Source organism: Klebsiella sp. Q11 (assembly GCF_964241505.1).
GTDB lineage: Bacteria > Pseudomonadota > Gammaproteobacteria > Enterobacterales > Enterobacteriaceae > Klebsiella > Klebsiella michiganensis.
Map to the genome: position 1 here is coordinate 100,115 of NZ_CAXSXW010000016.1, position 56,089 is coordinate 156,203.

Annotated in this window: 55 protein-coding genes and 1 pseudogene (1 of these 56 only partly in view); 21 read left to right on the top strand and 35 right to left on the bottom strand. The window is 56.4% G+C overall.

Going from position 1 to position 56,089, the window contains the following annotated elements; genetic code table 11:
- The 3 genes from ACESQ2_RS22840 to mpl all read right to left on the bottom strand — a co-directional run.
- Positions 1 to 279, bottom strand: a 279-nt coding sequence (locus ACESQ2_RS22840) for a hypothetical protein (protein ID WP_373171340.1), incomplete at its 3' end; no start/stop codon positions are given.
- A 45-nt stretch (positions 280 to 324) separates the two neighbouring features.
- Positions 325 to 870: a GNAT family N-acetyltransferase gene (locus ACESQ2_RS22845; protein WP_196545611.1), complete on the bottom strand. Its 546-nt coding sequence runs from the start codon at positions 868 to 870 to the stop codon at positions 325 to 327.
- 64 nt (positions 871 to 934) lie between these two features.
- Positions 935 to 2,308 (bottom strand): UDP-N-acetylmuramate:L-alanyl-gamma-D-glutamyl-meso-diaminopimelate ligase, encoded by a 1,374-nt coding sequence (gene mpl, locus ACESQ2_RS22850; protein WP_373171342.1) that lies wholly within the window; start codon positions 2,306 to 2,308, stop codon positions 935 to 937.
- Positions 2,309 to 2,483: 175 nt separating this feature from the next.
- Between mpl and fbp the strand changes: the two genes are divergently transcribed.
- Positions 2,484 to 3,482 carry a class 1 fructose-bisphosphatase gene (gene fbp, locus ACESQ2_RS22855; RefSeq protein WP_004098053.1) on the top strand — a complete coding sequence of 333 codons (999 nt, stop codon included), beginning with the start codon at positions 2,484 to 2,486 and terminating at the stop codon, positions 3,480 to 3,482.
- Positions 3,483 to 3,526: 44 nt separating this feature from the next.
- Here fbp and yjfF read toward each other — a convergent pair whose 3' ends face one another.
- From yjfF to ytfQ, 4 genes are all read right to left on the bottom strand, one after another.
- Positions 3,527 to 4,513 (bottom strand): galactofuranose ABC transporter, permease protein YjfF, encoded by a 987-nt coding sequence (gene yjfF, locus ACESQ2_RS22860; protein ID WP_004098052.1) that lies wholly within the window; start codon positions 4,511 to 4,513, stop codon positions 3,527 to 3,529.
- Positions 4,500 to 5,525, bottom strand: a complete 1,026-nt coding sequence (gene ytfT / locus ACESQ2_RS22865; RefSeq protein WP_014227645.1) for a galactofuranose ABC transporter, ATP-binding protein YtfT — start codon at positions 5,523 to 5,525, stop codon at positions 4,500 to 4,502. The genes yjfF and ytfT overlap by 14 nt, the downstream gene beginning before the upstream one ends.
- A 10-nt stretch (positions 5,526 to 5,535) precedes the next feature.
- Positions 5,536 to 7,038, bottom strand: a complete 1,503-nt coding sequence (ytfR, locus tag ACESQ2_RS22870) for a galactofuranose ABC transporter, ATP-binding protein YtfR (protein ID WP_014837206.1) — start codon at positions 7,036 to 7,038, stop codon at positions 5,536 to 5,538.
- Positions 7,039 to 7,147: 109 nt separating this feature from the next.
- The gene (gene ytfQ, locus ACESQ2_RS22875; protein WP_004098043.1) at positions 7,148 to 8,104 is read right to left on the bottom strand and encodes a galactofuranose ABC transporter, galactofuranose-binding protein YtfQ; all 957 of its coding nucleotides are present in this window, start codon (positions 8,102 to 8,104) and stop codon (positions 7,148 to 7,150) included.
- Between the two features lie 403 nt (positions 8,105 to 8,507).
- On the opposite strand from ytfQ, the gene ppa reads away from it, so the two are divergent.
- Entirely contained in the window at positions 8,508 to 9,035 is a 528-nt protein-coding gene (gene ppa, locus ACESQ2_RS22880; protein ID WP_038636623.1) for an inorganic diphosphatase, read from the top strand.
- A 151-nt stretch (positions 9,036 to 9,186) separates the two neighbouring features.
- On the opposite strand, the gene ACESQ2_RS22885 is transcribed toward ppa, so the two are convergent.
- The 3 genes from ACESQ2_RS22885 to tamA are packed head-to-tail and all read right to left on the bottom strand — an operon-like array spanning position 9,187 to position 15,040.
- Entirely contained in the window at positions 9,187 to 9,531 is a 345-nt protein-coding gene (locus ACESQ2_RS22885) for a gamma-glutamylcyclotransferase (RefSeq protein WP_004098039.1), read from the bottom strand.
- 2 nt (positions 9,532 to 9,533) lie between these two features.
- Positions 9,534 to 13,310, bottom strand: a complete 3,777-nt coding sequence (tamB, locus tag ACESQ2_RS22890; protein WP_373171344.1) for an autotransporter assembly complex protein TamB — start codon at positions 13,308 to 13,310, stop codon at positions 9,534 to 9,536.
- Positions 13,307 to 15,040, bottom strand: coding sequence for an autotransporter assembly complex protein TamA (tamA, locus tag ACESQ2_RS22895; protein ID WP_014227642.1), 1,734 nt, complete (start codon positions 15,038 to 15,040; stop codon positions 13,307 to 13,309). The genes tamB and tamA overlap by 4 nt, the downstream gene beginning before the upstream one ends.
- Positions 15,041 to 15,249: 209 nt before the next feature.
- Between tamA and msrA the strand changes: the two genes are divergently transcribed.
- From msrA to araC, 5 genes and pseudogenes are all read left to right on the top strand, one after another.
- Positions 15,250 to 15,888: a peptide-methionine (S)-S-oxide reductase MsrA gene (gene msrA, locus ACESQ2_RS22900; RefSeq protein ID WP_014227641.1), complete on the top strand. Its 639-nt coding sequence runs from the start codon at positions 15,250 to 15,252 to the stop codon at positions 15,886 to 15,888.
- 184 nt (positions 15,889 to 16,072) lie between these two features.
- Positions 16,073 to 17,416, top strand: a complete 1,344-nt coding sequence (locus tag ACESQ2_RS22905; RefSeq protein WP_025107621.1) for a hemolysin family protein — start codon at positions 16,073 to 16,075, stop codon at positions 17,414 to 17,416.
- 196 nt (positions 17,417 to 17,612) lie between these two features.
- A complete protein-coding gene (locus ACESQ2_RS22910) occupies positions 17,613 to 18,845 on the top strand; it encodes an oligosaccharide MFS transporter (RefSeq protein ID WP_219677740.1) in 1,233 nt (410 codons plus the stop codon).
- Positions 18,846 to 18,863: 18 nt separating this feature from the next.
- A pseudogene (locus tag ACESQ2_RS22915) lies at positions 18,864 to 20,873 on the top strand (beta-galactosidase).
- 30 nt (positions 20,874 to 20,903) lie between these two features.
- A complete protein-coding gene (gene araC, locus ACESQ2_RS22920) occupies positions 20,904 to 21,776 on the top strand; it encodes an arabinose operon transcriptional regulator AraC (RefSeq protein ID WP_009652293.1) in 873 nt (290 codons plus the stop codon).
- 67 nt (positions 21,777 to 21,843) lie between these two features.
- On the opposite strand, the gene ACESQ2_RS22925 is transcribed toward araC, so the two are convergent.
- Complete coding sequence (locus tag ACESQ2_RS22925; RefSeq protein WP_004098023.1) at positions 21,844 to 22,050, bottom strand: DUF1107 domain-containing protein; 207 nt, start codon at positions 22,048 to 22,050, stop codon at positions 21,844 to 21,846.
- 322 nt (positions 22,051 to 22,372) lie between these two features.
- Here ACESQ2_RS22925 and ACESQ2_RS22930 point away from each other — a divergent pair, with 322 nt between their 5' ends.
- A complete protein-coding gene (locus ACESQ2_RS22930; protein ID WP_025107624.1) occupies positions 22,373 to 22,930 on the top strand; it encodes a YtfJ family protein in 558 nt (185 codons plus the stop codon).
- Here ACESQ2_RS22930 and cysQ read toward each other — a convergent pair.
- The gene (gene cysQ / locus ACESQ2_RS22935; protein ID WP_004098019.1) at positions 22,920 to 23,663 is read right to left on the bottom strand and encodes a 3'(2'),5'-bisphosphate nucleotidase CysQ; all 744 of its coding nucleotides are present in this window, start codon (positions 23,661 to 23,663) and stop codon (positions 22,920 to 22,922) included. The genes ACESQ2_RS22930 and cysQ overlap by 11 nt on opposite strands.
- A 191-nt stretch (positions 23,664 to 23,854) precedes the next feature.
- Here cysQ and ACESQ2_RS22940 point away from each other — a divergent pair, with 191 nt between their 5' ends.
- Positions 23,855 to 25,798, top strand: coding sequence for a bifunctional 2',3'-cyclic-nucleotide 2'-phosphodiesterase/3'-nucleotidase (locus ACESQ2_RS22940; RefSeq protein WP_049069025.1), 1,944 nt, complete (start codon positions 23,855 to 23,857; stop codon positions 25,796 to 25,798).
- Positions 25,799 to 25,850: 52 nt separating this feature from the next.
- On the opposite strand, the gene ACESQ2_RS22945 is transcribed toward ACESQ2_RS22940, so the two are convergent.
- A complete protein-coding gene (locus ACESQ2_RS22945) occupies positions 25,851 to 26,228 on the bottom strand; it encodes a helix-turn-helix domain-containing protein (RefSeq protein ID WP_004098015.1) in 378 nt (125 codons plus the stop codon).
- A gap of 90 nt (positions 26,229 to 26,318) precedes the next feature.
- On the opposite strand from ACESQ2_RS22945, the gene ACESQ2_RS22950 reads away from it, so the two are divergent.
- The 4 genes from ACESQ2_RS22950 (at position 26,319) to ytfE (ending at position 29,864) form a co-directional block, all read left to right on the top strand.
- Positions 26,319 to 27,167: an SDR family oxidoreductase gene (locus ACESQ2_RS22950; RefSeq protein ID WP_014227633.1), complete on the top strand. Its 849-nt coding sequence runs from the start codon at positions 26,319 to 26,321 to the stop codon at positions 27,165 to 27,167.
- Positions 27,168 to 27,247: 80 nt separating this feature from the next.
- Positions 27,248 to 28,072 (top strand): AraC family transcriptional regulator, encoded by an 825-nt coding sequence (locus tag ACESQ2_RS22955; protein ID WP_046876860.1) that lies wholly within the window; start codon positions 27,248 to 27,250, stop codon positions 28,070 to 28,072.
- Positions 28,073 to 28,147: 75 nt separating this feature from the next.
- Positions 28,148 to 29,119 (top strand): DMT family transporter, encoded by a 972-nt coding sequence (locus ACESQ2_RS22960; protein WP_004098010.1) that lies wholly within the window; start codon positions 28,148 to 28,150, stop codon positions 29,117 to 29,119.
- Positions 29,120 to 29,201: 82 nt separating this feature from the next.
- A complete protein-coding gene (gene ytfE / locus ACESQ2_RS22965) occupies positions 29,202 to 29,864 on the top strand; it encodes an iron-sulfur cluster repair protein YtfE (RefSeq protein WP_014227630.1) in 663 nt (220 codons plus the stop codon).
- A gap of 114 nt (positions 29,865 to 29,978) precedes the next feature.
- Here the strand turns inward: ytfE and cycA are convergent, their stop codons facing one another.
- The gene (gene cycA / locus ACESQ2_RS22970; RefSeq protein ID WP_004128150.1) at positions 29,979 to 31,382 is read right to left on the bottom strand and encodes a D-serine/D-alanine/glycine transporter; all 1,404 of its coding nucleotides are present in this window, start codon (positions 31,380 to 31,382) and stop codon (positions 29,979 to 29,981) included.
- A 306-nt stretch (positions 31,383 to 31,688) separates the two neighbouring features.
- Positions 31,689 to 32,309, bottom strand: coding sequence for an FKBP-type peptidyl-prolyl cis-trans isomerase (fklB, locus tag ACESQ2_RS22975; RefSeq protein ID WP_004871077.1), 621 nt, complete (start codon positions 32,307 to 32,309; stop codon positions 31,689 to 31,691).
- A 268-nt stretch (positions 32,310 to 32,577) separates the two neighbouring features.
- On the opposite strand from fklB, the gene ACESQ2_RS22980 reads away from it, so the two are divergent.
- Positions 32,578 to 33,237: a LysM-like peptidoglycan-binding domain-containing protein gene (locus tag ACESQ2_RS22980; RefSeq protein WP_004098005.1), complete on the top strand. Its 660-nt coding sequence runs from the start codon at positions 32,578 to 32,580 to the stop codon at positions 33,235 to 33,237.
- Positions 33,238 to 33,256: 19 nt separating this feature from the next.
- Here ACESQ2_RS22980 and ACESQ2_RS22985 read toward each other — a convergent pair whose 3' ends face one another.
- From ACESQ2_RS22985 to rpsF, 5 genes are all read right to left on the bottom strand, one after another.
- Positions 33,257 to 34,207 (bottom strand): DMT family transporter, encoded by a 951-nt coding sequence (locus ACESQ2_RS22985; protein WP_046876859.1) that lies wholly within the window; start codon positions 34,205 to 34,207, stop codon positions 33,257 to 33,259.
- A 146-nt stretch (positions 34,208 to 34,353) separates the two neighbouring features.
- A complete protein-coding gene (gene rplI / locus ACESQ2_RS22990; RefSeq protein WP_004098003.1) occupies positions 34,354 to 34,803 on the bottom strand; it encodes a 50S ribosomal protein L9 in 450 nt (149 codons plus the stop codon).
- 41 nt (positions 34,804 to 34,844) lie between these two features.
- Positions 34,845 to 35,072, bottom strand: coding sequence for a 30S ribosomal protein S18 (gene rpsR, locus ACESQ2_RS22995; protein ID WP_000135199.1), 228 nt, complete (start codon positions 35,070 to 35,072; stop codon positions 34,845 to 34,847).
- A gap of 4 nt (positions 35,073 to 35,076) precedes the next feature.
- Positions 35,077 to 35,391, bottom strand: coding sequence for a primosomal replication protein N (gene priB / locus ACESQ2_RS23000; RefSeq protein ID WP_004098002.1), 315 nt, complete (start codon positions 35,389 to 35,391; stop codon positions 35,077 to 35,079).
- A gap of 5 nt (positions 35,392 to 35,396) precedes the next feature.
- Positions 35,397 to 35,792 (bottom strand): 30S ribosomal protein S6, encoded by a 396-nt coding sequence (rpsF, locus tag ACESQ2_RS23005; RefSeq protein WP_004098001.1) that lies wholly within the window; start codon positions 35,790 to 35,792, stop codon positions 35,397 to 35,399.
- Positions 35,793 to 36,128: 336 nt separating this feature from the next.
- On the opposite strand from rpsF, the gene ACESQ2_RS23010 reads away from it, so the two are divergent.
- Complete coding sequence (locus tag ACESQ2_RS23010; protein WP_004098000.1) at positions 36,129 to 36,404, top strand: DUF1471 domain-containing protein; 276 nt, start codon at positions 36,129 to 36,131, stop codon at positions 36,402 to 36,404.
- A gap of 180 nt (positions 36,405 to 36,584) precedes the next feature.
- Positions 36,585 to 37,778, top strand: coding sequence for an MFS transporter (locus tag ACESQ2_RS23015; protein ID WP_046876858.1), 1,194 nt, complete (start codon positions 36,585 to 36,587; stop codon positions 37,776 to 37,778).
- Between the two features lie 62 nt (positions 37,779 to 37,840).
- Here ACESQ2_RS23015 and ACESQ2_RS23020 read toward each other — a convergent pair whose 3' ends face one another.
- From ACESQ2_RS23020 to ulaA, 6 genes are read right to left on the bottom strand one after another with little or no spacing between them, the layout of a single operon-like run.
- On the bottom strand, positions 37,841 to 38,527 hold the full coding sequence (locus ACESQ2_RS23020) for an L-ribulose-5-phosphate 4-epimerase (RefSeq protein ID WP_004097998.1): 687 nt from the start codon (positions 38,525 to 38,527) through the stop codon (positions 37,841 to 37,843).
- Positions 38,527 to 39,381: an L-ribulose-5-phosphate 3-epimerase gene (locus ACESQ2_RS23025; RefSeq protein WP_046876857.1), complete on the bottom strand. Its 855-nt coding sequence runs from the start codon at positions 39,379 to 39,381 to the stop codon at positions 38,527 to 38,529. Before ACESQ2_RS23025 ends, ACESQ2_RS23020 begins: the two co-directional genes overlap by 1 nt.
- Positions 39,382 to 39,390: 9 nt before the next feature.
- Complete coding sequence (locus ACESQ2_RS23030; protein ID WP_009652369.1) at positions 39,391 to 40,041, bottom strand: 3-keto-L-gulonate-6-phosphate decarboxylase UlaD; 651 nt, start codon at positions 40,039 to 40,041, stop codon at positions 39,391 to 39,393.
- 13 nt (positions 40,042 to 40,054) lie between these two features.
- Positions 40,055 to 40,522, bottom strand: a complete 468-nt coding sequence (ulaC, locus tag ACESQ2_RS23035) for a PTS ascorbate transporter subunit IIA (protein WP_004097995.1) — start codon at positions 40,520 to 40,522, stop codon at positions 40,055 to 40,057.
- Positions 40,523 to 40,531: 9 nt separating this feature from the next.
- Positions 40,532 to 40,837, bottom strand: a complete 306-nt coding sequence (gene ulaB, locus ACESQ2_RS23040; protein ID WP_004109091.1) for a PTS ascorbate transporter subunit IIB — start codon at positions 40,835 to 40,837, stop codon at positions 40,532 to 40,534.
- Between the two features lie 12 nt (positions 40,838 to 40,849).
- The gene (gene ulaA, locus ACESQ2_RS23045; RefSeq protein WP_004097992.1) at positions 40,850 to 42,250 is read right to left on the bottom strand and encodes a PTS ascorbate transporter subunit IIC; all 1,401 of its coding nucleotides are present in this window, start codon (positions 42,248 to 42,250) and stop codon (positions 40,850 to 40,852) included.
- Between the two features lie 364 nt (positions 42,251 to 42,614).
- Here ulaA and ulaG point away from each other — a divergent pair, with 364 nt between their 5' ends.
- The gene (ulaG, locus tag ACESQ2_RS23050) at positions 42,615 to 43,679 is read left to right on the top strand and encodes an L-ascorbate 6-phosphate lactonase (RefSeq protein WP_373171347.1); all 1,065 of its coding nucleotides are present in this window, start codon (positions 42,615 to 42,617) and stop codon (positions 43,677 to 43,679) included.
- Between the two features lie 106 nt (positions 43,680 to 43,785).
- Positions 43,786 to 44,541, top strand: a complete 756-nt coding sequence (ulaR, locus tag ACESQ2_RS23055; protein WP_004097990.1) for an HTH-type transcriptional regulator UlaR — start codon at positions 43,786 to 43,788, stop codon at positions 44,539 to 44,541.
- On the opposite strand, the gene yjfP is transcribed toward ulaR, so the two are convergent.
- A complete protein-coding gene (gene yjfP, locus ACESQ2_RS23060; protein ID WP_004097989.1) occupies positions 44,538 to 45,254 on the bottom strand; it encodes an esterase in 717 nt (238 codons plus the stop codon). The two genes, ulaR and yjfP, sit on opposite strands and share 4 nt — an antisense overlap.
- A 197-nt stretch (positions 45,255 to 45,451) precedes the next feature.
- Here yjfP and bsmA point away from each other — a divergent pair, with 197 nt between their 5' ends.
- Together bsmA and yjfN are read left to right on the top strand one after the other, a co-directional pair.
- Positions 45,452 to 45,760, top strand: coding sequence for a biofilm peroxide resistance protein BsmA (gene bsmA / locus ACESQ2_RS23065; protein WP_004097988.1), 309 nt, complete (start codon positions 45,452 to 45,454; stop codon positions 45,758 to 45,760).
- Between the two features lie 137 nt (positions 45,761 to 45,897).
- Positions 45,898 to 46,173: a DUF1471 family protease activator YjfN gene (gene yjfN / locus ACESQ2_RS23070; RefSeq protein WP_014227626.1), complete on the top strand. Its 276-nt coding sequence runs from the start codon at positions 45,898 to 45,900 to the stop codon at positions 46,171 to 46,173.
- On the opposite strand, the gene ACESQ2_RS23075 is transcribed toward yjfN, so the two are convergent.
- Complete coding sequence (locus ACESQ2_RS23075; RefSeq protein ID WP_049069023.1) at positions 46,164 to 47,801, bottom strand: isovaleryl-CoA dehydrogenase; 1,638 nt, start codon at positions 47,799 to 47,801, stop codon at positions 46,164 to 46,166. The genes yjfN and ACESQ2_RS23075 overlap by 10 nt on opposite strands.
- Before the next feature lie 105 nt (positions 47,802 to 47,906).
- Between ACESQ2_RS23075 and ACESQ2_RS23080 the strand changes: the two genes are divergently transcribed.
- On the top strand, positions 47,907 to 48,260 hold the full coding sequence (locus ACESQ2_RS23080; protein WP_047724780.1) for a hypothetical protein: 354 nt from the start codon (positions 47,907 to 47,909) through the stop codon (positions 48,258 to 48,260).
- A 45-nt stretch (positions 48,261 to 48,305) separates the two neighbouring features.
- Here the strand turns inward: ACESQ2_RS23080 and rlmB are convergent, their stop codons facing one another.
- The 7 genes from rlmB to hflK form a co-directional block, all read right to left on the bottom strand.
- Positions 48,306 to 49,037: a 23S rRNA (guanosine(2251)-2'-O)-methyltransferase RlmB gene (gene rlmB / locus ACESQ2_RS23085; RefSeq protein WP_004109129.1), complete on the bottom strand. Its 732-nt coding sequence runs from the start codon at positions 49,035 to 49,037 to the stop codon at positions 48,306 to 48,308.
- An 86-nt stretch (positions 49,038 to 49,123) separates the two neighbouring features.
- Entirely contained in the window at positions 49,124 to 51,574 is a 2,451-nt protein-coding gene (rnr, locus tag ACESQ2_RS23090; RefSeq protein ID WP_004097981.1) for a ribonuclease R, read from the bottom strand.
- Between the two features lie 37 nt (positions 51,575 to 51,611).
- Entirely contained in the window at positions 51,612 to 52,037 is a 426-nt protein-coding gene (gene nsrR, locus ACESQ2_RS23095; RefSeq protein WP_004097980.1) for a nitric oxide-sensing transcriptional repressor NsrR, read from the bottom strand.
- A 149-nt stretch (positions 52,038 to 52,186) separates the two neighbouring features.
- Entirely contained in the window at positions 52,187 to 53,485 is a 1,299-nt protein-coding gene (locus ACESQ2_RS23100; RefSeq protein ID WP_004097979.1) for an adenylosuccinate synthase, read from the bottom strand.
- Between the two features lie 102 nt (positions 53,486 to 53,587).
- Complete coding sequence (locus ACESQ2_RS23105) at positions 53,588 to 53,785, bottom strand: DUF2065 domain-containing protein (RefSeq protein ID WP_004097978.1); 198 nt, start codon at positions 53,783 to 53,785, stop codon at positions 53,588 to 53,590.
- Positions 53,786 to 53,982: 197 nt separating this feature from the next.
- On the bottom strand, positions 53,983 to 54,987 hold the full coding sequence (gene hflC, locus ACESQ2_RS23110; RefSeq protein ID WP_004097977.1) for a protease modulator HflC: 1,005 nt from the start codon (positions 54,985 to 54,987) through the stop codon (positions 53,983 to 53,985).
- 2 nt (positions 54,988 to 54,989) lie between these two features.
- On the bottom strand, positions 54,990 to 56,089 hold the 3' portion of the coding sequence (hflK, locus tag ACESQ2_RS23115; protein ID WP_004097974.1) for an FtsH protease activity modulator HflK. Its footprint extends 157 nt past the window's final position; the window shows 1,100 of its 1,257 coding nt (coding positions 158-1,257); its start codon lies beyond the right edge, outside the window — the gene reads right to left on this strand; its stop codon occupies positions 54,990 to 54,992.

A 56,089-nucleotide genomic window follows, 5' to 3' on the forward strand; every position in this document is an offset into this window, starting at 1 on the left:
GCAGCGCGAGCCGGGAAAAAAGCGGAGATGACATTGCGCGCTGCTTCCCGGAGGCGGCGCTTGACGCGCCTTGTCCGGACTACCGGCCCGCAGACAGCGCTGAACCCGTAGCCCGGCTAAGCGCAGCGCGAGCCGGGGAAAAAAGCGGAGATGACATTGCGCGCTGCTTCCCGGAGGCGGCGCTTGACGCGCCTTGTCCGGGCTACCGTCCCGCAGACGACGGTAAACCCGTAGCCCGGCTAAGCGCAGCGCGAGCCGGGAAAAAAGCGGAGATGACATTGCGCGCTGCTTCCCGGAGGCGGCGCTTGACGCGCCTTGTCCGGGCTACAAAACCTTAACCGCGCCAGCCTGCTCCATGACCACCAAACGCAAATCCTGCGCAAAGCGCTGGTACTGCGCCTCATTAATCGGCTGCGGATAGCTCAACACGATCAGTTCATGATCGGCGATGCCCTGATGATAGGTCGGATGGCGATGCGCCCAGGGATTCGCGCAAAATCCCATGGTTTCATAAAAGCGCAGGCGCTTATGGGCAACTTCGCTGGTCAGCGGATCGATTTCCAGAACGGTCAGCGGCGCGCGCTGAAGTATTTCAGCTAACAGCCGCTTGCCGTAGCCGCGCGATCGCAAGGTATCGTCGATGGCCAGATGTTCAACGTAGCGATAGTCAGCAAACCGCCAGCAGCCGCTCAGGCCAATAAACTGGCCATCATCGAACCAGGCTTCCAGTTCATAATGCGGATTATCAAGCGCCTGCTGCTTAGCTTCGGCTTCACGCTGCTCGTGCCACGGGAAGGCCCTGCCGTACAGCGCGTCAAGCGCGGGAAAATGCGAGGAATCGGTAGAGGTCACTCTTTCTGAATTCAACATGAACCCTCCTGGCTACAAAAACTATCCGCCCTCACGCGGAGGGCGGATAAACGAGGAGAATAGCCTACTCGGCCGCCTCGGCTTTTTTCGCCAGCTTATCGAGCAGCTTCTGATGAATGCCGCCAAATCCACCGTTGCTCATCACCAGAATGTGGTCGCCAGGATGGGCGGTTTTAACAATCATATCCACCAGCGCATCGACATCGGCGCTCCAGTGCGCAGGCTGTACGCAAGCATCAGCCACTTCAGCAACCTGCCACGGGATATGCTGCGGCTGCAGCAGGAAGACCTCGTCCGCGCGACCGAGAGACGGCGCCAGGTCGTCTTTGCAAATGCCCATTTTCATGGTGTTAGAACGGGGTTCAAGCACGGCAAGAATACGCGCGGTACCGCCAACTTTGCCGCGTAGCGCCTGCAGGGTCGCCAGAATCGCCGTCGGGTGGTGGGCGAAATCATCGTATACGGTCACGCCGTTGGCTTCGCCGCGCAGCTCCAGACGGCGGCGGGCGTTGATAAAGCTGCCCAGCGCGTTGGCCGCATCGGCAGGCAGCACGCCGACATGCCGGGCGGCGGCGATGGCCATCAGGCCGTTATGCATATTATGCTCGCCGACCAGCGCCCACTTCACTTCGCCGACTTTCTCGCCGTCCAGCCACACTTCCCAGGAGGAAGCATCGGTGGTGAGCTTTTTCGCCTGCCAGTGCCCCTGTTCGCCAACCAGCTCCTGCTCGCTCCAGCAGCCCATCGCCATCGTCTGCTTCAAATTGATGTCGTTCTCCGGCAGGATAATCTTGCCTTTGCCCGGCACAATACGCACCAGATGATGAAATTGCTTCTGGATAGCTTTTAGATCGTCAAAGATGTCCGCGTGGTCGAATTCAAGGTTATTGAGAATCAACGTGCGCGGGCAGTAATGAACAAATTTGGAACGTTTATCGAAGAAAGCGCAGTCGTATTCATCGGCTTCAATCACGAAGAACGGGCTGTCGCCGAGGCGCGCGGAAGCATCGAAGTTGCCCGGAACGCCGCCGATAACAAAGCCCGGCTTGTAGCCGCAGGCTTCGAGGATCCAGGTCGCCATGCCGGCAGTGGTGGTTTTCCCGTGCGTTCCGGCAACCGCCAGCACCCAGCGATCGCGCAGCACGAAATCGTGCAGCCACTGGGGACCGGACATGTAAGGGATATTATTTTCCAGCACCGCTTCCACGCACGGGTTTCCGCGCGTCATTGCGTTACCGATGATCACCAGGTCCGGCTGCGGATCCAGCTGGCTGGCATCATATCCTTGAATTAACTCAATTCCCTGGTTTTCCAGCAGGGTACTCATTGGCGGATAGACGTTCGCATCCGACCCCGTTACCTCATGACCGAGGGAACGCGCCAGCATCGCCAGCCCCCCCATAAACGTGCCACAGATTCCTAAAATATGAATGCGCATTCGTCATTTCCTTCTCTTATCTGAAGCACAGTTTACCGGGATGTTGGGGGGGAAAGAAATGCATTTCAGGCGAATCCGTATTTTGCTGGCGCGATTCACCAGTGCGAACTTTTTTTATTCTTTGTTAAGATTGTTATGTTCGTTTTACTTCACATAAACATGCAGGGAACGGGTTATGAAAACGTTAGGTGAATTTATTGTCGAAAAGCAGCACGAGTTCTCTCACGCAACCGGCGAGCTTACTGCTTTGTTGTCGGCGATAAAGTTAGGCGCCAAGATCATCCACCGCGATATCAACAAGGCCGGACTGGTCGATATCCTGGGTGCCAGCGGTGCTGAAAACGTTCAGGGCGAGGTTCAGCAAAAACTCGACCTGTTTGCCAATGAAAAGTTGAAAGCCGCACTGCGAGCACGCGATATTGTTGCCGGGATCGCCTCTGAAGAAGAAGATGAGATCGTCGTCTTTGAAGGATGCGAACACGCCAAATACGTGGTGCTGATGGACCCGCTGGATGGATCTTCTAACATCGACGTTAACGTCTCTGTTGGCACGATCTTCTCTATTTACCGCCGCGTCACGCCGGTGGGCACCCCCGTTACCGAAGAAGATTTCCTGCAACCGGGCAACCGACAGGTCGCCGCGGGCTATGTGGTTTACGGCTCCTCGACGATGCTGGTTTACACCACCGGCTGCGGCGTCCACGCCTTTACCTATGACCCTTCCCTTGGCGTCTTCTGCCTGTGCCAGGAGCGCATGCGCTTCCCGGAAAAAGGCAACACCTACTCGATTAACGAAGGTAACTACATTAAGTTCCCGATGGGTGTGAAGAAGTACATTAAGCACTGCCAGGAAGAAGATAAAGAGACCCAGCGCCCGTATACCTCACGCTACATCGGCTCTCTGGTGGCGGATTTCCACCGCAACCTGCTTAAAGGCGGCATCTATCTCTATCCGAGCACCGCCAGCCACCCGGACGGTAAACTGCGCCTGCTGTACGAATGCAACCCGATGGCGTTCCTTGCGGAACAGGCGGGCGGTAAGGCCAGCGATGGTAAAGAGCGTATTCTGGATATCATCCCGGAAAGTCTGCATCAGCGCCGCTCTTTCTTCGTCGGCAACAACCATATGGTTGAAGACGTCGAAAACTTTATTAAAGAGTTCCCGGACGCGTAACCCGCCTCTTCCCCTCCCGCCTTACGGGAGGGGAAATCCTTCCGTCAGTGCCCCACCCTTGTCACCGGCGAACTTTGCCGATTCTCCCACAGTACCGTCAGGCCGCGCTGCAGCGCGATAAAGATGAACAGCAGGATACCGATAGCGATCTTGGTCCACCATGAACTCAGCGTACCGTCGAAGTTGATGTAGGTTTGAATCAGCCCCTGAATGGCGACGCCAAACAGCGTGCCGAGAACCGTCCCCACCCCACCGCTTAACAGCGTACCGCCGATAACCACCGATGCAATCGCGTCCAGTTCAACGCCAACGCCCGCCAGCGCATAGCCCGCCTGGGTATAGATGGAGAAAACGATCCCCGCCAGCGTCGCCAGCCCGGTAGAGAGCATATAAATACGGATCGTCGTGCTCCGCGTGGAAATCCCCATTAGGTTCGCCGAAGTCGCATTACCGCCGATGGCATAAACCTGATTGCCAAAGCGGGTGCGGTGGGCCATAAAAATTCCGCCGATCACCACCAGCAGCATCAACAGCCCCATCGCGCTCAGACGGCCGCCGCCGGGGATGGTCCATGCCAGTCCTGACAGCGCGTCATACACCGGATGATTAATGGGAATCGACTCTTCCGAGACCAGGTAGCTGACGCCGCGCAGGAAAAACATCCCGGCGAGGGTGATGATAAACGCCGGGATCTTCAGCGCATCAATAAGCAGGCCCATAAACGCGCCAAAGGCGCAGCCCATCACCAGCACCAGCGGAAACGCCACCAGCGGCGAAATCCCCCAGAAACCGATCGCTTTAGCGAGAAATACGCCGGTAAAGGCGATCACCGACCCGACCGACAGATCGATCCCGCCGGAGAGGATCACGAAGGTCATGCCGACGGCGATAATCCCAAGAAAGGCATTGTCGGTCAGGATATTGCAGATCACCCGCGTCGAGGCAAAGCCGGGAAACTGGGTCAGGCAGTAAAGGTATCCCAGTACGAAGACCGCGAGGGTAATCATTAACGGTAAATTACGTTTTATCATGGCCGCGCATCCCCTTCAGTATGCTGATAAAGCGCGGCGACTGGACGATCAGTACGCACAGCACCACCACCGCTTTGACTACCTGATTAAGCTCCGGCGGGAACCCGGACAGCAGGATCCCGGTATTCATCCCCTGGATAATCAGCGCCCCGACGACCGAGAGCAGCAGGTTAAAGCGCCCGCCCATCAGCGAGCCGCCGCCGATAACCACCGCCAGGATGGCGTCCAGCTCCAGCCATAGCCCGGCATTATTGGCATCCGCGCCGCGAATATCCGCCGCAACGATAATGCCGGCAATCGCCGCGCAAACGCCGCTCAGCACGTAGGCCAACATCACGACGATGCGGGTATTTACCCCGGCGTTTTTTGCCGCGCGAATGTTAATCCCCACCGCTTCGATAAACATCCCCAGCGCGGTTTTGCGGGTAAACAGCCAGAACAGCACCAGCGTCACGATAGCGATAATCACCGGCGTCGGGAACAGCAGTAGCGATCCGCTGCCGAGCCACGCCAGATGCGGAGAGTCAAAGGTCACGATCTGCCCGGAGGTGATCAGCTGCGCCACGCCGCGTCCGGCGACCATCAGGATCAGCGTGGCGACGAATGGCTGGATCTTCAGCACCGCCACCAGAATGCCGTTCCACAGACCGGCCAGCGCGCCGGCCCCCAGCGATGCGAGCAGCACAACTGTCAGGCTGTGCCCCGCCACGGTCATTGACGCCGCCGTTGCGCCGGCAATCGCCATCACCGCCCCGACGGAGAGATCAATCCCGCCGGTGGCGATAACCAGCGTCATGCCAATCGCCAGCAGCGCCACCGGCGCGGCGCGGTTCAAAATATCTATCGGGCTGCCGAACAGTCGCCCGTCCTGGAGCACGATCTGGTAGAAATGCGGGGCGACCAGGCTGTCAACGACCAGCACCAGCAGCAGCGCAATAATTTGCGGCATCCCTTTTGGCCAGTTAAAGCGCCGTTTCGGCTGGCCGGTTTTCGGAACAGATTGAGGCATCATCGGTTACTCCTTATGCCGCAATAGCGTTCATGATCGCCGGCACGGAGAGCTCGCTCAGAGCCAGCTCCGCCACCTGCTGGCGATCGCGCATGATAATCACCCGATCGGCGTAACCCACCAGCTCTTCCAGCTCTGAAGAAATGACCAGCAGCGCCAGACCATCGGCGCACAGGGTTTCAATCAGGCGGATGATTTCGGCGTGGGCGCCAACGTCAATACCGCGAGTCGGTTCATCAAGGATCAAGAACTGCGGCTTCGTCAGCAGCCACCGGGAGAGCAGCACCTTCTGCTGATTACCGCCGGAGAGAAATTCGATCGGCTGTTCAGCGCTGGGGGTACGAATACCCAGTTGACGAATGAAACGTTCAGCAATCTCATTTTGTTCGCGCCGACCAATCGGCCGCAGCCAGCCGCGCTGCGCCTGTAGCGCGAGAACGATATTTTCCCGCACCGAGGCGGCGGCGATAATGCCGTCGGTTTTACGATCTTCCGGACAGAAGCCGATCCCGAGGCAGGATGCCTGATGCGGCGAGCGCAGGGTTTGCGGCTTGCCTTTGATCCACGCTTTGCCGCTGTCGGCGGGTTTAATGCCGAAGATCACCTCCGCCGTTTCCGTACGTCCCGAGCCTAACAGCCCCGCCAGGCCGACGATTTCACCGGGACGGACCTGCAGACTAAACGGTGCGATGGTGCCTTTTTTGCCAAAATCTTCGAAGGCGGCCACCGGCTTATCGCTCAGCAGGGTGCGGCCCGCGCGCTGCAGGGCGTTATGCTCCAGCTCACGGCCCAGCATCATCTTCACCAGTTCAATCTGCGGCAGCTCGCGGGTTTCCCGGCAGCCGACAAAACCGCCGTTACGCAGCACGGTGATGCGATCGCTGACGGCATACACCTGGTCGAGGAAGTGGGTGACGAAAATCAGGCTGACCCCGCTATCGCGCAGCTGGCGCATCAGGGTAAAGAGCATCTCCACCTCCTGGGTATCCAGGCTGGCGGTCGGTTCATCAAGAATTAACACTTTTGCTGACAGGTCGATCGCCCGGCAGATCGCGACAATCTGCTGCATCGCCACCGAAAAGCGGTTCAGCGGTTCACGGACATCAAGAGAAAAACCGTAGGACGCCATCAGCGCGGTGGCGCGCTTTTCCATCTCTTTACGCCGCAGCAGGCCAAAGCGTCTGGGCTCGCGGCCGATAAACAGATTGTCCGCCACCGACATATTAGGCAGCAGGTTCACTTCCTGATAGACGGTGCCGATCCCCAGCTGCTGGGCGTGAGCGGTATTTTTCGGCGCGATCTCCCGCCCTTCCAGCCAGATGGCCCCGCGATCGGCATGATAGACGCCGGTCAGCGCTTTGATCAGGGTGGATTTACCCGCGCCGTTTTCGCCTAACAGAGCCATGATTTCGCCCCGGCGCAGGCTAAAATTAACGTTATCCAGCGCCTTCACGCCGGGGAAAAATTTGCTAAGCCCTTCAGTACGAAGGATTTCCTGATGTAATTCGCCGTTCATGCTCTCCCCCTCACCTTTGCCCTCTCCCCGATGGGAGGAGAGGGAAATCAGCCGCGCTTTAGCGACCGGGGACATCCCGGAGGCGGCGGTGAACCTGTCATTCGGCTACTCAGTAGCCCATATTTTTCTTCTTCTCTAACTCTTCTTTCGCCGTATCCGGCAGGTAGAGGGTCGATTTGGTGATGGTGACTTTTTCAGGCAGGGTGCCGTCTTTTTTGTATTTCTCCAGCGCATCGAACGCCGGACCGGCCATATTCGGCGTCAGCTCGACGCTGGCATTGGCCTCGCCGGCCATCATCGCTTTATAAATATCCGGCACGCCGTCGATAGAGCCGGTGAGGATATCTTTGCCCGGCTTCAGCCCGGCCTCTTTAATCGCCTGAATGGCACCAATCACCATGTCGTCGTTATGGGCGTAAACCATGCAGATGTTCTTGCCGTTGTTTTCCGCTTTGATAAAGCTCTCCATGACTTCTTTGCCCTTGCTGCGGGTAAAATCGCCGGACTGGGAGCGGATAATTTTGATATTAGAGGCTTTAGAAATGGCCTCAGCGAAGCCTTTCTTGCGGTCAATCGCCACGCTGGCCCCCACGGTGCCCTGCAGTTCAACAACGTTACACGGCTTACCGTCGACGGTTTTGACCAGCCACTCGCCGATCAGCTGGCCTTCCAGCACGTTGTTCGCGGTAACGGTGGTCATGTAGAGATCTTTGTCTTTAACATCAATTGAGCGGTCGAGCAGGAATACCGGGATTTTGGCCTCTTTCGCTTCTTTCAGTACCGGCTCCCAGCCGGTCGCCACGACCGGCGCGATGAAGATGGCATCGACGCCCTGAGCGATAAAGGAGCGTACGGCTTTAATCTGGTTTTCCTGTTTTTGTTGCGCGTCGGCAATCTTCAGAGTGATGCCGCGCTTCGCGGCCTCCTCTTTCGCGACGTTAGTTTCGGCCGCACGCCAGCCGGATTCAGAACCGACCTGCGAAAAACCTACGGTAAGAGGGGCAGCCATGACCATAGACGACATAGCTGCGGAAACTGCTGTGACAAGAAGTAAGCGCTTCCACATAAGAGGATCCTCGTAGGGTTATTGTTGGTTAAAGCCTCACCTGCGGACAAACTATAGACAATCGGAGATGTAACTGAATGCGTTACATCACACTTCAAAAAAGTTAATTAGATGTTAATCAGCGGCCATCTCACCAGCGGAGAGCCGGTGAGGCTTCGCGAGCCGCGCGAGCTTCGCCGTTTATGACGAAATTTTGCACACTTTGAGATATCAAGCATATGCAATGAAAACGGTTACATAATTTTATTCAGTATGCGGCTATGTTTATGGATTTTCAGGCTGTCTTACGCTGAAAAATTCAGACTCCACCCACCCGTTCTGGGGAAAAAGAAGCGAAGACATTCGATGTGAGTTGGCTATAATACCGGGCACTTGTTTGCCATACATTTTAAAGGAAACAGACATGAGCTTACTCAACGTACCTGCGGGCAAAGATCTGCCGGAAGACATCTACGTCGTGATCGAGATCCCGGCGAACGCAGATCCTATCAAATACGAAGTCGACAAAGAGAGCGGTGCACTGTTCGTTGACCGTTTCATGTCCACGGCGATGTTCTATCCGTGCAACTACGGCTACATCAACCACACCCTGTCCCTGGACGGCGACCCGGTTGACGTTCTGGTCCCGACGCCGTACCCGCTGGAGCCAGGTTCAGTCATCCGCTGCCGTCCGGTTGGCGTGCTGAAAATGACCGACGAATCCGGTGAAGATGCGAAACTGGTTGCGGTACCGCACACCAAGCTGAGCAAAGAGTACGATCACATCAAAGATGTGAGCGACCTGCCGGAACTGCTGAAAGCGCAGATCACCCACTTCTTCGAGCACTATAAAGACCTCGAAGCGGGCAAATGGGTTAAGGTTGACGGCTGGGACAACGCTGAAGCGGCGAAAGCTGAAATCGTGGCTTCCTTCGAGCGCGCTAAGAAGTAATTCTGCCGCACTCAGGTTCGCAAAAACACCGCCTCCGGGCGGTGTTTTTTTTGGCCGTTGATCCATGCCTGAGCGGCGGCTGACGCCTTAGCCGGGCAACAGCACCCAACGCCACAAAAAACAACGCCACCCGAAGGTGGCGTTATCGTTATTAATACTGGTCTTTATCCAACCAGTTGCCGCTTTCTATCAGCGTGAAGCCCTCAACGGGGCGCTGATAGACATACATCCAGGCGCTACCGTAGGGCGTCTGGATCAGGTGACGAGCATACTCGCCGCCTTTGGTACGCAGCGCATCCAATTCAGCCAGCGTCGATGCGTCAATACGATAGACCTCACCATGTACCGTGCCATCGCCGGGCACCGCGCCTGGATAGTGGCCCAGGCTGTACAGTTGATAATCATTGACACTATGATCGCCCAGCCACTGAGCGTTGGTCATCCAGTGGCTGTTGCCTTGTTTGCGTCGTAAACTGCCGTAAACAAATATTCGCATTGCTAAAACTCAAACTGATAGAGCAAATCGAGAGCCTGGTCTACGCCAGACACAGCTTCCATATATAGCTTAGGCATCAGGCGATAGCGTAACGTCAACGTCGCCAGGGAGTCAAAGATCCCTACCCCATATTTTACCTGCAGACCCGGCAGTACATAGCCGCTGACCACCACCTGGGAGGAGTCGCCCACTCCCTCGGTATCCAGCGCCAGATTGCTTACGCCAAACGTCTCGCCGATTTTACCCACAACCTGACCACTTTGTGCAACCCCCATACCAATAAGCATTGAAGTCATGGCTGCGCTATCGCTCTGTCCGCTGCCTAAACCCTGCCCGCGTAGCAGGTAAGAGAGCGCTTCCTGCTGCGACATCGCCGGATCGGAGAAAATCTCCGCTTTCGGCTGATCGGCCGAGCCGGTCACGCGAACGCCGGCGATAACGTCGTCCTCGGTGGCGTCCGGATTACGAATGGCTTCGATATTCAGCAGCGGCTGATCCGGCGGACCGGAGAACAGCAGCTCGCCTTTACGCACGATCAGATCCTGGCCGTAGGCATGGAAACGCCCTTCCGGGATGTTGATCTGCCCGTTGAGCCCCAGCCCCTGTTTGTCCTGCGCCACTTTCAAATCGCCGGTCAGACGCGCTTTCAGACCAAAGGCGTCGAGACGAACGTTGTTGCCCACGTGAATCGTCAGGTTGCTGTTAATCGGAATACCGGCGCTCTGCTGCTTAATCGGCTGCAGATTTTTATCCAGCATCACTTCGTCAGATGAGACCCCAACGGCGCTTTCCGGCACTTCGTTGACGACGATACGTGCCCAGGGTACGTCAACGCTGCCATCCAGGTTAAACAGGCTTGGCGTGGCGGTAAAGACCACGTCCGGCGACACATCCAGGCGCACCATCGGCGGCACGGTTATCCGCACCCGGCTGCCCTTCGCCGCAATCTGCGCGCGCCAGTTGTCAATCTGCGTCCAGTCGGCGTTGCCGCTGAGCGCAATCTGTCCCTGGCGAGTGTTCACCGTCCCCTGCAGGGTCGAACGGGTACCGGTAAAATTCATCGCCAGCTGGCTCGGCTGCATATCAAACGGCATAAAGTTACCGTCAATATCCACACCGTTCAGCTGCATCTGACCGAAAAGCTGCGGGCTCTGGACGTTACCGCCCAGCGTCAGACGCGCGTTCAGTCTCCCTTCCGCCTTTTCACCGCGCGAGAAGATAGGGTTGATCATCGCCAGCGAGAAGTTGCTGATATTGACGTTACCGCCCAGATTGCGTCGGCCCTGGGGATCGGTGACCTGCACCTGCCCGTCCAGCTGGCCATTGTTGGTCAGGCGAATCAGCCAGCCCAGTTGGGCGCGGTTATTGTGCAGATCGGCCGTGAGGTTCAGGGTATCGAAAGCCACCGGCAGCGGCGCGTCGTTGACCGTCTGCGTCACCTTCACGTTACGCCCGCTCAGGGTGACCTTACCCTGCGGCAGCCCCTCTTTGGTGGTGTCCCAGCTCACATCGGCATTACCGCTAAACACGCCGCTGGCCTGGGTCGCTTCCGGCATAAAGGGCTTGAGCATCGCGAGATCGAAACGGTTGAGGTTCACCACCGCGCGCCCGCTCGCGCCGGCGTCGATGGTCTGCGGTACGCACAGCTCGGCGTTCGGGTTAGTCCAGCAGTGCGGCCCGATGCTGATTTTCTGCTCAAGGTTGCGGTAATCCAGCGCGATATCACGCGTCAGCGCCACCGGCCCCACCGGGGTCTGGAAACGGGTATTGCTCAGCGTGCCTTTCCAGCGCTCCGCTTTGCGGTCAAAGTTCCCCGCCAGCGAGAGCTGCCCGGAGACCGGATCGCCCTGCACCCGCAGCTGCAGGTCGTGCTGCTTCTCATTGCCCTTCGCATTGAGCTGCACCAGGCTGATATTCACGCCCGGCTGGCTAATACGGTCTACGCGTACGTCAAGGTTACCGCCAATCTGGTCGGTGGATTTCACATCACCCTTCACGTTCACCTGAGCCACCGACAGCTCCTGCCAGCGCAGCGCCCGGGCGGTGATATCCGCCAGCAGCTGCGGCGCGTCGACGGTGCCACGAACCTTCACCAGCCCTTTCGCCGTCCCGCCCAGGCCCGGCAGGGCGTTATCGAGATGCGGCGCATCAATGGTGGCGTCGAGGTTTAGGTCTTTGACCCCCAGCTCGCCTTTCACGTCGGCGCTGTTAGGGCCTAAAGCCAGATGCAGGCCGGGGATTTTCCACTGCATATAGCTGTTGCCCTGCAGCGATCCGCTTACATCGACTTTGTTTTGCTTCACGTTACCGGTAATTTTCAGCTCCGGCACCGACATCTGCCAGCTGCCGCCGTACAGGCTGCCCTGGGTCTTAATCAGACCGTTGAGCTTCGACGGCCAGTCCGGGACCTCTTTAGCGGTGTTGATACCGTCAAGCGTCAGTTCGCCGCGCCAGCTGATCGCCTGCTGCCAGTCGAGCAGCGCCTTCAGTTCGGTTTTCCCTTCGAGGGCGGCGACGGTGAGCTTATCGAGATTCACCTGCTGCTCGTTGCCCTTCGCGTTCAGGTTAATCTTCGCTGGCGGCAGCGACTGCCCTTTCACCGCGGTGCTAAAGGCCAGGGTGTAGTCGGTCATCTTGCCGTTAAATTTCAGCAGAAGATCGTCAGCCTGATACGCTTTCTCGCCGGTAAACGGCCAGTAGAGCTGCTTGCTTTTCACCTCCATATCCAGCGGCAGGCCGGCCTCAGCCAGCTGCGTTTCGGCGCGCAGCGTCATCGCGACTGGACCATTCAGATCGACGCCGACCGTGAGCTTTTTACGCACTTCGCCGCCCACTTTTAGCTGCACTTTCTCGCCCTTCAGGGGGTCAATATTCAGCGTACCGTTGAGGGTGATATCGACCGGCCAGTTATCCTGCAGCTGCGCGTTACCGGAAGCCGTGACTTTCCCCTGGTCGGAGTCCACGTCCAGCGCGTCCAGCTTCATCTGCCCATCGATGCTGCTGACTTTAAGCAGCAGATTGTAGATGGTTATATCGGTATCGCCGGTGAGACGCAGCTGCTCGCCGCGGAACGCCTGAATATTAAGATTCAACGGCAGATGGACATCGGTCATTTCCGGCAGCACCGGTTTCGAGAACAGATCTTTCATCGTCTCGCCGAGCGGCTTTTCTTCCGGCTGCGGGTTGTCAATTTTCGGCTCGACAACCTGCTCCTGGGCCACCTTCGCCACCTTCGGCAGCGCGATGAGCAACCCCTGCAGCGAGGTCGGCGTCAGGGTGAGGTTTTTCTCCTGCCAGTTAAGCCCCGTGGAAAAGTCGCGCACCGAGACGGCGGTATCGTCAATTTTTACGTTGACGTTATGCAGCGCCACCCGGCTCAGGGTGACGGGATAAGGCGTGGAGAGATTCAGCGGCCCGCTCTCTTCTTCTTCAACCGGCGCCGCTGGCGGCATCTTGCTGGTATCGATCGCCACATAGATATCGCGCAGAGAGATATCGTTGACGCACAGGCTGCTGTCCCACAGGCAGCGTAGCTTAACGCCCAGATGGAACTGGCCGGCGGTGACCGCCACGCCCGGCTGCTCAAAGCGCACGTTCTCCAGCGTCAGATCGCGCCAGCCGCCGGTGGCTTTACCGATTTCCAGCCCCGGGACCCAGCGATCGGCGGCTTTGATAACCAGATGCAGACCGGTCGTCGTCCCCACCAGGAATCCTACCGTCCCCAGCAGCAGCAGCAGAAAAATCAGTACGCCGAGGCTTATCTTCTTCCATAAACTCATAATTCAGGCCCCAGACCGATGTAAAACTGTAAACCGTGCTCTTCTTTGTCGCCGATCGGTCTGGCGATATCCAGCTTGATTGGCCCGACCGGAGACTGCCAGCGCACGCCGAGGCCGGCGCCGGTTTTAAAGTTGCTTTCGCGGATATCGCTTACCGCTTCGCCGCTATCGACGAACACCGCGCCCCACCACTTGCCGCTCACGTTGTACTGATACTCCAGCGAGCCGGTAGCCAGCTTCGAGGCCCCCATCAGTTTGCCGTCGTCATCTTTTGGCGAGATAGATTTGTATTTATAACCGCGAATGCTGCGGTCGCCGCCGGCGAAGAAACGCAGATCCGGCGGGACTTTGCTGAAGTTATCGGCCTCAATCCAGCCGAGGTTGCCGCGCACCACGAAGCGGTGGCGGTCATAAAGGGTGCGGATCCAGACGTCCTGCGCCTGCATCACAATAAAGTTAATATCCGAGCCCCACATGGTGTTGGAGTAGTCCACCGAATAGCGCTGCGAATCGCCCCAGGTCGGCATCAGGCCGCCGCGCGAACGGGTACGGTTCACCGACACGCCGGGATAGATCAGCATGGTGGTGTTGGTGACGTTGGCTTGGGTAAAGTGGTCAAGACTCCAGCGCAGGTTCAGCGCGCGCTGCCAGCCGCTCGACATCTCCCAGTAGCGCGAAACGGCCAGGGTGGTGGAGTCAGATTTGGTATCGTTGAGATCCGTACGTTTAAAGCCACCCTGCATCAGGTAGTACTGCTCCAGGGGGCTTTTTAACAGCGGTACCTTGTAGCTGAAATCAAGCTGCTGTTCAGGGGCGGAAAGGCTGAGGCTGGAAGTGAGGCTGTGGCCGTAGGAGTTCATCCACGGCTTTCTCCAGGTGCCTTTGACGCGCGGCCCGACGTCGGTTGAGTAGCCAACCCCGGTTTCCACGGTGTTCTCTTTACGCGGAGAGACCACGCCCTGCAAAGGCAGCACTTTCGTCTGGCGGGACTTGTCAAACTGCGGCGCCACCACGACGGAGCTAAACCAGCCGGTTGCCGCCAGGCGGCGGTTAAGTTCGGCTAAATCCTGCGAGGTGTAGTAGTCGCCCTGCTTAAACGGCACCAGGTTTTGCAGATATTCGTCGCGAATTTGCGAGCCTTCAAAAGTGACCGGGCCAAAGCGGTAGCGCTCGCCGCTGTTGTAGTCGATATCCCAGAAGGCCTGATGCCGGTCGAGGGAAACGCCAAGCTGGCTTTTATTAAACTCGCTGTCAAAGTAGCCCTTACGCAGCGCAACCCGGGTCAGAGAGCTTTTAAAACTGTCATAATCACCGTGATTGAGGACGGTGCCGATCGCCGGGCGCGTGTTTAGCAAATCCAGATAGTCGCGATCGGTTCGGGCGCCGCCGCGTAAAATCACGTCAGTGCCGCCAATGCGCACCGGTTCGCCGGGCGTGACTTTGGCGATCAGCACCTGACGCCCCCTCGCCGGCGGCGGACGTAAATCAAAATCAATCGTGGGTTCGTAGTAGCCCAGCGCTTTCAGTCCTTCGCGGATAGCATCATCAACGCGCGCGCGAAAGCGCCGGTCCGGCGTGACTTCATCGCTCTGGATCGTAGAGAGTTGGGCGCGGACGTTTTTTTCCAGTTCCCCGGATAGTCCCTCAACCTGCAAACGCACGCTCGCTGCGCTGGCGACCCCGCTGACCAGCAAAACGCTGGCGATACATAACTGGCGGATTTGTAGCACTTTTTCTCCTGAATATCCTTGTTTCCCCCCGAAGGAAACGAAAGTGCCGCTCCACGGCTTAACAAAACCCTAACAACTAAGGGTTGAAAAATAGACGTTATCCCAAATAATTCTTATGTTTAAATCTAGACGTATTAAGCGCGTTTATTGTGTTCAAAGACACGCTTGGTTACAACCTTAACCACATTTTCTGTTTTGAGAGGCCCACCGTGAGTCTATTTGATAAAACGCATCTTGTCGCCCAAGCGGACGCGCTGCCGGGACGCAACACGCCGATGCCGGTGGCTACGCTCCACGCCGTCAATGGTCACTCGATGACCAACGTTCCCGCAGGAATGGAAGTCGCTCTGTTTGCTATGGGCTGCTTCTGGGGCGTTGAACGCCTGTTCTGGCAGCTGCCCGGCGTTTATAGCACCGCCGCCGGCTACACCGGCGGCTATACGCCCAACCCGACCTACCGCGAAGTCTGCAGCGGCGAGACCGGCCATGCTGAAGCCGTGCGCGTGGTCTACGATCCGCAGGTTATCAGCTATGAGCAGCTGCTCCAGGTGTTCTGGGAAAATCACGACCCGGCGCAGGGCATGCAGCAGGGTAACGACCGCGGAACGCAGTATCGCTCCGCGATTTATCCGCTAACGCCTGAGCAGAGCGAGGCGGCGAAGGCCAGCCTGGCGCGTTTCCAGGCGGCAATGAATGAAGCCAACGACCCGCGCACTATCACAACCGAGATCGCGACGGCGAAGCCGTTCTACTATGCGGAAGACGATCATCAGCAGTATCTGCATAAAAATCCCTACGGATACTGCGGCATTGGCGGAATTGGGGTTTGTTTGCCGCCGCAGGCCTGATGCGGCTGCACCGTAGGGCAGGCCGCCGGATTGAATAATTTACGCTCTGGCGGCTTTACAGTACCTTACGCTATACTACGCCGTGCTATCGCCGGTCCAGAGCCTTCGGACCGGCTTTTTGTGAATTCCACTTAGCGTTATCCACTTCCCTTCCGAGGATCTGATCTCAACGGTCAGATAAGATATGTTAAACAGTATTTTAGTAATACTTTGTCTGATAGCCGTCAGTGCGTTCTTTTCGATATCGGAAATCTCGCTGGCCGCATCACGTAAAATCAAACTCAAGCTGCTGGCCGATGACGGCAACATCAACGCTCAACGCGTGCTGAAGATGCAGGAAAACCCCGGGATGTTCTTTACCGTGGTGCAAATCGGCCTCAACGCGGTAGCGATTCTCGGCGGTATCGTCGGCGATGCGGCATTTTCGCCGGCGTTTAACAGCCTCTTTAGCCGCTATATGTCCCCGGAGCTCTCCGAGCAGCTGAGCTTTATTATCTCCTTTACCCTGGTCACCAGCCTGTTCATTCTGTTTGCTGACCTGACTCCGAAACGCATCGGTATGATCGCGCCTGAAGCCGTCGCTTTACGCATCATCAACCCGATGCGCTTCTGCCTGTTTCTCTTCCGCCCGCTGGTGTGGTTGTTTAACGGCATGGCAAACAATATCTTCCGCCTGTTCAAAATTCCGATGGTGCGTAAAGACGACATTACCTCCGATGATATTTACGCCGTGGTGGAAGCCGGCGCGCTGGCAGGGGTGCTGCGTAAGCAGGAGCATGAGCTGATTGAGAACGTGTTCGAACTGGAATCGCGCACCGTGCCTTCATCGATGACCTCGCGTGAAAACGTCATCTGGTTCGATCTTCACGAAGATGAACAGAGCCTGAAGAATAAGGTCGCGGAGCATCCGCACTCCAAGTTCCTGGTCTGTAATGAAGATATCGACCACATCATCGGCTACGTTGACTCCAAAGACCTGCTGAACCGCGTGCTGGCAAACCAGAGTCTGGTGCTGACCGGCGGCGTGCAGATTCGCAATACGCTGATTGTCCCGGATACCCTGACGCTGTCTGAAGCGCTGGAAAGCTTTAAAACCGCCGGTGAAGACTTCGCCGTGATCATGAACGAATATGCGCTGGTGGTCGGGATTATCACCCTGAACGACGTGATGACCACCCTGATGGGCGACCTCGTCGGCCAGGGGCTGGAAGAGCAGATCGTCGCGCGCGATGAAAACTCCTGGCTCATTGACGGCGGAACGCCGATCGACGACGTGATGCGGGTGCTGGATATCGATGATTTCCCGCAGTCCGGCAATTACGAGACCATCGGCGGCTTTATGATGTTTATGCTGCGTAAAATTCCCAAGCGCACCGACGCGGTGAAATTCTCCGGCTATAAGTTCGAAGTGGTGGATATCGACAACTACCGCATCGATCAGCTGCTGGTGACCCGTATCGACAATAAGCCGACGGTGCTGGTGCCCAAGCTGCCGGATGCGGCCAACAGCGATAAAGAGTCAGCGTAAAACCGTTGACGAACCGACAAGGCGGATGAAAATCCGCCTTTTTTATTGTCCGAATGTGAGGCTGCTCACGCCCCTCGGGCAATAGCAGATTTTTACTGCTCCACAGCGAAACGTTCATGACTCCCCTCTGCGCAAAAAGGTAACTTTGCTCGCGTCTACACGATCATATTCCTGAATAAAGGAAGCGAGGGTTACCATGATAGAATCAAATAAAAACTACTATATAAGCTGTCTGTTCTTCCTGTTCTTCTTTATTGGCTGGGGATGCTGCTATCCTTATTTATCATTGTGGTTAACGGAAACCATCGGCATTAATTACACTGACGTCGGTCTGGTTTATTCCTTTACCGCGATTATTGCCGTTTGCGTTCAACCACTATTCGGTTTTATATCCGACAGGCTGGTCTATCGTAAAAACCTGATGTGGCTGCTGGCCATCATTATTACCCTCTTTGCCCCCTACTGGATCTACGTCTTTGCGCCATTATTAAAAGTTAACGTTTTTCTCGGGGCGCTGGCGGGCGGCATCTATATTGGCATGGCCTATGGCGCAGGCTGCGGTATTTGCGAAGCTTACATTGATAAAGTCAGCCGCGCTTCCGGTTTTGAGTTTGGTCGCGCCAGAATGTTTGGCGGCATTGGCGCGGCTATCGGCACCTTCGCGGCAGGCAAGCTCTACGGGATCGACCAGAACATGATTTTCTGGCTGGCCAGCGGTGCCGGCGTATGCCTGCTGGTCATTGTCTGGAAAATGCAGATTAGCGCGAATAAACAAGGCGCGATACACAGTAGTAAAGCCTCGCCGGTCACCCTGAGCGACGCCACCTCGCTGCTGAAAATGAAGAAATTCTGGTTCTTCGCGATCTACACGATCGGCGTCGGCGCGGTATATGAAACCTACGACCAGCAGTTCGCCATCTATTACAGCCACTTCTTTGAGAGCAAAGCGCGCGGCGCGGAAGTCTTCGGCTATTTAACCACAGGTCAGATTTTCCTTGATGCGGTGGTGATGTTTTTCGCCCCATGGTTCGTGAATAAAATCGGCCCGAAAAATGCTCTGCTGTACTGCGGAATGATTATGAGTCTGCGCATTATCGGCTCGGCCTGGGCTATCGGTCCGGTGTCCATTAGCCTGATTAAACTGCTGCACGGTTTTGAAAGCTCGGTATTACTCGTCGCCGCGCTGAAATATATTACGGCCAACTTCAACCCGCTGCTTTCGGCCACGGTTTATTTAATCGGCTTCCAGTTTTCGAAAAGCTTTAGCTCTATTTTCCTTTCTACCGGCATCGGTCATATGTACCAGAGCATGGGCTTTACCAGCAGCTATATCGTGCTCGGCAGCATCGCCCTGTGCTTTACCCTGATTTCATTTATTACGCTGGACAAAGCGCGCGCTTTTGCCCCGCAGCCGGCGCCCGCGCATTAATTTAAGGAGGTAACCTGTATGTCTGATTTATTTTATGGCGTGGCCTATTACGATGAATATATGCCGGAAGATCGGCTGGCGAAAGATATCGCCTTAATGCAGGAAACGGGCATTAACGTGGTGCGGATTGCCGAATCGACCTGGAGTACGCTGGAGCCCCGGGAGGGCGAATATAACTTCTACCATATCGACCGGGTGCTGAATGCCATGCATAAAGCGGGGATCGCGGTGATTATCGGCACGCCAACCTACGCCGTCCCGGCCTGGCTGGCGGCGAAGCACCCGGATATTCTGGTCACTACCGTCAACGGGCAGCAAAAATATGGCCCGCGCCAGATTATGGATATCGTCAACCCGACCTTTCGCCGCTATGCCGAAAAGATTATCCGTACGCTAATGGCGCACGTGCAGCACCATCCGGCGATTATTGGCTGGCAGCTGGATAACGAAACCAAGCATTACGATAATATCGGCCGCCATATGCAGGAGGGTTTTGTACGCAGCCTGCAGGAAAAATACCCCGACCTTGACCAGTTGAATAACGATTTTGGTCTGGACTACTGGAGCAACCGCATCGATAGCTGGCAGGATTTTCCGCCGGTCGAAAACACTATCAACGCCAGCCTCGCCTGCGCGTTCTCCCGCTACCAGCGCCAGCAGGTGACGGAGTATCTCGCCTGGCAGGCGGAGATCGTGCGCTAATATGCCCAGCCGCATCAGTTCGTCACCCACAACTTCGATTTTGAATGGCGCGGCTACTCCTACGGCGTGCAGCCGCGAGTTGACCATTTTGCGGCGGCGCAGACGCTGGATATTGCCGGAGTCGATATCTATCATCCGAGCCAGAAACACCTGACCGGGCGAGAAATCGCGTTTGGCGGCGCCATTACGCGTTCGCTAAAGCAGGGTAAGAATTACTTCGTGCTGGAAACCCAGGCGCAGGGCTTTGCCCAGTGGACACCTTATCCGGGCCAGCTGCGCCTGCAGGCTTTTAGCCACGTGGCATCGGGGGCGGCGATGGTCTCTTACTGGCACTGGCATTCGATTCATAACGCGTTCGAGACCTACTGGAAGGGGCTGTTAAGCCACGACTTCTCGCGCAACGCGACCTGGCAGGAGGCCACCACTATCGGGGCTGACTTTGCCCGCCTGTCGCCGCAGCTGGCGGAGCTGAAGGCAGAAAACGACGTCGCGCTGCTGATAAGCAATGAGGCGATGGACGCCCTTAACCAGTTCCGTCCCGGCGACGCGCAGGGCAATATTTATAACGATATTTTCCGCCGCTTCCACGATGCGCTGTACGACCACAATATCAGCCTCGATATTATCCACGACGTTAACGAGGAAACCGCGCGCTACCGCGCGCTGATCGTACCCGGACTCTACGCCGCCGATGATGGCCTGCTGACGCGCATCAACCGCTATATTGAGCAGGGCGGCAGAGCGCTGATCGGCTTTAAATCAGGCTTTAGCGATGAAAACGTGAAGGTGCGCAGCGGCGCGCAGCCGGGAATTTTGCGCGAGAGCTGCGGCGTGAGCTACAGTCAATTCACCCTGCCGGAAGAAACCACGGTAAGCGCCTGCAGCGCGGACATTGATTGCCGTCAAGACAATCAGGCCGAGCTGTGGATGGAGCTGCTGACGCCGGACGCCGGTACCCGTACGCTACTGCGCTATCAGCATCCGGCATGGGGCGACCATGCCGCCGCCACCGAGGCGGATTACGCTCAGGGTCGGGCGATTTACGTTGGCTTCCTGCCGCAGAAAACGCTGATTAGCCAGCTGTTCGATCGGCTGACCGCAGGACTGGAGCTGCGTTCACGTACATCGGCCTACCGCTATCCGCTGGTGGTCAAAAAGATGCGCAACCGCGACGGCAACAGCATCCACTTCCTGTTCAACTACTCCGGCGAACCGCAGGCGTTTATCAGCGAGACATCGGGCAACGCGCTGTTGAGCGGGGAAAAAGTTAGCTGCGGCCAGCCGTTGCGCCTCAAAGCATGGGAATTTACTATCATCGAAAGTTAAGCGGGCGGCGGCGCTCGGGCGGGAGAAACGATGGAACTGGATATCAATGAGCTACTGAACTTCTCGCCATTGATGAAGACCTTTACCTTCAACGCCTGGGTCGTCGCCGGCTTTACCCCCATCACCCGCGGCTCAAAGCTGGACTACTACATAAACCGCCCGCAGGGGATGAAAGGTTACATCATCAATCTGACGCTGCGCGGCCAGGCGCGCGCGAAAGCGGGAGACGGCTCCCTTCTGTGTCGTGAAAACGATCTGCTGCTCTTCCCGCCCGGCGTTCCGCACCATTACGGACGGGACGAACACAGCGAATACTGGGATCATTTATGGATCTACTTCATCCCCCGGCCCTACTGGATAGACTGGCTAAAATGGGATCAAACGACCCACGGCATTGGTAAAACCACGGTCAACGATCCTGAGCAGTTGCAGAGTCTGCGCGATCTGTTCTATGAAGTTATCCGCCACCACTCCGCTTCCGCCCCGCTATCGGAGGCGCTGGCGATGAATGCGCTGGAGCGCCTGATCCTGAACTGCTTTCAGCAACAGCCGATCAGCAACCGCCACGCCCACGACCCGCGGATTAACGCCGTGTGCGACTATCTTAACGAACATATTGCCCAGGAGATGAAGATCGAGACCCTGGCGGCGATGGTTTTTCTCTCCCCTTCGCGGCTGGCGCATTTGTTCAAAAATGAGCTGGGGCAAACGGTTTACGCCTGGCGCGAGGCGCAGCGCATCAACCGCGCGAGGTGGCTGATCCAGAGCACCTCCCTGCCGCTTAACAAAATCGCCCTGTCGGTAGGTTACGGAGACCCGGTCTATTTCACACGCATTTTCCGTAAACATAACGGCATTCCCCCGGGCGAGTACCGTAAACGCTATGCGGAAATGAAGGGATAGGTCCAGAAACATCAACGGCTCCCTTAGGGAGCCGCCTTTTTACCGTGTAGTCATACCTCTTTTCAGGTTATGCCATCTCTGTTTGCAGACGGCTCACCTGGCGGTTGACTTCAGACATCACTGACAAATGCAGCTTGTCCTTAACCTTCGGGATAAGGATTTTGCCCTTATCAAACTCAAAAGCGCCAACGTCCTTGATATACAAACGTCCACGGAACAGGATCTTCACGTACTTCGCTACTTGTAGCGGGTTGTAGCGTTGGAAAATTTTCATTGTTGTCTCCTGCCAGGGTTACGCTCCTGTGGTGCCACAGTTAGCCCACGTACCGGAATCGCAAATTTTAATGCCCTGAAACTATAGTCCAGAATCTGAGTGATACCCAGTTTGTATAAGTTTATTTACCTTATGATGACAATAATTCAGAGTTTTCGTTTCAGGCATCCGATGAAGGTAGTATAAGTCGCCGATTTTAGACGGAATTGTGCGTCAACACGCAAACTGGCACCATCATTGCGGGTAATGCCCATAAATCGCACTTATGATTAAAGCAGACCAAGTGGTCGGATCACCTGCACAGATAATAAAAGGAAACACCATGACCCTACGTAGATTACTGGCCGTTTCATGTCTCCTGTTCCCGCTGATGGCGTCGGCGCATAACTTTGTCGATGGCCAGCGCGTTGCGCCGGTCGGCGTCGCGGATCGGGGGGAGCTGGTACTGAGCAACGATAAGTTTAGCTATAAAAGCTGGAATAGCGCGCAGCTGGTGGGGAAAGTGCGCGTCGTGCAGCATATTGCCGGGCGCTCGTCGGCAAAAGAAAAAAACGCGACCCTGATTGAAGCGATTAAAAGCGCGAAGCTCCCGCACGATCGCTATCAAACCACCACAATCGTCAATACCGATGACGCTATCCCGGGTTCAGGCATGTTTGTCCGCAGCAGTATTGAGAGCAACAAGCAGCTCTACCCCTGGTCGCAGTTTATCGTCGACAGCAACGGTGTGGTCCGCAAAGCGTGGCAGCTTAATGAAGAGAGTTCGGCCATCGTGGTGCTGGATAAAGATGGCCGCGTACAGTGGGCTAAAGACGGCGCGCTTAGCCAGGAAGAGGTGCAGCAGGTGGTTGCCCTGCTGCACAAGCTGCTCAATAAATAGAGACCCGGAAGCCGGGGTTGAGGAACGATTCACGCGGCGTGTAATCAAGGGTACGCCCCTGCCAGTCGTGAACGTGCGCCCCGGCGGCGCTGGCGACCGCATGACCGGCCGCGGTGTCCCAGGTGGAGGTCGGCCCGAAGCGCGGATAAAGCTGGGCCTGCCCTTCGGCGACCAGACAGAACTTCAGCGATGAACCGATTGAGGTGGTCTGGTGTTCGCCAAGCTGCTCCAGATACTCCTGCAGCTCCGGGTCATTGCCGTGGGAGCGGCTAATCACCACCAGCGGCGGACGCGCATCGCGGACCTGAATCTGCTTGCGAACGCCGCACTCCTCTTTCCACGCTTTGCCCTTTTCCGCGCTGTACATCACCTTCATCACCGGCGCGTAGACCACGCCAAGGATCGGCTTCCCGTTTTCAATCAAGGCGATATTGACGGTAAACTCGCCGTTGCGCTTGATAAACTCTTTGGTGCCGTCCAGCGGGTCCACCAGCCAGTAGCGCTGCCAGTGCTGGCGCACCTCCCAGGCCGGCGGGTCCTCTTCCGACAGAACCGGAATATCGGGCGTCAGCGCCAGCAGGCCGCTGATAATCACCTTGTGCGCCGCAATATCCGCGGCCGTGACCGGAGAATCGTCCTTCTTGCTGGCAACGTCCATCGGCTGTTTTCCATCGTAAACTTCCATGATGGCATCGCCTGCGTTCCGTGCTAGCTGACATACTTGTTCTAACATTCTCCACCTCGTCTGGTTACAGTGGCGTTAACTCGTTGTTTTATTTATATCGCATCATTGTGAGTTCCGCTATCTGTGATAACGATGGCGGTTTCCTTCACCGCTTTTCTGGCATGATTCACATTTCTGTAAGCAACAGAATGTAAATACATTTTCTTCTGTGCCATTGCTCATAAAAAAGGACGCCACTGATGATTAAGTTTAGCGCAACGCTGCTGGCCACGCTGATCGCCGCCAGCGTAAATGCGGCGACGGTCGATTTGCGGATCATGGAAACCACCGATCTGCACAGTAATATGATGGACTTTGACTATTACAAAGACAGCGCCACGGAAAAATTTGGCCTGGTGCGCACCGCAACCCTGATTGAGAAAGCGCGCCAGGAAGCCAAAAACAGCGTGCTGGTCGATAACGGCGACGTTATTCAGGGCAGCCCGCTGGGCGACTATATGGCGGCGAAGGGACTGAAAGAAGGTGATGTTCACCCGGTCTACAAGGCGATGAATACCCTGGATTATGTCGTAGGTAACCTCGGCAACCACGAGTTTAACTACGGGCTCGACTTCCTGCACAAAGCGCTGGCCGGGGCAAAATTCCCCTACGTGAACGCCAATATTATTGACGCCAAAACCGGCCAACCGATGTTTACGCCTTATCTGATTCAGGATACCCAGGTACAGGATAGCGACGGCAAAACGCAGACCCTGCGCATTGGCTATATCGGCTTCGTACCGCCGCAGATTATGACCTGGGATAAAGCTAATCTCAGCGGCAAAGTCACCGTCAACGACATTACCGCCACCGCACGCAAGTTTGTCCCGGAAATGCGTGAGAAAGGCGCGGACGTGGTGGTGGTCATTGCCCACTCCGGCCTTTCCGCCGACCCGTATCAGGCCATGGCGGAGAACTCCGTTTACTATTTAAGCCAGGTGCCTGGGGTTGATGCCATTATGTTCGGCCACGCGCACGCCGTCTTCCCGAGCAAAGATTTTGCCGGTATCAAAGGCGCGGATATCGCGAAAGGTACGCTGAACGGAGTACCGGCAGTGATGCCGGGCATGTGGGGCGATCACCTTGGGGTGGTCGATCTGGTTCTGAACAACGACAGCGGTAAATGGCAGGTCAGCGCAGCGAAAGCCGAAGCGCGACCGATCTACGACTCGGTGGCGAAGAAATCGCTGGCGGCAGAAGACAGCAACATGGTGGCGGTACTAAAAGCCGACCATGACGCCACCCGCGAGTTTGTCGGCAAACCGATTGGTCAATCCTCGGACAATATGTACAGCTATCTGGCGCTGGTGCAGGACGATCCGACCGTGCAGGTGGTCAATATGGCCCAGAAGGCCTACGTTGAGCACTATATTCAGGGCGACCCGGATCTGGCGAAACTACCGGTACTCTCCGCCGCCGCGCCGTTTAAAGTCGGCGGACGCAAAAATGACCCCGCCAGCTTTGTTGAAGTGGAAAAAGGGCAGCTCACCTTCCGCAACGCCGCCGACCTCTACCTGTATCCCAACACCCTGGTGGTGATGAAAGTCAGCGGTAAAGAGGTTAAAGAGTGGCTGGAGTGCTCCGCCGGGCAGTTCAATCAGATTGACCCCGGCAGCAGCAAGCCGCAGTCGCTGATTAACTGGGACGGCTTTCGCACCTACAACTTCGATGTCATCGATGGCGTGAACTACCAGATCGATATCACCCAGCCGGCGCGCTATGACGGCGAATGTCAGCCCGTTAATCCGCAGGCCGAGCGAATTAAAAACCTGACCTTTAACGGCAAGCCAATCGATCCGAACGCCACTTTCCTCGTCGCCACCAATAACTACCGCGCTTACGGCGGTAAATTCCAGGGCACCGGCGAGGATCATATCGCGTTCGCCTCGCCGGATGAAAACCGCTCGGTGCTGGCGGCGTGGATTGGCGCGGAGTCGAAGAAAAACGGCGAGATCCATCCGGCCGCGGATAACAACTGGCGCCTGGCGCCGATCCACAGCACCGTACCGCTGGATATTCGCTTTGAAACCTCACCGGGCGATAAGGCCGCGGCGTTTATCAAAGAGAAAGCGCAATACCCGATGCGCCAGGTGGCTACCGACGATATCGGCTTTGCCATTTATCAGCTGGATTTGAGTAAATAATTGCCGGTTCCCCGGTTGTGCTGCGCTTACCGGGGCTATCCTGACATCACCCTCAGGCTACCTGTTCGTGGTTCGCCAGAACCGCGGGCAGGTTCAGCTCAATCCAGTCCGCCAGCGCCGCCACCTTCTCGCTCACCTGCTCACCGAGCGGAGTCAGACTATATTCAACGTGCGGCGGTACCACCGGGTACGACACGCGGTTAAGAAAGCCATCCTGCTCCAGCGCCTGGAGCGACTGGGCCAGCATCTTTTCGCTGACGCCGCCGATCTTACGCCGCAGATCGCTAAACCGATGGGTGCCATCGCGCAGGGACACCAAAATCAGTACGCCCCAGCGGCTGGTCACGTGCTTGAGCACTTCCCGCGAGGGGCACTGTTCGGCAAACAGGTTGCCGTTGCGTAGCTGCTCGCTCAGCGTCAGATTCGCCATATTCATACTTACCTTTTTGTACGTACTTACTAAAAGTTAGTTAAGGTGTTAGCTTACCACAACTGCCAATGAACACGAAGGAGAAGACCTATGATCGCAATTACCGGCGCAACCGGCCAGCTTGGCCAGCACGTCCTGGAAAATCTGTTAACTACCGTCCCCGCAGGCCAGGTTGTGGCTATCGTGCGCAACCCGGCGAAGGCTGAATCGCTGAGCCAAAAGGGCGTAGTGGTTCGTCAGGCCGACTACAGCGATGAAGCCGCGCTGACCGCCGCCCTGCAGGGCGTGGACAAACTGCTGCTGATCTCGTCCAGCGAAGTTGGCCAGCGCGCCGTCCAGCACCGCAACGTGATTAACGCGGCGAAAGCCGCCGGCGTGAAATTTATCGCCTACACCAGCCTGCTGCACGCCGATACCTCCCCGCTGGGGCTGGCGGATGAGCATATCGCCACCGAGAAAATGCTCGCCGACTCCGGCATTGCGTATGCCCTGCTGCGCAACGGCTGGTACACCGAAAACTACCTTGCCAGCGCGCCGCCGTCGATTGAACATGGCGTATTTATCGGCGCGGCCGGTAACGGCAAAATCGCCTCCGCCACCCGCGCGGACTACGCCGCCGCCGCCGCTCGCGTTATCGCCGAAGAGGGCCATGCCGGAAAAGTGTACGAGCTGGCGGGCGATGAAGCGTGGACCCTCAGCGAACTTGCCGCTGAGCTGAGCAAACAAAGCGGTAAAAACGTGGTGTATCAAAACCTCAGCGAAGCCGACTTCGCCGCCGCGCTGAAGGGCGTAGGCCTGCCCGCTGGCCTGGCTGACATGCTGGCGGATTCTGATACCGGCGCGTCCAAAGGCGGTCTGTTCGACGATAGCCGCACCCTGAGTAAGCTCATCGGTCGCCCAACCACGACGCTGGCAGAGAGCGTCAAAGGCATTCTGTAACTGTTACATAGTGGTTAATTTTTGTAGCATCCCGGCGGACCATCCTCAATAATAAAAGGATGTCCGTCGGGAGTTATCGCATGCAAGGCGTACCAGAACAGTTCAGTGATGAAAGAGACAGCGCGCGCTTTCGCCATCTGGCGCAGCTGCCCGGCGTTGAGCTGTACCATGCCCATATCTCCCGCTACGCCTTTGAACCGCACACCCATGAAGCCTTTGGTATCGGCGCGATCGAGCTCGGCGCCGAGCGTTTTCGCTATCGCGGCAGCCAGCACGTGGCTTCGGTTAACTCGATCGTCACCATGAACCCCGATGAGCTGCACACCGGCGAGGCGGAGACCACCGACGGCTGGCGCTATCGGATGATTTATCTCGACCCGGATACGCTGGAAGAGGTGACCGGCGAACGCCACTGGTGGTTCAGCGAGGTGGTTCGCCAGGATCCGCTGCGCTCCCGGCAAATCGGCAATCTTATCTATGGCCTGTGGCATACCGACGATCCGCTGGCGCAGCAGGGCCTGCTGCTGGATCTCATCGATACCTTCCGTCCGTTTGCCCATCACGCCGCTGCGCTGCCCGAGGCCCGCCACCGCTTCGAGCGGGTACGCGACTATCTGCACGACAACTATATGCGTACGGTCACCCTCGATGAGCTGGCGCAGGTGGCGGCGCTGAGCCCATACCATTTTCAACGCCAGTTCAAAGCGCACTTTCACGTCACGCCGCACCAGATGCTGATGGCGATTCGCCTGTGGCGCGCCAAAGCGTTTCTCACCCACGGCATGCCCGCCGCCGACGTTGCTCTCGCCGCCGGGCTGACCGACCAGTCGCACCTGACGCGCGCGTTCACCCGCCGCTACGGCATTACGCCGGTACGTTATCAAAAGCAGGTTCTCCCGCGCTAATGCGCAACCTCATACAATATTCCCGCTTTTGCCTCGCCTACACTGTCGCCAACGAAAAGAGTAATGGAAGGCGTGATGATTAGTGGTGTGCTGTACGCCCTGCTGGCAGGGCTGATGTGGGGATTGATATTCGTGGGTCCTTTACTGGTGCCGGAATACCCGGCGGTTTTACAGTCGATGGGGCGCTATCTGGCGCTGGGGCTGATCGCCCTGCCGCTGGCCTGGCTGGGCCGCGCGCGGCTGCGCCAGCTCACCGGGAAAGACTGGTGGACGGCGCTGGGGCTGACCATGATGGGCAACTTAATCTATTACGTCTGCCTGGCCAGCGCGATTCAGCGTACCGGCGCGCCGGTATCGACGATGATTATCGGCACCCTGCCGGTCGTGCTGCCGGTTTTCGCCAACCTGCTCTATAGCCAGCGCGACGGCAAGCTGCCGTGGCGACGCCTGTTCCCGGCGCTGGTCTGTATTGCCCTCGGCCTGGCGTGCGTCAATATCGCCGAGCTGCATCAGGGCTTACCCGATTTCAGCCCGTGGCGCTACGGCTCCGGTATCGCGCTGGCGCTGATCTCGGTGGTGTGCTGGGCCTGGTACGCGCTGCGCAACGCCCGCTGGCTGCGGGAAAATCCGGATAAACCGCCGATGATGTGGGCCACCGCGCAGGCGCTGGTGACCCTGCCGGTATCCCTGGCCGGATACCTTATCGCCTGCGGGTGGCTGCACGGCCAGCACGCGGACTTTCCGCTCCCCTTCGGCCCGCGCCCGGCGGTGTTTGTCACCCTGATGCTGGCGATCGCTATCTTCTGTTCATGGGTCGGCGCGTGGTGCTGGAACGTTGCCAGCCAGCGTCTGCCAACGGTGATCCTCGGGCCGCTGATCGTCTTCGAAACCCTTGCCGGACTGCTGTATACCTTTATTCTGCGCCAGAGCCTGCCCCCGCTTCTCACCTTCAGCGGTATCCTGCTGCTGGTGCTCGGCGTGGTGTCCGCCGTGCGTGCCCGCCCGGAAAAGCCCGCGCTGCAGGAGCTGGTCAGCGAGAAAAAATAGCCTGGTATCCTAAAGGGGTATTCCCAGGAACATAAGATGCATTTAAAATACAACTTATATTCTTGATGACGAGGTAACTGCTATGGCTTTCCGTGACCAACCTTTAGGCGAGCTGGCGCTGACGATTCCGCGCGCCTCCGCGCTGTTCCGTCAATACGATATGGACTACTGCTGCGGCGGCAAACAGACGCTGGAGCGCGCGGCGTCGCGCAAAGAGCTGGACGTCGCGGTGATTGAAGCCGAGCTGGCCAAACTGGCGGAAGAGCCGGTAGAGCGCGACTGGCGGGCTGCGCCCTATGCGGAAATCATCGATCACATTATCGTTCGCTATCACGACCGGCATCGCGAGCAGCTGCCGGAGCTGATTTTACAGGCCACTAAAGTCGAGCGCGTTCACGCCGACAAACCCAACGTTCCGAAAGGCTTAACCAAGTATCTGACCATGCTGCACCAGGAGCTTTCCAGCCATATGATGAAAGAGGAGCAGATTCTGTTCCCGATGATCAAACAGGGCATGGGAACGCAGGCCGGCGGTCCTATCAGCGTCATGGAAAGCGAGCATGATGAAGCGGGCGAGCTGCTGGAGGTGATTAAGCACATCACGCAGAACGTGACGCCGCCGGCGGAAGCCTGCACTACCTGGAAAGCGATGTACAACGGCATCAACGAGCTGATTGATGACCTGATGGAGCACATCAGCCTTGAAAATAACGTACTGTTCCCGCGTGCCCTCGCCGGAAAGTAAATAAAAAGGCGCCCGCAGGCGCCCTCGACATTGTCAGTCTTATTGGCCACCCCGGGTGGCCTTTTTTATGACGGACCGTTGCAAGCAACGTTAAAAACCGCTGCCGAAGATTTTTTATTTCGCCAGGCGCTTCTTGCCGGCAAACAGCCAGCCCGCGCCGAGCAGCACAAACCACAGCGGGGTCACCATCAGCGCTTCGCGGGTATCGGCTTCCAGCGTCAGCAGGACCAGCACAAAGACGAAGAATGCCATGCACACCCAGCACATCAGTTTGCCCAGCGGCATCTTATATTTGGACTGCTCATGCAGCTGCGGACGCTTTCTGCGATAGGCCAAATACGAGCACAGGATAATCGTCCAGACGAACATAAACAGAATCGCCGACACCGTGGTAATCATGGTAAACGCCGCGATCACGCTTGGATTGACCATCAGCATGACCACGCCGCCCAGCAGACACATACAGGAGAAGGTCAGGCCTTTCGCCGGTACCGCGCGCTTCGACAGCTTGGCGAACATTTTCGGCGCCTGTCCGTCCTGCGCCAGACCGAACAGCATACGGCTGGTGGAGAACACGCCGCTGTTAGCGGAAGAGGCCGCCGAGGTCAGCACCACGAAGTTGATCAGGCTTGCCGCCGCCGGCAGCCCGACCAGCACAAACAGCTCAACGAACGGGCTCTTTGACGGCACGACGGAGCTCCACGGCGTCACTGACATAATCACGATCAGCGCAAAGACGTAGAACATAATGATGCGGATTGGAATCGAGTTAATCGCCCGCGGCAGGGATTTCTCAGGATCTTTCGTTTCCGCCGCCGTGGTTCCCACCAGTTCGATGCCCACAAAGGCGAATACCGCTATCTGGAAGCCGGCAAAGAATCCGCTGATGCCTTTCGGGAACCAGCCGCCGTCATTCCACAGATGGGCGAAAGAGGCCTCTACGCCGGTCGGTGACTGGAAGTGCATCATCACCATCACCAGGCCGACGACAATCAGCGCCACGATAGCGACAATTTTGATCATCGCAAACCAGAACTCCATCTCGCCGAACATCTTCACGGTGGCGAGGTTAAGACCCAGCAGCAGCAGGATGACCGCCAGCGAGGCGACCCAGTCGGAGAGTCCCGGGAACCAGAACTGCGCGTAGGCGGTGATCGCCACCACGTCCGCCATCCCGGTTACCACCCAGCAGAACCAGTAGGTCCAGCCGGTAAAATAGCCTGCCCAGGGGCCCAGCAGGTCGGCGGCAAAATCGCTGAACGACTTGTATTCGAGATTCGACAGCAGCAGTTCGCCCATGGCGCGCATGACGAAAAACAGCATAAAGCCGATGATCATATAAACAAAAATAATTGACGGCCCGGCAAGGCTGATGGTTTTGCCTGAGCCCATAAACAGCCCGGTGCCAATCGCACCACCGATAGCAATAAGCTGAATATGCCGGTTAGTGAGATTTCGCCGCAGCGATTGTTCAGTCGGAGCCTGTTCGTCGGCAGCGACTTTTACCTGATCTACCATGTGATTTTTTCCTGTTGTACCTGTCTGTGTTGTTCGGGCTCTACTGGCCCTTCATTCGTATTAACCCCGGAACGAGGGTTTATCGATATTAGGTAAGAATCGGAGGGATGAATACTATGATTTAGATATAATGTTAATTTTATGTTTAAAGTGAGTGTTATATCACTACGGTTACGCGAAACAGCTCACAAAAATACACCCATTAAGCAGATATGCAATATAAAGCTCCACCAAACGCTCAACTTAAGGGTTTTACACTATTTAAAGCGGCCCCCTCCCCCGTACGGGAGAGGAAGCACCTGCTGTTTAGATAATATCCAGCAGTTCAACTTCAAAAATCAGGGTGCTGAACGGAGGAATGGATGCGCCCGCGCCGCGCTCGCCGTAGGCCAGGCTGTGCGGAATCGTCAGTTCCCATTTGGAACCCACCGGCATCAGCGTCAGCGCTTCAATCCAGCCGCCGATCACTCCGGTCACCGGGAATTCAGCCGGTTCGCCGCGCGCAACGGAGCTATCGAAGACGGTGCCGTCGATCAGCTTGCCGGTGTAGTGAACGCGAACGCGGTCAGTACGCGCCGGGATCGGGCCTTCGCCCTGGGTCAGAACGCGGAACTGCAGGCCAGACTCGGTGCTGTTCACGCCTTCGCGCTCGCGGTTTTCTTCCAGGTATTTCTCACCATCCGCGGCCATTTCCTGGAAACGCTCGCGACGCACGGCGTCAGCGCGTTCGTGGATTTCGCGCAGCGCGCGGTGAACGGCTTCCACCGGCACCTGCGGCTGTTGACCTTCCAGCGCGTCAGCAATACCCGCGACCAGCGCTTCCGGCAGCAGCCCCTGCAGGCCAGATTCGCTCAGCTGTTGTCCAACCTGCAAGCCGATACCGTAACTTGCCTGTGCTTCGATCGTGTCAAAAGTTGGGGTTGCCATCTTTGTTCCTTTTTTGGTGGGGATTCTCATGCTCCCGGGCCTTCAAATTGCGAAAGGCGGCGAGCGGAGAAAAGAGGTGGGAAGCATATCAGCCATAGCACGACGGGTAAAACTTTGTCGCCTGGATGATGACAAATCTAAGGGAAACAGAAACAATAGAGAGATAAGGTTAACCTCACGAAACATAGCTTTGTCTCGTCCTTCAGGAAGTTAGCCATCTATACTCTAGAGAGAGCAGGATAAAAATATGCGGAGCAGGAGGAAAGCCATGCCCGGGCGCTTTGAACTGACATCTACCCTGGCGAAGATCTGGCACGCCCCGGATCATTTTCGCCTCATGGATCCGCTACCGCCGATGCACCGCCGCGGCATCATTGCCGGGGCGCTGCTGGTAATTATCGGCGTTCTGCTCCCTTCCGAGGATAACAGCAGCCCGGTTCAGGCCAGCCGCGAGGCGAATCTCAACCTGCAATCCCAGTCGCAGCCCTCTTCCGGCAATCAGGCGGTCCCGCTGCCGCCCATCACCAACACGCCGCCGGTCAACGATGCCGATCAGGTGGCGCCGGTCGCGCCGGAGCCGATTCAGGATGAGCAGCCGGATCAGCCGCAGCAGCAGACCGCATCTCAGCCTTATCAGGAGCCGCAGTCGACTCCCGGCATCGAGCAGCAGTGGCGGACCTACCGTATTGAATCGGGGAAAACTCTCGCGCAGCTGTTCCGCGACCACAACCTGCCGCCGACCGACGTTTACGCCATGGCCCAGGTGGAAGGCGCCGGTAAACCGCTAAGCTCACTGCAGACCGGGCAGACGGTCCAGATCCGTCAGAACGCCAGCGGCGTGGTCACCGGGCTGACTATCGATACCGGCGGCGGCCAGCAGGTGCTGTTTACCCGCCAGTCGAACGGCAGCTTTATTCGCGTCCGTTAAGGCCTCACGGCCGGGTAGCTTACCCGGCCTGCTGTGGCGATTTCCCGGATGTTGTCCCCGGCTTATTCACCCACCAGATCCCGGCGCACACCAGCGCCAGCGCAACCGCATATTTCAGTTCAAGAATATTCTCGCCGAGGAAGATGGCCGACAGCACGGTGCCGGCAACCGGGACCACAAAGTTAAACGGCGCAATCATGCTCACCCGGTTATGCTTGAGCAGCACGCTCCATAGAGCAAAGGCGATGGAAGAGAGCAGCGTCAAATAAGCCAGAACCAGCGCAGCAGCGGCGCTGTGAACCTCAAGGGTGCCGCCGGTCAGATAGCCGCCGCCGACCAGTACCAGGCCGCCAAACGCCAGCTGCCAGCCGGTCATCACCGTCGGGTCAACCGTCTGCGAAATGCGCTTCCCGTACAGCGTCGCCGCCGACAGGATAAACGCCGCCAGCACCACAAAGCCGTCACCCTGCCAGACAAAGCTAAAATCGCTCAATGAACGATTAACGTTGACCAGCATCACGCCGGCAAAGCCGACAATACAGCCGATGGCTTTGTTGTAGCTCAGCCTGTCATTCTGATAGATAAAGTGCGCCAGCAGAACGCTGAAGAAGGTACCGGTGGCGTTCATAATCGATCCCTTCACGCCGGTGGTAAACGCCAGGCCAACGTAGAAGAAAACGTACTGGATAGACGTTTGCGTGACGCCCAGTATCGCCAGTTGCCCGCACTGACGGGGATTCAAGCGGGCAATCGGCTTACGCTGCACCAGCGCGAAGAGCAGCAGCAGCGCGCCGGCAAACAGAAAGCGATAGCCAGCAAAGACGATTTTAGACGGCACATCATCAGTGGCAATCTGAAACAGTTCATAGCCGCTTTTAATCGCCGGATAGGAGCTTCCCCACAGCAGACAGCAGAGGGTTGCGCAGGCATAAGCCACTTTCTTGCGGGAAAAAATCGAGGGTGCGTCCATTCACTTCACCAGAAATAAAATAGTGTTTTATTTTATTATCCAGAAAGTTGCTAAGAATAGCCACCATACCAGGAAAAGATTCGACAAAGACAGAAAAGCAAAACGCCGGCACAAGGCCGGCGTCTCGACGTGAGTTGAGTAAAAAATTACTCAGCTACAACGTTAACAACCAGTTTAGCGAAAACTTCGCTGTGAACCTGGAAGTCCACTTCGTGCTCACCGGTGGTGCGCAGAACGCCGTTCGGCAGACGAACTTCGCTCTTAGCAACGGCAACGCCAGCTGCAGTTACAGCGTCAGCGATGTCGCGAGTACCGATGGAACCGAACAGTTTACCTTCGTCGCCAGATTTAGACGCGATGGTAACGGTGCCCAGTGCGTTGATTGCTTCAGCACGTGCGTTAGCAGCGCCCAGAACTTCAGCCAGTTTGGCTTCCAGTTCAGCACGGCGTGCTTCGAAGAATTCAACGTTTTTCTTGGTAGCAGGAACAGCTTTACCCTGTGGTACCAGGAAGTTACGAGCATAGCCCGCTTTAACGTTAACCTGATCACCCAGGCTACCCAGGTTTGCTACTTTATCAAGCAGAATAACTTGCATTACCTTATCCTCTCAAAGTCGTATTAATGGACCGTGACCGATTACTGATGACGATCAGTGTACGGCAGCAGGGACAGGTAGCGAGCGCGTTTGATAGCGCGTGCCAGCTGACGCTGATATTTTGCACGGGTACCGGTGATACGGCTCGGGACAATCTTACCGCTTTCGGTGATGTAGTTTTTCAGCGTAGCGATATCTTTATAGTCGATCTCTTGAACGCCTTCCGCGGTGAAACGGCAGAACTTGCGACGACGGAAATAACGTGCCATATGGCTAGTCTCCAGAATCTATCAATTCAATCTGCTCGGCATGCAGAACCATTTTGCTCAAGCCGTTCTTTGCCTTGTGGCAAGAGATGAACCCTCGAACGATTACTGCGCTACCGACCGTTATACTGTGAGTAATGGCCTGGTTCTGGTGTCCGCTGATTATCACGGGCATCTGGCACCATGCCTGCCGGTGAAAACCGGCTTCCTCCTGCACTGAACGATGCTCAAGCACGAACTGGCAGTGTGGAATTCCTGACGGGCTGACCTTACGAAGTGGAGTCCTGCATACAATGCCGGACAGCTCCAGACGGTTGGTCATCAGGATTACTCTTCAGAATCCCCAGCTTCAGAATCATCTGCGGTTTCGTTGGCGAAATCTTCGCGACGCTCACGGCGCTCGTCTTTCGCTTTAACCATCGGAGATGCTTCGGTAACAGCGTGCTTAGTACGCATTACCATGCTGCGGATAACGGCGTCGTTGAAGCGGAAGTTAGTTTCCAGCTCATCGATCGCTTCCTGCGGCGCTTCAACGTTCAGCAGAACGTAGTGAGCTTTGTGCAGTTTGTTGATCGGATAAGCCAGCTGACGGCGGCCCCAGTCTTCCAGACGGTGGATCGTACCTTCTGCTGCAGTGATTGCACCAGTGTAACGTTCGATCATGCCCGGAACCTGTTCGCTCTGGTCAGGATGGACCATAAAAACGATTTCGTAATGACGCATCGAATTGCTCCTTACGGATTATTCAGCCTCCTGTCTGGGTCAGCCGCGGCCCATGGAGGCAAGGAACGTGTTAAAGGGCGGCTGAAAAATTGACGCGTCATAATACGGGCGAGCGGGGTTTAAGACAAGTGAATTGTGCAAATAATTCGCACTAAGCGCGAAGTGGCCTTAAGCCAGTGATTTAAAATTAATCAACGACGGAAGCGACAATTTTTTGAACAACTGCATCAGAAATGGTCGCGATACGCCAGACAGGCAGAGATTACACTTAGATCAGAAGCAATCCATACCCCAGGGAAGCGGGTGAACGTCAGGAGCGTCATAAGGAGGTAGGTGATGAAATACATCCTCATAACCATGATGGCAGCGCTTTTGTTGAGCGCCAACGCGCTGGCTGCTATTAAAATCGATGCCCGCCAGGCCCGCAACATGGACGATGTGCAGAGCCTCGGCGTTATCTATATCAACCACAACATCGCCACCGAGCAGGAAGCCGACCAGGCGCTTAGCCAGCAGAGCGATGCTCAGGGAGCGAAGTACTTCCAGCCGATCCTCATTCATGAACCGGGAAGCGACGGCGCCATTCACGCCAGTGCCGCCATTTACCGCTAGTTTTCCCGGATCGTTGGCTTCTTCCCGTTGCAGGGGGAAGCCAACGATGGCATTGCCCGGCGGTCATACCCGCACAATCGCGCCTTAATGCAATTGAGAATTATTTTTTCTCGTGACTTATCAGCGCCAGCGTAACCTGATTTAATCACTCTTTAACCGCATAATTATCCGGAGTGCTTCATGGTTCCGCGTTTTGCCACGCTAAGCCGTATCCCAAAAGGGGTTTGGGTTCTTGGCGGCGTTAGCCTGCTGATGGATGTTTCCTCGGAAATGATCCACAGCCTGCTCCCTCTATTTATGGCCACCACGCTGGGAGCCAGCGTCATTATTATCGGCATTATCGAAGGCGTCGCGGAAGCCACCGCGCTGATACTGAAGGTGTTTTCCGGCGTCATCAGCGATTATGTCGGCAAGCGTAAAGGGCTGGCGCTGCTCGGCTATGGCCTGGGTGCGCTGAGCAAGCCTCTTTTCGCCATCGCGCCCACCTCAGGCGTGGTGTTTAGCGCCCGGATGATCGACCGCGTGGGCAAAGGGATACGCGGCGCGCCGCGGGATGCGCTGGTCGCCGACGTCACCCCGCCGGAAATTCGCGGAGCCGCCTACGGGCTGCGCCAGTCGCTGGATACCATCGGCGCTTTTCTGGGGCCGCTGCTTGCCGTCGCGCTGATGTTTGTCTGGGATAACGATTTCCAGTCTATTTTTTGGGTCGCGGCGATCCCCGCCGTTCTCTCTATCGCTTTACTGGGCTTTGGATTAAAAGAGCCCAGGACGGCGGTCGTCCAGAAACGCACTAACCCCCTGCGCCGCGAGAATCTCAAGAAGCTTTCCGCCGCCTACTGGTGGGTGGTGGCTATCGGCTCGATTTTTACCCTTGCCCGCTTCAGCGAAGCCTTTCTGGTCCTGCGCGCCCAGCAGATGGCGATCCCGCTGTTCGCTATTCCGCTGGTGATGGTCGCCATGAATCTGGTTTACAGCCTGACCGCCTATCCATTCGGGAAACTATCGGACAGCATGAGCCACAGCAGAATGCTGCAGTGGGGCCTGCTGGTGCTGATCGCCGCCGATATCGTGCTGGCGCTCAGCAGCCACTGGAGCACGCTTTTAGCCGGCGTCGCGCTGTGGGGTATTCATATGGGCATGACGCAGGGTCTGCTGGCGGCGATGGTGGCGCACACCGCGCCGCCTGAACTGCGCGGAACAGCGTTCGGGATGTTCAACCTGATGAGCGGCATCGCCCTGCTGCTGGCCAGCGCCGGTGCGGGCGTGCTGTGGGAAGTTCTGGGCGCCGCCTCGACGTTTTACGCCGGCGCGATAATCTGCGTCGTGACGCTGGTTGGCATGCGCTGCATGCCGTCGGCTTATCAGCAAAACTAAAAATGGCTCCGGAGCAGACCGGTTGATTCATCATAAAGATGAAATGCTCCGGAGCTCCTGTTTCACTTTTGCCCGTAATAGGCATCTGGCCCGTGCTTGCGCATAAAATGCTTGTCCATCAGCCAGCTATCGATGGGCTTCAGCTGCGGGTTGATCGCGCGAGCAATCCACGCCATCCGCGCCACCTCTTCCATCACCACCGCGTTATGCACCGCATCGTGCGCATCCTTGCCCCAGGCAAAAGGCCCGTGCTGATAGACCACGATGCCCGGCGTATGCAGCGGCTCAACGTCACCCAGCGTTTCGATAATCACGTGGCCCGTGTTCAGCTCATAAGCCTCCGCCACTTCCTGCGCGCTTAACGCCCGGGTGCAGGGAATGTCGCCAAAGAAGTAGTCCGCGTGGGTCGTCCCCAGCGCGGGAATAGCCAGACCCGCCTGCGCCCAGGCCGTCGCGTGCGTCGAGTGGGTATGCACCACGCCGCCAAGGCTCGGATAGCGGCGATACAGCGCCAGATGCGTGGCGGTATCGGAAGAAGGACGATAGCGTCCTTCCACCACGTTCCCCTCGAGATCCACGACCACCATATCGTCCGCTTTCATGGTCTCGTAGGCGACGCCGCTGGGCTTAATCGCCACCAGCCCGCGTTCGCGGTCGATAGCGCTGACGTTACCCCAGGTAAAAGTGACCAGGCCGTAGCGCGGTAAATCCATATTGGCGTCGAAAACCTGCCGTTTCAGCGTTTGCATTATGCCACCTCCAGCAGACCGGCGCTGGCCATCCGCGCCTTCACCCAATCGCGCGCTTTCGCGACCTCGGCGGCCGGATCTTCGGTCGTTTCGCTCCACATTTCAATTAGATACGGACCGCAGTAGCCCGTCTGCTTGAGCGTTTCGAAACAACGTTCAAAATCGACGACGCCTTCGCCGAACGGCACGTTTTTAAATACTCCGGGTTTCGTGTCTTTTATATGCACCGCCACGATATGCCCCATCCCGGCCTGAAGCTCCATCTGTACGTCGTTATCCCAGGCGGAAAGGTTGCCGATGTCCGGATAGAGCTGGAACCACGGATTATTCAGGTAGTGGGCGTAGCCCAGCGCCTTGCTGATCGAGTTCATCAGCGGGTAGTCCATAATTTCCATCGCCAGCGTTACCTGCGCGCGGCTGGCCATTTCAACGCTCTCTTTTAGCCCATCGCGGAAACGACGGCGCGTCTCGTTATTGGCTTCCTGGTAGTAGACGTCGTAGCCCGCCAGCTGGATTACGCGAATCCCCACATCCTGCGCCAGCCGAATCGCTTTGCGCATAATCTCCAGGCCCTGCGCCCGTACCGCGTCGTCTTCGCTACCGAGCGGGAAGCGCCGATGGGCGCTCAGGCACATTGAGGGCACGCGCACCCCGGTTTCCGCAATCGCGTTAACCAGCGCGAAGCGCTGCTCCCGGCTCCAGTCGAGCCGGGCCAGGCGGGCGTCGGTTTCATCGACCGACATTTCGACGAAATCAAAACCGAGCGCCTTAGCCAGCCGCAGACGTTCCAGCCAGCACTCCCCGGCGGGGAGCGCTTTTTCATAGATGCCGAGCGGAATAGGTTTCGACAGCATAGCCGCTCCTTAGCCCCACAGCTGGGCGATCGAACGTTTAAACTGCCGCGCGGCTTCCACCGGGGAAGCGGCGTCGCGAATGCTGCGACCGGCGATAAAGACGTGGATCGGAATCCCCTGGAACAGCGGCAAATCCTCCAGCGCCAGGCCGCCGGTGACGGTGACTTTAAAGCCCATCCCGGACAGGCGTTTGATCGCGCTGATATCCGCCTCGCCCCACGCTACGCCGGCGGCCTGGGCATCGCGGCTGCGGTGATAAACCACCTGCTGAACGCCCGCTTCACGCCACTCCTGCGCCTGCTCCCAGGTCCAGTAGCCGGTCAGTTCGATCTGGACGTCGCCGTTGAACTCTTTCGCTACGTCCAGCGCGCCTTTGGTGGTGTTGATGTCCGCGCAGCAGATCACGGTGACCCAGTCGGCGTTGGCTTCAAAGCACATGCGAGAGAGAATTTTACCGGCATCGGCGATTTTGGCGTCCGCCAGCACGATTTTGTTGGGATAGAGCGCCTTCAGGTCGCGAACGGCGCGTACGCCCTCAGCCACGCAGAGAATGGTACCGACTTCAATAATGTCCACTTCATCGGCAATCAGGCGCGTCGTTTCATACGCGGAAGACATAGATTGGTTATCGAGCGCAACCTGCAACATAGGTAATGACATTTTGGTGTTCCTTTTAAACGGCCGCTGCCGTAGCGTTATCAATTAATTCCAGAACTTCCTGCGCGGAGCGGCAGGCGCGTAAACGGTCAAAATTGGCTTCATCTTCAAACAGGTTGACAATCTGCATGATGCCGACTTCCTGATGGGTATTGGCATCCACGGCCGCCATGGTGATCAGGATGTCGACCGGGTCGTTATCCTCATGATTGAAAACCAGCGGCGTTTTCAGCGTAACCAGCGCAAAGCCCGTTTTCTTCACCCCCTCTTCCGGCCGACCGTGCGGCATCGCCAGACCGGGAGCAATCACAAAATAAGGGCCGTGCTGAGCAACGCCATCCAGAATGGCCTGGTAGTAGCGCGGCTCCACGACATCCGCCTTCACCAGTAAATCAACGCTCAGCTTGACGGCTTCCTGCCAGGTGCTGGCGTCGGCCTGTAAAAGGATGGAGTTGTTCTCCACCAGCGAATCACGTAATTTCATTTGGCGTCCTTACTTCACATCCTGCGGGAAGTGCGCTTTGATCACCTCCAGCAGTTTTGGGCCAAAATCCGCAGGCGAGAGCATGTTGCGCACGCCAACCACGTATTTGTTGCCGGAGACGCTAATCTCACCGGCGATATGGGTGGAGGCGATGATAATGTCCGCGCCGTTGAGTTCACTTTTGTATTCCCCCACCGCGCAGCTGTTTACCGTGTGATCGATATTTGACTGGGTCAAAAACTGGTCCACCTTCATCTTCATGATCATGGAACTTCCTTGCCCGTTGCCACATACAGCCAGAATACGTACGGTCATAGTCAAAACTCCTTATTGAGCAGAAGCATCTGCCAGTTGTTTTTCCGCGTCCTCTTCAGCGCGCAGCGTGCGCCCTGCGAAGAACATATAAGCCAGTGCGATAATGATAATGACGGCCATAAACGCGATACCGATGGAGGCGAAGCCCTGCATCATCGGCGGCGCCAGAATTGACCAGTCCGCCATGCCCATCCAGGCGCTCATGCCGGTCAGCTTCACCGCCCAGACGCAGCCAAATATTTCGATCATGCCCATCACCAGACAAATCTTGAGCGCCGCGCGCCAGCCGCCAAAGTGGTTAGCAAAGACGCCGATGGTGGCGTTCGAGAAAAACATCGGGATAAAACCCGGAATAATCAGAATGGAAGAGCCGAAGCCGACCAGAATACCGACGGCGATCAGCTGGCCGATGGTGCCCCACATAAAGCCCCAGACGACGGCGTTTGGCGCAAAGCTATAGATCGCCGCACAGTCAATGGCCAGTACGGCGCCGGGAATCAGGCGCTGGGAGATACCGTTGAACGCCTCGGAAAGTTCGGCGACGAACATGCGCACGCCCTGGGTGATAATGAAAATCGCGACGGCGAACGAGAAGCCCGTTTGCAGGATATAGACCGTCCAGTGGGTGTTACCCGCCATCGCCTGTACGGTGTCGATGCCGAAGGAGAGCAGAATCGCGCCGAAGAAAATGGTCATCACGATGGCCGTGGAGACGATGTTGTCGTGAAAGATGTTCAGCCAGCCCGGCAGCTTAAGATCCTCAACGCTCTCCTCTTTTTTGCCCAGATACGGGGCGACCTTGTAAGCAATCCATGAAGCGAACTGCTGCTGGTGTCCGATGGAGAAGCCGCAGCCGTCGGTCACTTCCTGAGTCGGCTTATACATCATGTTCGAGGTAATGCCCCAATAGAGCGACACCAGTACCGCCGTACAGATGATGGTCGTCCACATCGGGTAGCCGAAGATGTAAAAAGAGACGGCAATCAGCCCCGCCTGCTGGAACATGATGTGCCCGGTCAGCATGATGGTGCGAATACCGGTAATACGCCGCAGCAGGACATAACAGATATTCAGCGCCAGGGCTAACAGTACGGCATAGCCCACCCAGCTGTAGGCGTCGCCCATGCGTTCGATCGTGGCCATCATTGACGCGTAGGTATCGGAGATAGCGCCGTTAATGCCGTAAACCTCAGACATTTTCGCCACGACCGGCTTAAACGTGCTGGTCAGAATGCCGGAGCCGGCCTGCAGCAGCATAAAACCGATAATGGTTTTAATCGTCCCTTTAACAATAACGCTGGCGCTTTTGCGCAGCAGGATATAGCCCAGGCAGGTCACAATACCCAGCAGCAGCGGGGCGTTGGTCATAACCTGGTTAAAGAACACGGTAAAGATGTGGTAGAGAATCTCCATAACACACTCCAGAAGGTGGACGCTCTGAACGCACGCTACGCCCAGGTTGGTTGTTGCGATCACTCTAATAATCAAAAATAATCACAACAAGATTATATTTGATTAAATGTGACGCACGCCGCAAATAATCACACAATCCGCCATCGTATTAATTCTCATTTCTACAAAATGTAAAATAGTATATTTAAATCAATGAAATAAAACCTAACTCATGTCATAACGTCAGCCTGCCCCTCTTTTTACTCTCCACGATTCCCCTCATGAAGGGCAAATTTCAGGATTGCAATCTTGAACAAACGGTGCCAGTATTCGTCAAAACAAATCACATCGTGATTACTTTTGATAATATGTGAGGGAAAAACAAATGAGTAAAGTACAAACCATCACCCGCGAATCATGGATCCTGAACACTTTTCCGGAGTGGGGTAGCTGGCTGAACGAAGAAATTGAACAAGAGCAGGTTGCGCCGGGCACCTTTGCCATGTGGTGGTTGGGTTGTACGGGCATCTGGCTGAAATCCGAAGGCGGAGCCAATATCTGCGTCGATTTTTGGTGCGGTACCGGCAAGCAAAGCCACGGGAACCCGCTGATGAAAACCGGCCACCAGATGCAGCGTATGGCCGGCGTGAAGAAGCTCCAGCCAAACCTGCGCACCACTCCGTTTGTTCTCGATCCGTTCGCTATTCGCCAGATCGATGCCGTACTGTCCACTCACGATCATAACGATCATATTGATGTGAACGTGGCCGCCGCGGTCATGCAGAACTGCGCCGAGGACGTGCCGTTCATCGGCCCGCAAACCTGCGTCGACCTGTGGATAGGCTGGGGCGTTCCAAAAGAGCGCTGTATCGTGATGAAACCAGGGGATGTGGTTAAAATAAAGGATGTTGAAATCCACGCGCTTGACGCTTTTGACCGTACGGCCCTCATCACCTTACCCGCGGATCAAAAAGCCGCAGGCGTCCTGCCGGACGGAATGGATCAGCGCGCGGTGAACTATTTGTTCAAAACGCCGGGAGGCAACCTGTATCACAGCGGCGATTCCCACTACTCCAACTACTATGCGAAGCACGGTAACGAACACCAGATCGACGTGGCGCTGGGCTCCTATGGCGAGAACCCGCGCGGTATCACCGACAAAATGACCAGCGCCGATATCCTGCGCATGGCCGAGTCGCTGAATGCTAAAGTGGTAATTCCGTTCCATCACGATATCTGGTCAAACTTCCAGGCCGATCCGCAGGAAATCCGCGTTTTGTGGGAGATGAAAAAAGATCGTCTGCAGTATGGCTTTAAGCCTTTCATCTGGCAGGTGGGCGGAAAATTCACCTGGCCGCTGGATAAAGACAACTTCGAATACCATTATCCGCGCGGATTCGACGATTGCTTCACGATGGAACCGGACCGGCCCTTTAAGTCGTTCCTGTAAGGCTTCTCCGGCGGGACCGCCCGCCGGAAATTATCCCCGTCAGCATTAGTATTTTCACCTGATTTCAAATATCATCTTTGCTTATCACTTTTAATCGGATTTGCTCATGACGGAAGCGCAAAGACATCAAATTTTACTGGATTTGCTGGCACAAACGGGATTTGTCACCGTGGAGCAGGTGATTTCCCGGCTGGGAATTTCTCCGGCGACGGCACGACGCGATATCAACAAACTCGACGAAAGCGGCAGGCTGAAAAAAGTCCGCAACGGCGCGGAAGCCATCAGCGAGCAGCGCCCGCGCTGGTCGCCAATGAATATTCACCAGGCGCAAAACCACGATGAGAAGGTACGGATTGCGCGTGCGGCTTCGCAGCTGGTCAACCCTGGCGAAAGCATCGTCATTAACTGCGGCTCTACCGCATTCCTGCTTGGGCAGGAGCTGTGCGGCAAACCGGTACAGATCATCACCAACTATTTGCCGCTGGCCAACTATCTGATCGATCAGGAACACGACAGCGTCATCATTATGGGCGGGCAGTATAACCGCAGCCACTCTATCACCCTGAGCCCGCAGGGCAGCGAAAACAGCCTGTATGCCGGGCACTGGATGTTCACCAGCGGCAAAGGGTTGACCGCCGAAGGGCTGTATAAAACCGATATGCTGACGGCGATGGCGGAGCAAAAAATGCTTAACGTCGTCGGCAAACTCGCGGTCCTGGTCGACAGCAGCAAAGTCGGCGAACGCGCCGGAATGCTCTTTAGCCAGGCCGGGCAAATCGACCTGGTGATTACCGGTAAACAGGCGGATGAGGCGATCCTCAAGCAGCTTGAGGATCAGGGCGTACAGGTGATTCGCGTTTAAAGGTGACGTTGAAAAAAGTCCACCGTCGCGGCTAACGCTTCCGGCGTAATGCGGTGGCGGACGCCTTTCTGCCAGAGGCAGGTTAAATTGTCGGCCAGCGCGTTTTGCTGCAGCGCCTGCTGCAGGCGGAAGGTTTCCCCCGGCGGCACGACATCATCTTCATCGCCGTGCCAGAGCAGCAGCGGACGGCTGGCCAGGGTCGCCAGCTGCTGGCTGACGTCCCACGCCACCAGCTGTTCTGCATCGAACGAAGGCGAAGGGAAAAGCGCCTGCGAGAGCGAACTGAAATAGCCTGACCCCATCAGGCAGGCTACGCTTTTCAGCTCCGGGTGGTGGGTCATAATCCCTAATGCCGTCATTCCGCCCATCGATGCGCCTGCCACCGCCAGCCTGTCGTCAGCAAGCCATCCCCGATCCCGAATCGCCTCCTGTAGTGCCGGAAATTCAATAAAATTGTTCATCAGAATCGGCCAGAAGCGCTGCATCCGCCCCTGTTCGTCTCCCCGGTAGCGCGCGCCGTGTTCCGCTGCATCAGGCATAATCACCCGAAACCCCGCCTCTGCAAGCGCAACGGCAAAATAGCTGTAGACCAGCTTAGAAGAGGTAAAACCATGATAAAAGACAATGCAAGGCAGCGCCGTATCCGCGGCGCCCTGCGGGTACGCATGGAGAACCTCCCCACCCGCAAGGTTACGCATTTCTAATGCAATCATTTACCGTCTCCTTTCTCTCAAGTGATGTTATGTTATTACTCAAGTCGCTCGTTCGCACATGATTCATAATCTTGAGAACCAGATTACGCTTTCACGATATTTTCATTCGAAAATCGCGTACGGGATAACAATTTGGGAACATTCCCCGGAAATGACATTCAGGCTACCACTACACTATGACTAACAGGAAACGAGATATGGTTATGCGTAGGTTTGCACCGTGGTTAATGGCAATCGCTTTAACCGGCTGTAGCGCCCTACAGGGGACGCCAAAGGCGCCGCCGCCGGCAACCGACCATCCACAAGAGATCCAGCGTAATCAGACGGCGGGTCTGCAGAAGATGGGGACGGTGAGCGTATTAATGTACGGCTCACCGATGGATGTCGAGGCTGCGCTAAAGGTCAAAGCTGAGGCGGCTAAAGCGGATTACTACGTCATCATAATGATTGATGACACCATGGTTCCGGGCCAGTGGTATTCGCAGGCAATTTTGTACCGTAAATAGCGGTCAACCTTTAAGCCAGCTTTACACTGCTTTGCATCCATTCACGTTCTCCTGTGCATAATAACGTTCGGCCAGCTGTAACCTGGCAGGACGTTAGCAACGGACTGCCCTCAGGACTATGTGAAATGGAGCTGACGATGAAACGAACTTTTACCCTACCCAGCCTGATGTTGACCACCGTCACGGCCAATACTTCCGCGCAGTCAGCGGAGTTTGCCAGCGCTGACTGCGTAACGGGCCTGAACGAAATTGGCCTGATTTGCGTTAACAACATCTCGGGCAGCCAGCAGGATGTTGAACACGCTATCGCCGTGCAGGCCGATGAGCAGGGCGCCTCCTGGTATCGCATCGTCCAGATGTACGAGGAGCAGCAGCCGGACAACTGGCGGGTACAGGCCATTCTTTATGCCTGAGGCGCCTGTCGTCCACGCCCCGTTGCCCGTAACAGTAAGTCATCCAGCGTCTGCTCATCCAGCCGCATGCCGCCGCGCGCGTCGAGCATCATACGGCACCAGGCCTCTGCCAGCGGCGGTGACGCGAAGCGTAATAGCTGCGCCCCAACGCCCAGCATATAGACCAGCCGGGTAATCTCCCGCCCCTGCTCTTCCAGAGGCCGCCGTAGCCACTGCTGCAGCTGCCGCCACGTCCGATCGAAATGACGATTTTGCCCTTTCACTTCCGCGCACTCCGCCGCCAGAAGTTCGAGCGCCGCCGGCTGCTTCATCAGAACCCGCATCACGTCCAGACACATAATATTACCGGAACCTTCCCAGATGCTGTTTACCGGCATTTCACGGTACAAACGCGGTAATTCACTCTCTTCACAATAGCCTGAACCGCCCAGTACCTCCATCGCCTCGGCGACGAACGCGATCCCGGATTTGCAGACAGCAAATTTCGCGGCGGGCGTGAACAGCCTTGCCCATAGCGCTTCCTGCACATCGTCGCGCCTGTCCCAGGCCCTCGCCAGGCGGAACAGAAAGGCGGTTTGCCCTTCCAGCCGCAGCGCCATCTGCCCCAGAACCTGACGCATTATCGGCTGATCGACCAGATTTTTACCAAATGCCTGACGCTGCAGAGCATGGTATAGCGCTACCGAATAGGCCCGGCGCATCAGCGCATGGCTACCCAGCGCGCAGTCAAAACGGGTCAGGCCGCCCATTTTGAGAATTTGCCGGACGCCATCGCCCTCTTCTCCGACCAGCCAGCCGCAGGCATTGAAAAACTCGACTTCGCTGCTGGCGTTCGCGCGGTTACCTAATTTATCTTTCAGCCTTTCCAGATGTACGCCGTTACGCTGGCCATCCGGCAACAGGCGCGGAACAAAAAAGCAGGAGAGGCCCGCCGGCGCCTGAGCCAGCACCAGATGAGCATCGCTCTGCGGTACCGAGAAAAACCATTTATGTCCGATCAGATGATAAAAGCCTTCTGCGCTTTTCTCCGCTCGCGTCGTGTTGCTCAGGACATCGGACCCGCCCTGCTTTTCCGTCATCCCCATCCCGATAAGCAGCCCGCGTTTCTGATTACCCGGCACAAGGTGCGGATCGTAGCGATCGCTTAATAGCGGCGATAGCCAGTCGCTAAAAGTCTCGGGTAAGGAGCGCTGCAGCAATGGAATAGCGGCAAAGGTCATGGTGGTGGGACACAGGGTGCCCGCCTCGACCTGCGCATGCAGCATAAAGCGGGCAGCGCGGGCAACGAAGGCGCCTTCACGAGCCTCTTCCTGCCAGGCAAGATTATGTACCCGGTTAGCGCACAGCCCCTGCATCAGTAAATGCCAGGCGGGATGGAAACGAACATCGTCAAGACGCGATCCCGTTGCGTCATAGCGCAGCAGTTCCGGCGGATTGCTGTTGGCCAGGCGCCCCAGCTCCAGCGATTCGGCCGTCCCCAGCTGTTGGCCAATGCTCGCCAGCAGATCGCCATCCCAGCCCGCGCCTTCGCGGACGACGGCTTCACGCAGGGCGGTATCGGACAGGAATAAGTTACTGTTACATAGCGGCGAGGGTTGATTAAATACGGTATGAGTTTGCCAGTGCATTATGTTTCCCTCCTTCAATGGCTCTATCCATAAGTATGGACAACGGCGCACTTTCCGTCAGAGAACTCTGTTATAAAGTTCTCTCACAATCAGAAAGGGAATTTCATGATTCATTTAATTATTGAAGATCGGCAAAATGCGCCGAACTATATTCCGCTTATCCACCGCCATCTTCCTCATCTCGCGATGAGCGCTATCAAACAGAACCTGAACGCTTCCGGTTACGTCACCTCATTTGATGAAAACAAAATCTGCGATGACATTCTGGAAGAGCAGAATCCTATTGGAAATTTTCTTAATCTCATCAAAGTATTAAAGAATCGAGGCGCGCAGCTTAAATTCCTCGAGCAAACGGGAGATGAACCGGGAGATGAATTACCCTTGAGCCAGGTCCTGAACTATGTTGAAAGAGGTCTCGACATTGCCCGTCGGATAGAGCGAGAAGGCGGTCAGAACTGAAGAAGATAAGCCATTCCAGAGAATGGCTTATTTGGAAAGAAGAGATTAGCTGCGCTGGCGTACCGCTTCAAACAGGCAAATACCGGTGGCGACCGATACGTTCAGCGACGACACGCTACCGGCCATCGGGATGCTGATCAACTCGTCGCAGTGCTCCCGGGTCAGGCGGCGCATGCCTTCGCCTTCCGCCCCCATGACCAGCGCCAGCGATCCGGTCATTTTGCTCTGGAACAGCGTATGATCGGCCTCACCGGCGGTACCGACGATCCAGACGTTCTCTTCCTGCAGCAGACGCATGGTACGCGCCAGGTTGGTGACGCGGATCAGCGGGACGTTTTCCGCCGCGCCGCAGGCCACTTTTTTCGCCGTGGCATTCAGCTGCGCAGAACGGTCTTTGGGGACAATCACCGCATGCACGCCAGCGGCGTCAGCGCTACGTAAACAGGCGCCGAGGTTGTGCGGATCGGTCACGCCGTCAAGGATCAAAAAGAACGGCTGATCGAGAGAGGCGATCAGATCCGGCAGATCGTTCTCCTGATACTGACGTCCGGGCTTCACGCGGGCAATAATTCCCTGATGAACGGCGCCTTCGCTTTTCTCATCCAGAAACTGGCGGCTGGCGACCTGAATCACCACGCCCTGCGCTTCCAGGGCATGGATCAGCGGCATAAGGCGCTTATCCTCACGGCCTTTCAGAATAAAGACTTCCTGAAAACGTTCAGGAGCGCGCTCCAGCAGTGCCTGCACCGCGTGGATGCCGTAAATCATTTCACTCATTTATCTACTCGTTTAGGTTCTGTTATCCGTTCCCTTCCCCCCGCCCCGCCACGATGTCGGGAGGCGCGGGGGGAAAGGGAATCGCACTACTCAGCGATATTCTTTTTCTTCGCCGCGCGCTTGGCTTTGGTCGCTGCGGCTATCTTCTGGGTTTTCTCCGACGGCTTTTTCGCTTTCTTCTCGCCTTTTGGCTGAGCGGCTTTCGGCTGAGACTGACCTTTCTGTTTGCGGAATGCGCTATCCGGCTCGAAGTTTACCTGCTTGCCCGCCTGACGGCGACGTCCGGAAGATTTACCTGCGCCGCCTTTCTTCGCTTTTTCACGCTCGGTCTTACCGACGTTGCGCGGCGCGCGCTCGCTGGAGATAAGCGAGAAGTCAATTTTACGCTCGTCCATGTTGACCGCTTCAACGCGCACTTCCACGCGATCGCCCAGTCGATAGGTCTGGCCGCCGGATTCACCAATCAGACGCTGTCCGACCTGATCGAAGCGGTAGTAGTCGTTATCGAGGGAAGAGACGTGCACCAGACCATCAATAAACAGCTCATCCAGACGGACGAAGAAACCAAAGCCGGTCACGCTGGCAATCACGCCCTTAAAGACGTTACCCACCTGATCCAGCATGAAATCACACTTCAGCCAGTCCGAAACATCGCGCGTCGCTTCATCAGCACGACGCTCGGTCATCGAACAGTGCGCCCCCAGTTGCAGCATCTCGTCCATACTGTAGTGCCAGCCGCCGGTCTCGGTGCTATTGCCTTTATGTCCCTGCTCTTTCGCCAGTAAATACTTGATCGCGCGATGCAGCGAAAGGTCAGGATAGCGGCGAATCGGCGAGGTGAAGTGGGCATAGGATTGCAGCGCCAGACCAAAGTGGCCGCGGTTTTCCGGGTCGTATATCGCCTGTTTCATCGACCGCAGCAGCATGGTTTGCAGCATCTCTGCATCCGGACGATCGGCGATAGAGGTCAGTAATTCCGCATAGTCGCGCGGCTCCGGCTTGTTGCCGCCAGGCAGCTCAAGCCCCAGCTCCGCGAGCACCGAACGGAATGCGGTAATCGCTTCCGTACTCGGTTTGTCATGGATACGGAACAGCGCCGGTTCCTCGGCCTTCTCAACAAAGCGCGCAGCAGAGATGTTCGCCAGGATCATGCACTCTTCAATCAGCTTGTGCGCGTCGTTACGCTGAGTCTGCTCAATACGTTCAATACGGCGTTCAGCATTAAAGATGAATTTAGCTTCTTCACTCTCAAATGAGATACCGCCGCGCTCTTCACGCGCGCCGTCCAGCACTTTGTAGAGGTTATGCAGCTCTTCAATATGCTTAACCAGCGGCGCGTACTGCTCACGCAGATCCTGGTCGCCCTGCAGCATATGCCAGACTTTGGTATAGGTCAGACGGGCATGGGAGCTCATCACCGCTTCGTAGAATTTGAAGCCGGTCAGACGCCCCTTGGCCGAAATCGTCATTTCACAAACCATACAGAGCCTGTCGACCTGAGGATTCAGTGAACACAGGCCGTTAGAGAGCACTTCAGGCAGCATCGGAACCACCTGAGACGGGAAGTAGACCGACGTGCCGCGGCTGCGCGCTTCGCCATCCAGCGGCGTACCCGGGCGCACGTAGTAGCTCACATCGGCGATCGCCACCCACAGACGCCAGCCACCGCCGCGTTTCTTCTCGCAGTACACGGCATCATCAAAGTCACGGGCGTCTTCGCCATCAATGGTGACCAGCGGCAGGCTGCGTAAATCAACGCGCCCTTGTTTCGCCTCTTCCGGTACCTGTTCTTTCAGGCCGGCGACCTGTTTTTCGACCGCTGGCGGCCAGACGTAGGGAATTTCATGGGTGCGCAGGGCCATATCGACCGCCATGCCGGTACCCATATTGTCGCCGAGGACCTCAACGATCTTGCCGACCGCTTTGGTGCGGCGGGTTGGACGCTGGGTCAGCTCAACCACCACCACAAACCCCATCCGCGCGCCCATGATCTGTTCCGGGGGGATCAGGATATCGAAGCTCAGGCGGCTGTCATCCGGCACCACGAAGCCAACGCCCGCATCGGTAAAGTAGCGGCCCACAATCTGGCCCGTTTTTGGCACCAGTACGCGGACAATACGCGCTTCGCGACGGCCTTTACGGTCGGCGCCCAGCGGCTGCGCCAGCACCTGATCGCCGTGAATACAGGTTTTCATCTGCTCGGACGACAGATACAGGTCATCTTTACGGCCTTCAACGCGCAGGAAGCCATAACCATCGCGATGACCGATAACGGTCCCTTTCAGCAGGTCAAGACGTTCCGGCAGCGCATAGCACTGACGACGCGTAAAGACCAGCTGACCATCGCGTTCCATTGCGCGCAGTCTGCGGCGCAATGCTTCTTGTTGTTCTTCGCCTTCAATATTCAGCTCTATTGCCAGCTCATCTCGGCTAGCCGGTTTTTCGCGTTTTGCTAAATGATCGAGGATAAATTCCCGGCTCGGGATTGGATTAGCGTATTTTTCAGATTCGCGGTCCAGGAAAGGATCTTGTGACATGTCGGTTCCTCCGTTGTCATCTCCAGTGAAGTTTACGTCACTCCACCAGCAATAATTTATAAAGCGGTTGATTCTTTTCAACCAAATCGGCCAGCGTGTAGTTATCCAGTTCCTTGAGAAAACTTTGCGCGGCTTCAGCAAGCGCCTGTTTCAGACGACAGGCGGGCGTAATATGGCAAAATTCGCTGCTGCAGTTGACCAACGAGAGCGGCTCCAGATCGCGAACAACATCACCCACGCGAATCATATTTGCCGGTTTCCCCAGACGAATTCCCCCGTTTTTTCCCCGTACCGCCGTCACGTACCCCACGCGACTTAGCTGATTGATTATTTTAACCATATGATTACGGGAAACGCCGTAAACCTCCGTCACTTCGGAGATGCTGGTCATTCTTCCATCCGGTAGCGACGCCATATAAATCAGCGCGCGTAATCCGTAATCAGTGAAACTCGTTAACTGCACAATCAACCTCAGGGAAAAGAAAAACAGAGTGCGTCGGTAGACAATTACTATTGATGATAAACCAGCCAGCGCTCAGGCCGCTAATTTATTTAAATGGGGCGGGCGAACAGCAAAAACAAGAGGCGCCTTAACGGCGCCCCTGGAGATCGTTATGCGTCGAACGGATCGCGCAAAATCATCGTCTCGGTACGGTCAGGACCGGTAGAGATAATATCAACCGGTACGCCGGTCAGCTCTTCAATGCGTGCGATGTAGTTCAGCGCTGCCTGCGGCAGACCGCTGCGCTCTTTCACGCCAAAGGTGGTTTCAGACCAGCCCGGCATGGTTTCGTAAATCGGCTCGATGCCTTCCCAGTTGTCAGCAGCCAGCGGAGTGGTCGTCACTTCGCGGCCATCCGGCATCCGGTAGGCTACGCAGATTTTAACTTCTTTCAGGCCGTCCAGGACGTCCAGCTTAGTCAGGCAGAAACCGGACAGGGAGTTAATCTGCACCGCGCGGCGCACCGCTACGGCATCCAGCCAGCCGGTACGACGACGACGGCCGGTGGTAGCGCCAAACTCGTTACCCTGCTTGCACAGGAACTCGCCGGTTTCATCAAACAGCTCAGTCGGGAACGGACCCGCACCTACGCGAGTGGAGTAGGCTTTGATGATACCCAGAACGTAGTCTACATAACGCGGACCCAGACCGGAGCCGGTCGCCACGCCACCTGCGGTGGTGTTGGAAGAGGTTACGTACGGATAGGTACCGTGGTCGATATCGAGCAGCGTACCCTGTGCGCCTTCAAACATGACGAAATCGCCACGCTTGCGCGCCTGGTCAAGCAGATCGGAAACGTCAACAACCATCGCGGTCAGGATGTCGGCAATCGCCATGACGTCATCGAGAACTTTCTGGTAATCAACCGCTTCAGCTTTGTAGAAATTCACCAGCTGGAAGTTGTGATATTCCATCACTTCTTTCAGTTTCTCAGCGAAGGTGGCTTTATCAAACAGATCGCCAACGCGCAGACCGCGGCGAGCCACTTTATCTTCGTAAGCCGGGCCGATACCGCGACCGGTCGTACCGATAGCTTTCGCGCCGCGCGCTTTTTCACGCGCGACATCCAGCGCGACGTGATATTCGAGGATAAGCGGGCACGCTTCAGAAAGCAGCAGACGCTCGCGGACAGGGATACCACGGTCTTCCAGACCTTTCATCTCTTTCATCAGCGCAGCCGGAGAAAGCACGACACCGTTACCGATGATGCTGGTGACATTCTCGCGAAGAATACCTGATGGAATGAGATGGAGGACGGTTTTTTCACCGTTGATTACGAGAGTATGGCCGGCGTTGTGACCGCCCTGATAGCGCACAACATATTTAGCCCGTTCAGTCAGGAGATCGACGATCTTCCCTTTACCTTCGTCACCCCATTGGGTGCCCAGTACGACGACGTTGTTACCCATTTTTCAAAATCACCGTTTGCTTAAAAATGGATTCTACCATCGCTTTTTCAGAGTTACAGCACTTTTTGCACTCAAAAGGCGGGAAATTAGTCTACTTTACGCTCAGCCAATCGTTTTCCTCAACATGTAGTAGATGACGATACCGGCAACCACAAGACCTCCGCCAAACCGGCGTAATAAATTATCCGGTAATTGGCTCATCGTGGCGACCATTCGACGCCACGCGCGCGGATAAAGCAACGGCCCAAGCCCTTCAAGTACTAAAACCAGCGCCAGTGCCAGCCAGATTGTTGAGTTCATTATTCACCTTTATTTAAGTACAGCCACCGTCGCTCACCCCTGTGAGTCGTTGCTCAATTCATATTCTCCGGTATTCCATCATTGTTATGAACCGGCTTTATGAAACAAAATACATAACCCATTGGCAAACCCAAATCCGCTGCGAACATTGTAAAAAAGGCGCCTCAACGGGCGCCTTTTTGCTTACTCATTGCTTATCAGCGGGTCGCTGACGTGGGTGATTTCATATAGCGGAAGAAATCGCTGTCCGGGCTGAGAACCATCACATCCTGATTGCTCTGGAAGCTGTTCTCATACGCACGCAGGCTACGGATAAAGGCATAGAAGCCTGGATCCTGGCTGAATGCATCAGCAAACAGTTTCGCCGATTCAGCATCGCCTTCACCGCGCAGAATACGACCCTGACGCTCGGCTTCCGCCAGCGTTTTGGTCACTTCATAATCCGCGGTCGCGCGCAGTTTTTCAGCTTCTTCCTGACCCTGTGAACGGTGACGACGCGCTACCGCTTCACGCTCGGCGCGCATACGGTTGTAGATCGCTTCAGACACTTCGGCAGGCAGGTTGATCTGTTTAATACGCACGTCGACGACTTCAATACCCAGCGCCGCCATACTGTTCGGGTTGATCACCTGAACCTTACCGTTTGTTTCTGCTTCAACACGCTCCGCCGCTTTAGCAATCGCGTCATCGGCAGCCGGCGTACTGACTTCATCTTCTGTGCCCGCAGAACCTGAGTTCAGCGCATCGCGGACTTCCAGGGTCAGACGGCCGCGGGAGTCGGTCACGATGTCTTTCACATCCAGACGGCCAATTTCAGAACGCAGACGGTCAGAGAATTTACGCTTCAGCAGCACCTCGGCCTGGGAGACGTCACCGCCGCCGGTTGCCAGGTAGTAACGGCTAAAGTCGCTGATGCGCCACTTGATGTAAGAGTCAACAATCAGGTCTTTCTTCTCTTTGGTAACAAAGCGGTCGGCCTGGTTGTCCATCGTCTGGATACGCGCATCAAGCATCTTCACGGATTCAATAAAAGGAATCTTGAAGTGAAGGCCAGGCGCGTACACCAGCGGTTTGTTTTCATCGTCGCGCAGAACTTTACCAAAACGCAGCGTGATGCCGCGCTCGCCCTCTTTGACCACAAAGATGGACATGTAGAGCACCACCAGCACGATGACAATTATCGCGATAACAGATTTACGCATCGTTATTCCCCCTGACGCTGGTAGTCGTTACGCTGCGCGTTGGCGCGGCGTTGGTCCATAATGGTGCCTCCCGTAGAGGTAGAAGCGTTACTGGCGCTGTTTGAGCTGGATGCAGGCGGCAGACGCAGCAGATCGCTTGCGCCACTGCTATCGCTCTTTGCCGCCGGCGCGCCGGCGCCTTTCAGCATCTGATCCAGAGGCAGAACCATCAGGTTGCTCCCCTTATCGTTAACCAGCACTTTGCGCGTATGGCTCAGCACTTTTTCCATGGTTTCGATATACAGACGCTCGCGGGTAATTTCCGGAGCCGCTTTATACTCAGGCAGAATTTTTGCAAAACGAGCCACTTCACCCTGCGCTTCAAGAACGGTCTGGGTCTTATAGGCGCGAGCCTCTTCAAGGATACGCTGCGCCTGACCGTTAGCCCGCGGCTGGACTTCGTTGGTGTAAGCTTCCGCTTCACGAATGTACTGCTGTTCGTTTTCACGCGCGGCAATCGCATCATCAAACGCGGCTTTTACTTCCTCCGGCGGACGCGCCGTCTGGAAGTTGACGTCGAGCAGGGTGATACCCATGTTGTACGGACGAATGGTCTCTTCCAGCTCGCGCTGGGTATCGCTACGAATGACGGTACGTCCTTCGGTCAGGATACGGTCCATGGTGTATTTACCGATCACGCCACGCAGGGCGCTGTCGGTGGCCTGACGCAGGCTGTCGTCCGCGCTGGTGACGCTAAACAGATAGCGTTCCGGATCGGTCACGCGGTACTGCACGTTCATCTCAACGCGCACGACGTTTTCGTCAGACGTCAGCATGACGCCGGAAGCCGCCAGTTCGCGGACCGACTCAACGTTAACCGCCTGAACGTTATCAATGAAAGTAGGTTTCCAGTTAAGGCCAGGCTCAACCAGATGGCTAAATTTACCAAAGCGAGTGACGACGCCACGTTCAGCTTCTTTAATGGTATAGAAACCGCTGGCTGCCCAGATAATAACCGCAGCGGCGGCAACGATGCCGACGATACGTCCGCCCATTGGCCCGCGAGGTCCCTGAGAGCCGCTACCGCCGCCCAGTCCACCTTTTCCGCCACCCAGGCCGCCAA

What these genes read in the sequence shown, in the direction of transcription:
- ACESQ2_RS22905 (WP_025107621.1), top strand. Translation starts at nt 16,073, where the DNA reads ATGTTAAACAGTATTTTAGTAATACTTTGTCTGATAGCCGTCAGTGCG.
- ACESQ2_RS23015 (WP_046876858.1), top strand. Translation starts at nt 36,585, where the DNA reads ATGGTTCCGCGTTTTGCCACGCTAAGCCGTATCCCAAAAGGGGTTTGG.
- yjfP (WP_004097989.1), bottom strand. Translation starts at nt 45,254, where the DNA reads ATGATTGCATTAGAAATGCGTAACCTTGCGGGTGGGGAGGTTCTCCAT.
- ACESQ2_RS23105 (WP_004097978.1), bottom strand. Translation starts at nt 53,785, where the DNA reads ATGAACTCAACAATCTGGCTGGCACTGGCGCTGGTTTTAGTACTTGAA.
- ACESQ2_RS23030 (WP_009652369.1), bottom strand. Translation starts at nt 40,041, where the DNA reads ATGTCATTACCTATGTTGCAGGTTGCGCTCGATAACCAATCTATGTCT.
- fklB (WP_004871077.1), bottom strand. Translation starts at nt 32,309, where the DNA reads ATGGCAACCCCAACTTTTGACACGATCGAAGCACAGGCAAGTTACGGT.
- ppa (WP_038636623.1), top strand. Translation starts at nt 8,508, where the DNA reads ATGAGCTTACTCAACGTACCTGCGGGCAAAGATCTGCCGGAAGACATC.
- ACESQ2_RS23075 (WP_049069023.1), bottom strand. Translation starts at nt 47,801, where the DNA reads ATGCACTGGCAAACTCATACCGTATTTAATCAACCCTCGCCGCTATGT.
- yjfN (WP_014227626.1), top strand. Translation starts at nt 45,898, where the DNA reads ATGAAACGAACTTTTACCCTACCCAGCCTGATGTTGACCACCGTCACG.
- ACESQ2_RS22955 (WP_046876860.1), top strand. Translation starts at nt 27,248, where the DNA reads ATGCAAGGCGTACCAGAACAGTTCAGTGATGAAAGAGACAGCGCGCGC.
- rplI (WP_004098003.1), bottom strand. Translation starts at nt 34,803, where the DNA reads ATGCAAGTTATTCTGCTTGATAAAGTAGCAAACCTGGGTAGCCTGGGT.
- ulaC (WP_004097995.1), bottom strand. Translation starts at nt 40,522, where the DNA reads ATGAAATTACGTGATTCGCTGGTGGAGAACAACTCCATCCTTTTACAG.
- ACESQ2_RS22980 (WP_004098005.1), top strand. Translation starts at nt 32,578, where the DNA reads ATGCCCGGGCGCTTTGAACTGACATCTACCCTGGCGAAGATCTGGCAC.
- ACESQ2_RS22985 (WP_046876859.1), bottom strand. Translation starts at nt 34,207, where the DNA reads ATGGACGCACCCTCGATTTTTTCCCGCAAGAAAGTGGCTTATGCCTGC.
- ulaB (WP_004109091.1), bottom strand. Translation starts at nt 40,837, where the DNA reads ATGACCGTACGTATTCTGGCTGTATGTGGCAACGGGCAAGGAAGTTCC.
- cysQ (WP_004098019.1), bottom strand. Translation starts at nt 23,663, where the DNA reads ATGTTAGAACAAGTATGTCAGCTAGCACGGAACGCAGGCGATGCCATC.
- ACESQ2_RS22930 (WP_025107624.1), top strand. Translation starts at nt 22,373, where the DNA reads ATGACCCTACGTAGATTACTGGCCGTTTCATGTCTCCTGTTCCCGCTG.
- ACESQ2_RS22925 (WP_004098023.1), bottom strand. Translation starts at nt 22,050, where the DNA reads ATGAAAATTTTCCAACGCTACAACCCGCTACAAGTAGCGAAGTACGTG.
- ulaA (WP_004097992.1), bottom strand. Translation starts at nt 42,250, where the DNA reads ATGGAGATTCTCTACCACATCTTTACCGTGTTCTTTAACCAGGTTATG.
- cycA (WP_004128150.1), bottom strand. Translation starts at nt 31,382, where the DNA reads ATGGTAGATCAGGTAAAAGTCGCTGCCGACGAACAGGCTCCGACTGAA.
- ACESQ2_RS23025 (WP_046876857.1), bottom strand. Translation starts at nt 39,381, where the DNA reads ATGCTGTCGAAACCTATTCCGCTCGGCATCTATGAAAAAGCGCTCCCC.
- rnr (WP_004097981.1), bottom strand. Translation starts at nt 51,574, where the DNA reads ATGTCACAAGATCCTTTCCTGGACCGCGAATCTGAAAAATACGCTAAT.
- ACESQ2_RS22945 (WP_004098015.1), bottom strand. Translation starts at nt 26,228, where the DNA reads ATGGCGAATCTGACGCTGAGCGAGCAGCTACGCAACGGCAACCTGTTT.
- ACESQ2_RS23010 (WP_004098000.1), top strand. Translation starts at nt 36,129, where the DNA reads ATGAAATACATCCTCATAACCATGATGGCAGCGCTTTTGTTGAGCGCC.
- ACESQ2_RS22940 (WP_049069025.1), top strand. Translation starts at nt 23,855, where the DNA reads ATGATTAAGTTTAGCGCAACGCTGCTGGCCACGCTGATCGCCGCCAGC.
- ACESQ2_RS23080 (WP_047724780.1), top strand. Translation starts at nt 47,907, where the DNA reads ATGATTCATTTAATTATTGAAGATCGGCAAAATGCGCCGAACTATATT.
- ACESQ2_RS22885 (WP_004098039.1), bottom strand. Translation starts at nt 9,531, where the DNA reads ATGCGAATATTTGTTTACGGCAGTTTACGACGCAAACAAGGCAACAGC.
- ACESQ2_RS22845 (WP_196545611.1), bottom strand. Translation starts at nt 870, where the DNA reads ATGTTGAATTCAGAAAGAGTGACCTCTACCGATTCCTCGCATTTTCCC.
- mpl (WP_373171342.1), bottom strand. Translation starts at nt 2,308, where the DNA reads ATGCGCATTCATATTTTAGGAATCTGTGGCACGTTTATGGGGGGGCTG.
- tamB (WP_373171344.1), bottom strand. Translation starts at nt 13,310, where the DNA reads ATGAGTTTATGGAAGAAGATAAGCCTCGGCGTACTGATTTTTCTGCTG.
- ACESQ2_RS23100 (WP_004097979.1), bottom strand. Translation starts at nt 53,485, where the DNA reads ATGGGTAACAACGTCGTCGTACTGGGCACCCAATGGGGTGACGAAGGT.
- rpsF (WP_004098001.1), bottom strand. Translation starts at nt 35,792, where the DNA reads ATGCGTCATTACGAAATCGTTTTTATGGTCCATCCTGACCAGAGCGAA.
- rpsR (WP_000135199.1), bottom strand. Translation starts at nt 35,072, where the DNA reads ATGGCACGTTATTTCCGTCGTCGCAAGTTCTGCCGTTTCACCGCGGAA.
- ACESQ2_RS22910 (WP_219677740.1), top strand. Translation starts at nt 17,613, where the DNA reads ATGATAGAATCAAATAAAAACTACTATATAAGCTGTCTGTTCTTCCTG.
- ytfR (WP_014837206.1), bottom strand. Translation starts at nt 7,038, where the DNA reads ATGAACGGCGAATTACATCAGGAAATCCTTCGTACTGAAGGGCTTAGC.
- ytfQ (WP_004098043.1), bottom strand. Translation starts at nt 8,104, where the DNA reads ATGTGGAAGCGCTTACTTCTTGTCACAGCAGTTTCCGCAGCTATGTCG.
- araC (WP_009652293.1), top strand. Translation starts at nt 20,904, where the DNA reads ATGGAACTGGATATCAATGAGCTACTGAACTTCTCGCCATTGATGAAG.
- fbp (WP_004098053.1), top strand. Translation starts at nt 2,484, where the DNA reads ATGAAAACGTTAGGTGAATTTATTGTCGAAAAGCAGCACGAGTTCTCT.
- ytfT (WP_014227645.1), bottom strand. Translation starts at nt 5,525, where the DNA reads ATGATGCCTCAATCTGTTCCGAAAACCGGCCAGCCGAAACGGCGCTTT.
- ACESQ2_RS22960 (WP_004098010.1), top strand. Translation starts at nt 28,148, where the DNA reads ATGATTAGTGGTGTGCTGTACGCCCTGCTGGCAGGGCTGATGTGGGGA.
- ulaG (WP_373171347.1), top strand. Translation starts at nt 42,615, where the DNA reads ATGAGTAAAGTACAAACCATCACCCGCGAATCATGGATCCTGAACACT.
- ulaR (WP_004097990.1), top strand. Translation starts at nt 43,786, where the DNA reads ATGACGGAAGCGCAAAGACATCAAATTTTACTGGATTTGCTGGCACAA.
- bsmA (WP_004097988.1), top strand. Translation starts at nt 45,452, where the DNA reads ATGGTTATGCGTAGGTTTGCACCGTGGTTAATGGCAATCGCTTTAACC.
- ytfE (WP_014227630.1), top strand. Translation starts at nt 29,202, where the DNA reads ATGGCTTTCCGTGACCAACCTTTAGGCGAGCTGGCGCTGACGATTCCG.
- ACESQ2_RS23020 (WP_004097998.1), bottom strand. Translation starts at nt 38,527, where the DNA reads ATGCAAACGCTGAAACGGCAGGTTTTCGACGCCAATATGGATTTACCG.
- priB (WP_004098002.1), bottom strand. Translation starts at nt 35,391, where the DNA reads ATGACCAACCGTCTGGAGCTGTCCGGCATTGTATGCAGGACTCCACTT.
- ACESQ2_RS22950 (WP_014227633.1), top strand. Translation starts at nt 26,319, where the DNA reads ATGATCGCAATTACCGGCGCAACCGGCCAGCTTGGCCAGCACGTCCTG.
- yjfF (WP_004098052.1), bottom strand. Translation starts at nt 4,513, where the DNA reads ATGATAAAACGTAATTTACCGTTAATGATTACCCTCGCGGTCTTCGTA.
- rlmB (WP_004109129.1), bottom strand. Translation starts at nt 49,037, where the DNA reads ATGAGTGAAATGATTTACGGCATCCACGCGGTGCAGGCACTGCTGGAG.
- hflC (WP_004097977.1), bottom strand. Translation starts at nt 54,987, where the DNA reads ATGCGTAAATCTGTTATCGCGATAATTGTCATCGTGCTGGTGGTGCTC.